Annotated in this window: 42 protein-coding genes, 2 tRNA genes and 1 pseudogene (1 of these 45 only partly in view); 17 read left to right on the top strand and 28 right to left on the bottom strand. The window is 39.9% G+C overall.

Annotated elements, in window-relative coordinates:
- Window positions 1-63: 63 nt before the first annotated feature.
- A complete protein-coding gene (gene rplL, locus ACNEUN_RS00460; protein ID WP_427875955.1) occupies window positions 64-444 on the top strand; it encodes a 50S ribosomal protein L7/L12 in 381 nt (126 codons plus the stop codon).
- 127 nt (window positions 445-571) lie between these two features.
- On the opposite strand, the gene trxB is transcribed toward rplL, so the two are convergent.
- The 5 genes from trxB to ACNEUN_RS00435 all read right to left on the bottom strand — a co-directional run bounded on the left by trxB (window position 572) and on the right by ACNEUN_RS00435 (window position 8,894).
- Window positions 572-1,513: a thioredoxin-disulfide reductase gene (gene trxB / locus ACNEUN_RS00455; protein ID WP_463630112.1), complete on the bottom strand. Its 942-nt coding sequence runs from the start codon at window positions 1,511-1,513 to the stop codon at window positions 572-574.
- A gap of 33 nt (window positions 1,514-1,546) precedes the next feature.
- The gene (locus tag ACNEUN_RS00450) at window positions 1,547-3,817 is read right to left on the bottom strand and encodes a protein kinase family protein (protein WP_463630110.1); all 2,271 of its coding nucleotides are present in this window, start codon (window positions 3,815-3,817) and stop codon (window positions 1,547-1,549) included.
- 114 nt (window positions 3,818-3,931) lie between these two features.
- Window positions 3,932-5,704, bottom strand: coding sequence for a murein biosynthesis integral membrane protein MurJ (gene murJ, locus ACNEUN_RS00445; RefSeq protein ID WP_463630109.1), 1,773 nt, complete (start codon window positions 5,702-5,704; stop codon window positions 3,932-3,934).
- Window positions 5,701-8,073, bottom strand: coding sequence for a DUF6049 family protein (locus ACNEUN_RS00440; protein WP_463630107.1), 2,373 nt, complete (start codon window positions 8,071-8,073; stop codon window positions 5,701-5,703). The genes murJ and ACNEUN_RS00440 overlap by 4 nt, the downstream gene beginning before the upstream one ends.
- Window positions 8,074-8,132: 59 nt before the next feature.
- On the bottom strand, window positions 8,133-8,894 hold the full coding sequence (locus ACNEUN_RS00435) for an NUDIX hydrolase (protein ID WP_463630106.1): 762 nt from the start codon (window positions 8,892-8,894) through the stop codon (window positions 8,133-8,135).
- Window positions 8,895-8,976: 82 nt separating this feature from the next.
- Here ACNEUN_RS00435 and ACNEUN_RS00430 point away from each other — a divergent pair, with 82 nt between their 5' ends.
- Window positions 8,977-10,395 carry a CCA tRNA nucleotidyltransferase gene (locus ACNEUN_RS00430; protein WP_463630104.1) on the top strand — a complete coding sequence of 473 codons (1,419 nt, stop codon included), beginning with the start codon at window positions 8,977-8,979 and terminating at the stop codon, window positions 10,393-10,395.
- A gap of 81 nt (window positions 10,396-10,476) precedes the next feature.
- On the opposite strand, the gene ACNEUN_RS00425 is transcribed toward ACNEUN_RS00430, so the two are convergent.
- From ACNEUN_RS00425 to ACNEUN_RS00400, 6 genes are all read right to left on the bottom strand, one after another.
- Window positions 10,477-11,100, bottom strand: coding sequence for a LytR C-terminal domain-containing protein (locus ACNEUN_RS00425; RefSeq protein ID WP_427875964.1), 624 nt, complete (start codon window positions 11,098-11,100; stop codon window positions 10,477-10,479).
- 98 nt (window positions 11,101-11,198) lie between these two features.
- Window positions 11,199-12,116 carry a 16S rRNA (adenine(1518)-N(6)/adenine(1519)-N(6))-dimethyltransferase RsmA gene (gene rsmA, locus ACNEUN_RS00420; protein ID WP_427875966.1) on the bottom strand — a complete coding sequence of 306 codons (918 nt, stop codon included), beginning with the start codon at window positions 12,114-12,116 and terminating at the stop codon, window positions 11,199-11,201.
- A 105-nt stretch (window positions 12,117-12,221) separates the two neighbouring features.
- On the bottom strand, window positions 12,222-13,814 hold the full coding sequence (locus ACNEUN_RS00415) for an aggregation-promoting factor C-terminal-like domain-containing protein (RefSeq protein ID WP_463630101.1): 1,593 nt from the start codon (window positions 13,812-13,814) through the stop codon (window positions 12,222-12,224).
- A gap of 364 nt (window positions 13,815-14,178) precedes the next feature.
- Window positions 14,179-14,252 (bottom strand) — tRNA-Thr (locus tag ACNEUN_RS00410).
- A 218-nt stretch (window positions 14,253-14,470) separates the two neighbouring features.
- Window positions 14,471-15,397: a DsbA family protein gene (locus tag ACNEUN_RS00405; protein WP_463630099.1), complete on the bottom strand. Its 927-nt coding sequence runs from the start codon at window positions 15,395-15,397 to the stop codon at window positions 14,471-14,473.
- Between the two features lie 146 nt (window positions 15,398-15,543).
- Window positions 15,544-17,457, bottom strand: coding sequence for a serine/threonine-protein kinase (locus ACNEUN_RS00400; protein ID WP_463630098.1), 1,914 nt, complete (start codon window positions 17,455-17,457; stop codon window positions 15,544-15,546).
- A gap of 361 nt (window positions 17,458-17,818) precedes the next feature.
- On the opposite strand from ACNEUN_RS00400, the gene ACNEUN_RS00395 reads away from it, so the two are divergent.
- From ACNEUN_RS00395 to ACNEUN_RS00385, 3 genes are all read left to right on the top strand, one after another.
- Window positions 17,819-18,946: an ABC transporter ATP-binding protein gene (locus ACNEUN_RS00395; RefSeq protein ID WP_463630096.1), complete on the top strand. Its 1,128-nt coding sequence runs from the start codon at window positions 17,819-17,821 to the stop codon at window positions 18,944-18,946.
- 270 nt (window positions 18,947-19,216) lie between these two features.
- Window positions 19,217-20,626 carry a DUF4032 domain-containing protein gene (locus tag ACNEUN_RS00390; protein WP_463630094.1) on the top strand — a complete coding sequence of 470 codons (1,410 nt, stop codon included), beginning with the start codon at window positions 19,217-19,219 and terminating at the stop codon, window positions 20,624-20,626.
- 64 nt (window positions 20,627-20,690) lie between these two features.
- Window positions 20,691-21,986, top strand: coding sequence for an extracellular solute-binding protein (locus ACNEUN_RS00385; RefSeq protein ID WP_463630092.1), 1,296 nt, complete (start codon window positions 20,691-20,693; stop codon window positions 21,984-21,986).
- Between the two features lie 120 nt (window positions 21,987-22,106).
- Here the strand turns inward: ACNEUN_RS00385 and ACNEUN_RS00380 are convergent.
- Together ACNEUN_RS00380 and ACNEUN_RS00375 are read right to left on the bottom strand one after the other, a co-directional pair.
- Window positions 22,107-22,179 (bottom strand) — tRNA-Lys (locus ACNEUN_RS00380).
- Window positions 22,180-22,248: 69 nt separating this feature from the next.
- Entirely contained in the window at window positions 22,249-22,527 is a 279-nt protein-coding gene (locus tag ACNEUN_RS00375; protein ID WP_427875979.1) for a mycoredoxin, read from the bottom strand.
- A gap of 226 nt (window positions 22,528-22,753) precedes the next feature.
- On the opposite strand from ACNEUN_RS00375, the gene ftsY reads away from it, so the two are divergent.
- From ftsY to ACNEUN_RS00350, 5 genes are all read left to right on the top strand, one after another.
- On the top strand, window positions 22,754-23,941 hold the full coding sequence (gene ftsY, locus ACNEUN_RS00370) for a signal recognition particle-docking protein FtsY (RefSeq protein WP_463630090.1): 1,188 nt from the start codon (window positions 22,754-22,756) through the stop codon (window positions 23,939-23,941).
- A gap of 167 nt (window positions 23,942-24,108) precedes the next feature.
- Entirely contained in the window at window positions 24,109-26,094 is a 1,986-nt protein-coding gene (locus ACNEUN_RS00365; RefSeq protein WP_463630088.1) for an ammonium transporter, read from the top strand.
- A 552-nt stretch (window positions 26,095-26,646) separates the two neighbouring features.
- On the top strand, window positions 26,647-28,017 hold the full coding sequence (dnaB, locus tag ACNEUN_RS00360; protein WP_427877642.1) for a replicative DNA helicase: 1,371 nt from the start codon (window positions 26,647-26,649) through the stop codon (window positions 28,015-28,017).
- Window positions 28,018-28,150: 133 nt separating this feature from the next.
- Entirely contained in the window at window positions 28,151-29,479 is a 1,329-nt protein-coding gene (locus ACNEUN_RS00355; protein ID WP_463630392.1) for a MurT ligase domain-containing protein, read from the top strand.
- A gap of 27 nt (window positions 29,480-29,506) precedes the next feature.
- The gene (locus ACNEUN_RS00350; RefSeq protein WP_463630086.1) at window positions 29,507-30,286 is read left to right on the top strand and encodes a type 1 glutamine amidotransferase; all 780 of its coding nucleotides are present in this window, start codon (window positions 29,507-29,509) and stop codon (window positions 30,284-30,286) included.
- A gap of 104 nt (window positions 30,287-30,390) precedes the next feature.
- Here ACNEUN_RS00350 and upp read toward each other — a convergent pair whose 3' ends face one another.
- From upp to rpmH, 15 genes and pseudogenes are all read right to left on the bottom strand, one after another.
- Window positions 30,391-31,029 carry a uracil phosphoribosyltransferase gene (upp, locus tag ACNEUN_RS00345; RefSeq protein ID WP_427875983.1) on the bottom strand — a complete coding sequence of 213 codons (639 nt, stop codon included), beginning with the start codon at window positions 31,027-31,029 and terminating at the stop codon, window positions 30,391-30,393.
- Between the two features lie 301 nt (window positions 31,030-31,330).
- Complete coding sequence (locus ACNEUN_RS00340) at window positions 31,331-31,987, bottom strand: thymidine phosphorylase (protein ID WP_427877646.1); 657 nt, start codon at window positions 31,985-31,987, stop codon at window positions 31,331-31,333.
- 46 nt (window positions 31,988-32,033) lie between these two features.
- Window positions 32,034-33,191 (bottom strand): NUDIX hydrolase, encoded by a 1,158-nt coding sequence (locus tag ACNEUN_RS00335; protein ID WP_427875985.1) that lies wholly within the window; start codon window positions 33,189-33,191, stop codon window positions 32,034-32,036.
- A 365-nt stretch (window positions 33,192-33,556) separates the two neighbouring features.
- Entirely contained in the window at window positions 33,557-34,918 is a 1,362-nt protein-coding gene (locus tag ACNEUN_RS00330) for a hypothetical protein (RefSeq protein WP_463630085.1), read from the bottom strand.
- A gap of 1,129 nt (window positions 34,919-36,047) precedes the next feature.
- Window positions 36,048-38,000, bottom strand: coding sequence for an SIR2 family protein (locus ACNEUN_RS00325; RefSeq protein WP_463630083.1), 1,953 nt, complete (start codon window positions 37,998-38,000; stop codon window positions 36,048-36,050).
- 532 nt (window positions 38,001-38,532) lie between these two features.
- The gene (locus ACNEUN_RS00320; protein WP_463630081.1) at window positions 38,533-39,369 is read right to left on the bottom strand and encodes a zeta toxin family protein; all 837 of its coding nucleotides are present in this window, start codon (window positions 39,367-39,369) and stop codon (window positions 38,533-38,535) included.
- A 13-nt stretch (window positions 39,370-39,382) separates the two neighbouring features.
- On the bottom strand, window positions 39,383-39,697 hold the full coding sequence (locus ACNEUN_RS00315; protein WP_463630079.1) for a transcriptional regulator: 315 nt from the start codon (window positions 39,695-39,697) through the stop codon (window positions 39,383-39,385).
- 160 nt (window positions 39,698-39,857) lie between these two features.
- The gene (locus tag ACNEUN_RS00310) at window positions 39,858-41,336 is read right to left on the bottom strand and encodes a ParB/RepB/Spo0J family partition protein (protein ID WP_463630078.1); all 1,479 of its coding nucleotides are present in this window, start codon (window positions 41,334-41,336) and stop codon (window positions 39,858-39,860) included.
- Window positions 41,333-42,286 (bottom strand): ParA family protein, encoded by a 954-nt coding sequence (locus tag ACNEUN_RS00305; protein WP_463630076.1) that lies wholly within the window; start codon window positions 42,284-42,286, stop codon window positions 41,333-41,335. The genes ACNEUN_RS00310 and ACNEUN_RS00305 overlap by 4 nt, the downstream gene beginning before the upstream one ends.
- A gap of 333 nt (window positions 42,287-42,619) precedes the next feature.
- Entirely contained in the window at window positions 42,620-43,321 is a 702-nt protein-coding gene (gene rsmG / locus ACNEUN_RS00300) for a 16S rRNA (guanine(527)-N(7))-methyltransferase RsmG (RefSeq protein WP_463630074.1), read from the bottom strand.
- A gap of 367 nt (window positions 43,322-43,688) precedes the next feature.
- Window positions 43,689-44,252: pseudogene (locus ACNEUN_RS00295) on the bottom strand (Jag family protein); the annotation flags it as partial.
- A 148-nt stretch (window positions 44,253-44,400) separates the two neighbouring features.
- Window positions 44,401-45,414 (bottom strand): membrane protein insertase YidC, encoded by a 1,014-nt coding sequence (gene yidC, locus ACNEUN_RS00290; RefSeq protein ID WP_463630072.1) that lies wholly within the window; start codon window positions 45,412-45,414, stop codon window positions 44,401-44,403.
- The gene (gene yidD, locus ACNEUN_RS00285) at window positions 45,414-45,716 is read right to left on the bottom strand and encodes a membrane protein insertion efficiency factor YidD (RefSeq protein WP_427877647.1); all 303 of its coding nucleotides are present in this window, start codon (window positions 45,714-45,716) and stop codon (window positions 45,414-45,416) included. The genes yidC and yidD overlap by 1 nt, the downstream gene beginning before the upstream one ends.
- A 7-nt stretch (window positions 45,717-45,723) precedes the next feature.
- Window positions 45,724-46,209, bottom strand: a complete 486-nt coding sequence (gene rnpA / locus ACNEUN_RS00280; RefSeq protein ID WP_427876003.1) for a ribonuclease P protein component — start codon at window positions 46,207-46,209, stop codon at window positions 45,724-45,726.
- A 21-nt stretch (window positions 46,210-46,230) separates the two neighbouring features.
- The gene (gene rpmH / locus ACNEUN_RS00275) at window positions 46,231-46,365 is read right to left on the bottom strand and encodes a 50S ribosomal protein L34 (protein ID WP_004106067.1); all 135 of its coding nucleotides are present in this window, start codon (window positions 46,363-46,365) and stop codon (window positions 46,231-46,233) included.
- Window positions 46,366-46,805: 440 nt separating this feature from the next.
- On the opposite strand from rpmH, the gene dnaA reads away from it, so the two are divergent.
- The 7 genes from dnaA to ACNEUN_RS00240 form a co-directional block, all read left to right on the top strand.
- Window positions 46,806-48,527, top strand: coding sequence for a chromosomal replication initiator protein DnaA (gene dnaA, locus ACNEUN_RS00270; RefSeq protein WP_463630068.1), 1,722 nt, complete (start codon window positions 46,806-46,808; stop codon window positions 48,525-48,527).
- A gap of 506 nt (window positions 48,528-49,033) precedes the next feature.
- Window positions 49,034-50,158 carry a DNA polymerase III subunit beta gene (gene dnaN / locus ACNEUN_RS00265; RefSeq protein WP_463630066.1) on the top strand — a complete coding sequence of 375 codons (1,125 nt, stop codon included), beginning with the start codon at window positions 49,034-49,036 and terminating at the stop codon, window positions 50,156-50,158.
- Between the two features lie 108 nt (window positions 50,159-50,266).
- A complete protein-coding gene (gene recF, locus ACNEUN_RS00260) occupies window positions 50,267-51,544 on the top strand; it encodes a DNA replication/repair protein RecF (RefSeq protein WP_427876009.1) in 1,278 nt (425 codons plus the stop codon).
- Complete coding sequence (locus ACNEUN_RS00255) at window positions 51,541-52,005, top strand: DciA family protein (RefSeq protein ID WP_463630063.1); 465 nt, start codon at window positions 51,541-51,543, stop codon at window positions 52,003-52,005. The genes recF and ACNEUN_RS00255 overlap by 4 nt, the downstream gene beginning before the upstream one ends.
- 207 nt (window positions 52,006-52,212) lie before the next feature.
- On the top strand, window positions 52,213-54,288 hold the full coding sequence (gene gyrB / locus ACNEUN_RS00250; RefSeq protein WP_463630061.1) for a DNA topoisomerase (ATP-hydrolyzing) subunit B: 2,076 nt from the start codon (window positions 52,213-52,215) through the stop codon (window positions 54,286-54,288).
- Window positions 54,289-54,355: 67 nt separating this feature from the next.
- Window positions 54,356-57,010, top strand: a complete 2,655-nt coding sequence (gene gyrA, locus ACNEUN_RS00245; RefSeq protein ID WP_463630059.1) for a DNA gyrase subunit A — start codon at window positions 54,356-54,358, stop codon at window positions 57,008-57,010.
- Window positions 57,011-57,340: 330 nt separating this feature from the next.
- Window positions 57,341-57,671: the 5' portion of a DUF3566 domain-containing protein gene (locus tag ACNEUN_RS00240; RefSeq protein ID WP_427877648.1), read on the top strand. It continues 155 nt past the right edge of the window; only the first 331 of its 486 coding nucleotides appear in the window; the start codon lies at window positions 57,341-57,343; its stop codon lies off the right edge, out of view.

The raw sequence follows: 57,671 nt of genomic DNA, 5'->3' as shown, positions 1-57,671 counted from the left end.
AATAAAAATTTTATGGTCGTAAGGCACAAGGTGTGCCTGGCCAAGTAAGAAAGGAAGCCAATTATGGCTAAGCTCACTAGTGAAGAGCTTCTCGAAGCTTTTGGTGAAATGACCCTCGTTGAGCTCTCTGAGTTCGTCAAGGCCTTCGAAGAGAAGTTTGACGTTGAAGCTGCTGCTCCTGTTGCTGCTGTTGCTGCTGCTCCAGCTGCTGCCGGTGCTGCTGAGGAAGAGAAGGACGAGTTCGATGTCGTCCTCGCTTCCGTTGGCGATAAGAAGATTGCAGTCATCAAGGCTGTCCGCGCTTTGACCAACCTCGGTTTGGCTGAAGCTAAGGCTCTCGTTGACGGCGCTCCAAAGGCCGTTCTTGAGAAGGCTAAGAAGGAAGATGCCGACAAGGCTAAGGCTGCCCTCGAAGAGGCTGGCGCAACTGTTGAACTCAAGTAGTTTTTGCTTGAAACAGTTCTTTATGCTCTGTATGTAATTTAGTGTTACAAGAGCAAAGGCGGTAGAATTTTCTACCGCCTTTTTTGTAAATTAACTCAACTAAACTCTTTTACTACAGTTTTATTTATCACTGTTCCAAAAGATCGTTTAAATAAGCTTGCGCGTCTAAAGCAGCACGGCAACCCATTCCAGCTGCAGAAATAGCCTGCCTGTATACACTATCAACAACGTCTCCTGCGGCAAAAACGCCTTTAACAGAAGTTAATGTAGAAGATCCATCTACTGCTATTGTTCCATCTTGATTAAGTTTTAAAGCGCCATTTAAGAAACCAGTAGCAGGAGTGTGTCCAATAGCTACGAACAATCCTTTAGATTCAATTTCTTTAGTTTCTCCAGTAATCACATTTTTTACAGTAAGAGAAGTAGCTTCTTGTTCATTTCCGTTAACTGACTCTACAACGCTATTTAGTAAGAAATCGAGTTTTTTATTTTCGCGCGCTCTATCAACCATAATTTTAGAAGCGCGGAAAGAATCTCTTCTGTGTATAAGTGTCACTGAAGAACCAAAACGAGTAAGGAACAAAGCTTCTTCGAAAGCAGAATCTCCTCCACCAACTACGGTAATAGGTTGATCTTTAAAGAAGAAACCATCGCAAGTAGCACAGTAAGATACTCCACGCCCAGAATACTCCTGTTCTCCAGGCACGCCCAATTTACGTACTAGCGAGCCCGTAGAGACAATAACAGCGTAAGAGCTATAAGTTACACCTTCCGATACTGTTACTCGCTTTAAATCGTTATTAAAATCCACTGAAGTTACATCATCGTACACGATTTGTGCACCAAATTTTTCAGCTTGCTTCTGCATAGAATCCATTAAGTCTGGACCTAATACACCATCTGGAAACCCAGGATAATTCTCCACTTCTGTAGTGTTAACAAGCTGCCCTCCAGGAGTTAAAGCTCCTGCAATAACAAGCGGATTGTATCCTGCACGACCAAGATAAATTGCGGCCGTATATCCAGCAGGTCCGGAACCAATAATAATTACGTTATGCTGATTTTCCATACAATTCTCCTGCAATATTTTGTACACACCAAACTAGTACATTTTCACAGAATTAATGTAAAAACTGTGATTTGGCATACTGCCCTTAGGAATCCAAAGCATGAAGTCTTGAGACTTAACAATCTTACTAAGCTTAACGTCTGTAGTTCCACTTTCATCAAAAGTAAACTCTGCAACCTGCTCACCTTGCGTAGGATCATTTTTAGTATTCGCAAGCAAATAAGCATGTCCTCCAGAAGAGCGTATAGAAATAACAAAACGGTAAACTTCCTGCGGCTCAGTCAAATGCATGTAGTATCCATAGCCCGGCTGCTTAGCAGGATATGTAAGGAACTGCCTACGATCAATCGTGTATGGAGTATTATTTTCAGGCATTTTTGGCTCAGGCATAGGCTTAACTTGCTTAGAATTCTTATTATGCGAGCCAGGCTTATTAACAGTCTTTTCTTTAGGAAGCACACCACGACTACCAAACGGAACACTTTGAATATCGGTGTTCCAAGGACTATTTACTCCTAAGCTAGAAGGATTTTCATGAATAAATAGGCTGTTAATTGCAAGCAGTAAGCATGCTATAAGAAGCAAAACTACAACTCCAATAGCAATAACTTTTGTAGAAAAACAGCCAAAAATCTTAGCATCTGCAATATCGTCAGGATTATTCGAGTTATTTTTATTAGGTCGAGTCGTATCCTTGCGTTTTTGCGGTCGGAAGCTTGGCGGAAGTGAAGCTGCATCCGAAGAAGCACCATCTTGACTTTCTTCTTCCAACTGTTCTTCACGAAGCGCTCTAGCAGATTCCTCCCCAGGAGCAACAAATCTACCATTAGCATCTACTACAGGAACTCGTCCTGTAGATTCAGCTTCAAAAGTAAGGTTTTGTGGACGAGACATAAGCTCAGTGTGCTTAGTATTCTCTTTCAACAAATGTTGGAAGTCGAAACTTTGAACGTCAATATCCACATCATTATTGGATTGAGAATTAGTTTGCGCATCTACAGAAATCTGCTGACTGCGATTATCAGCGTTGCGAGACGTAGCTGGGAAACGAGTATAAGTTGAAGGAAGAGTAGGGAAAATCGAATCGTCCGCATCAAGCTCAGTCGGAGCAAGAATATTAGCCATCTCCGCTGCAGCAATATCGTGGAAATCAAAATCTGTAGTAGTTCCAGTTTCGCTATCTGCATTAGAATTATTTTTTTGATCCGCGCCCGCGTTGCGCTTAAGCAGAGATCCGATAGTTCTTCCGGCATTTTTAATACCAGCTCCAGCAGCTGCGAACCCGGTACCGATTTTACCTGCACCTGCGCCACGCACACTAGCATCAGAAAGAGACGCAAGAGAAGACATATTCTTCAATCTGTCGTTAGCTTTTTCATTCTCCTGTTGCGTAAATTTTGCCTCAAGCTTTTCTTCGTCTTGCGCCAAATCATCAGGGAAAGGAAGCAAAACGTCATCTTCTGCATTATGCAACTTAACTAAACTAACAGAAGGTTCAGCAGCATCACGCGCAATAAGAATATCTTGATCTGTAAGTTTTTTAAGAGGAGTGCATGTTCCAAGCAAAGCAGAAAGCTCAGCTATAGAAGCCATAGGAATCACATTATTGGATTTATTACTTCCAGCAACAGCAAGCCCTCTTTTACAAATCATCCTAAACTCTGAAGGTGCAGAATGTGGAATAAGAGAAAGATCATAAGAAGTGCATTTTCTAGAAGGCGTCCTAGTGAGCAGAGAGTATAAAAGTGCAGAAAGCTGACGAGTAGCAATATTCTCAATACTTTGAGCAGGAATCTTATCTTCGCTGTTAGAAATATTAGTGACATCCTCAAGCATAGGACTAATAGAAGTATCCGCAATTTCTACACCATTACTGGTTAAACGAACAACATCAGTAGAAATCGCGTGATGAGTCATACCATTAAGAAGTAGTTTGCTAAGAGCGCTTGCAGTTTCGCCAACAATAGTTCGAATAGCCTCATAGCTCAATGGAGTTGGTTTACCTGCTCTAGAAATATACTCTGTAAGACTCATGCCGTCATCTAATGCTGTAAGAAGAATAGCAACATTATCTTGATGATGAAGCTGCAAAACTTGCGTAAATCTGCGGTTTCTAGAAAGAGCCAGCATGGACGACAAAGAGTTTATTTCAGGCAAGAAACGCGTGTCTCGTATAATAAACAGCTGGCAATCGTGAGTTAGTACGCGATCGCTTGCTTTCCACACTTGCAGTCCCGCTTCGCTGCGTATTTGCGATACTAAAGCGTACCTGTTAAGTACGATGTCACCCAACCGCGGTTCCATGTGTTCCTCATCTTCCTGAGTGCATTGCGATGCGCAAACGCGCACATTAAAACACTTCTATTCTACCGTTTACACTTCGCAATAGCGTAAACCTTATAGTATTTTAATTTATATTCAGTCAACCTTGTGAGAGCGAACCGTTCGAGGCTTGCGCTCAACTTTCTCTTCTTGCGATTCTTCTCGTTCAGTATCATAACGGTTAATAAAACGTGCCATAGGCATTAATACCGGGAATCTTTTAGCGAGTTTTCGCAATACTGGAGCTTGCATAGAAATAACTTCTTGCGTACGCAACAGTAACATAACACTTATATACACTACTGCGATAATTACTGTCATTATTGCGCACAATCCTAAAGCTCTAAACCAACGAACCATACCGTGAAGTTTTGGAGATGACAAATCAATCCACGAGGTAATAGGATTTTGCACAATCATGCATATGACAATAGTTACTACCGAAGCAATAGCGATCTTTATATGAGTTAATATCATGCACTTATCGTCAAGATCCTGGCGGAATCGTCTACGCAACATCAACACAAGTGACGGGAATGTAAGAATATAACTTACTGAAACTGTAGCTCCTAGAGCAGTGACCCAGTATATTGGAGGCAAGAAATTAACGCAAGACAGTAACGATACAAGCTGAACAGCTAACTGAACAGAAGTAAAAATAAACGGATGTTTTCCATCTTCAAACGCGTAGAAAGTACGCTGGATAATCAAGTATGCGCTAATAAGCGGAAGTCCCAAAGCAAGCGTCATAAGCGGATTTGACATAAGCAGGGCTTCTTTAAAACTAATCGACGGCAGCAACGCTAAAGAAATCGGCGTAGGAATTATTATGAATGTGATCATAAAGAAGCACATGATAACGCTTACGTTTCGTAAAGATCTACTTAAATCTATACGTGCTGTACGAATATCATGGTCTGCAATTGCGCGCGAAATTTTCGGGAAAATAGCGGTAGCCACAGAAACAGCAACAAGCGAATATGGAAGAATGAATATGGTATAAGCATTCTGGTAGGTTGCGTTACCTGCTACATCAAACTGATCCAAATGCATAGTTTTTTCTGCAATAAATGGCACGCTAGTAGTTATGTGAGTAGTAATCATTGTTGCTATTTGAGATATAACAACAATGCCCATGCTCCATGCTGCAACAGGACCCATGGAACGCAAACCAATTCCATGAATACCAAAACTTGGGCGGTAACGTAGACCAATCTTCATAAGCGGCCAGAATAGAACTACGGCTTGTGCAGCAACACCTAAAGTCCAGAAGCCAGCAGTAAACATCATTGTTTTTGTGTTCCAAAAACTCATAGGCTGATGCGATATTCTGCCGAAAAGCATAATAAAAATGCCAAAACCAATACAGCTGATAATATTTGCCGCTACAGAACTCCACGCGTACATGGCAAAACGACCTTTAGCGGCCAAAATTTGACCAAGCACTGTGTATAAGCCGTAGAAGAATATTTGAGGCATGCACCACAATGTAAACGAGTTCGTAAGGGCAATCATTTCAGGACTGCCGCCCGCATAAAGAAGAGTTAGAATCGGCGTTGCTGCAGCCATTAGTACAGTTACTGCTAGAAGCAGAATAATAGCAAAAGTAATAAGCTTATTTAATCGATCTTTAGCATCTTCTTTTTTAAGCGTACGAACAATCTGCGGCACAAGAACGGCGTTAAAAATTCCACCGGAAACAAGCGTATAAATAAGCTGCGGAATCATAGATCCCGCTTGGTATGCGTTTGCAGCAAGACCAGTAGTTCCAAGTGCTGCTGCCAGAAGAATAGTACGTATCTGGCCTGTTACTCTAGAGGCTGCCGTGCCACTGGCCATAATTACCGAATTTCGACCGACTGAACTCATTCGTCCGGATCCTTTACGCGATGGAATTGTCGCCAGAGTCCCAGTGCTCCGAGAACAAAGGCGAATACTATAATAATCGTACCGCTTTTATCACTAATTTGCAGCGTACTTGAGATAGTAGTTGATTGAGTATCACTAAAAGCGTGATGTTGCATATCTTCCAAAACAAAAGTAGCCTGCGCGCGGCTAGAAGTAGTAATTCTAAGCGGAAGTGTAACTTGCGTTTCACTATTTGCAGCAACTGTTATTAACGTTTTTCTCGTCGTCACGATTTCCATAGAGTGCGTATCTGCAGAAAGATACACTTTTATCGGATAAGGGTAATTGTTGCTAATCGTAACTGGCATACTAGCTGTTTCGCTTACTGCAGTAAGTTCTTTGGGTGGAATTATTCGTACCGCAGAAAACAGTTCGTGAGAAAGATTACTTAGGTTCTGCGTGATATTTGCACCGTCGTATCCGGAAGTTTCTAGCGAAGAAAGATAGTCATGTAATTGAATTATCTCATTCCCCCAAGTTTTGCTGCTTTTCTTCACTTTTTGTTTCGCATTTTGTTTAGCTAAAGATTGAACGTCACCTTCGTCACTATTTTGCTGATTTCGATTATTGTCAATAATGTTTTTGGTGAAACGTGTGAGCTGATTTCGTGTTTGACTAAGAGAGTTTAAAAGTTGACTTCTTGCTGCAGCGTCTTTGCTGCTTATATCACTTGACTGAGGAATTTCAGGCAGACTGTTGTGCAGGAAATCTGGTTTTTTGCCATACTGGTATGCGCTGGATTGCGAAAGAGAATTAATGTCGCTGAAATCAAGCCAAGAAGCCTGTTCCAGCGCGCTCATAACATTATCAACATTATCTTTACTAGAAGTATCTGCAAAAGAAATAAGCATGTTTCTAGAAACGCCTGGTTGTTGCATTTTGTAGAAAGCACTTTGTGCAATAAGACGATTAATTCTTCCGGATTGAGTTTCTTCCGCAGCAGCTTCTTGAGATGTTGGATTATCGTTGGCGAGTGTACTCAAAATATTTTGCGATATAAGCACTCGAGCATATCCGTTTGTTGTTTGAGCATCATATACGCTTTTATTAACTTCAGTATGAGAAGCTGTAGTATCGAAACCGCTCGTTGCAATAACGGCATCATATCCGTTATTTTTTGCCGATTCTAGCGCGTTATGCGTCCATTTTCCATGAGTTTGCCAAGCGTATGTTGGAATTTTAGAGTTATTTTGCTCATTTTGTTGAGTATTTTGTTGATTTATATTTGCACAATACAATCCGTAAGGATTGCTTTCTGACGCAAGTTTTGCAGACCAAGCGTTTTTATTAATTCCTGCAGATTCGTAAAGTTTCTCATTGTTATCGTCAGCGTAAGCACTTATATCAAAACCTGCCGGCTGCATAAAAGCAGATGGCGTAATCGTAAGATGAGCTGCGCTAAGAGTATTTTTCTCTGCAATTGTTTGCAATTGAGCATGTTTTTTAACTACTTCTTCTAAATTGTGTAGTCGTTTTATTGCGTTTTTATTGAGGGAAATAATCGATTTATTGTTCTCGAAAGTTTTTTCAGTTCCCTTAGCGTCAGTATTATTACCTTCAGCTTCATTACTTTCAGCATTAGGATTATTTTTATCTACAGAACTATCTGTTTTGTTGTCTTCCGCTGCAGTGTTTTCTTTTCGCATGTTTGCAGAATCATTTATACGATTTTCGCATAAAATATTAGGTTTTATAGCGGAATAGTTTAAATTAGCTTGCCATTCGCTTGATTGCGCAAGTAGCGGAATTATTGGCGTTATGTGAAGCTTATTGGAATCTGCTGTATATAAACCATCCTGACTACGAGTCATAAAAGTGTGCAGTATTTCTATTTTTTTGTAATTTTTAGAATGGTAAATTAACGAAACCGGCTTCGGTCCCCAACGTTTAATACTACTTAATATTGCATTATCTGCTGGAATATCGATAGTAAAAGTTTCGCTTTTACCTTCCGCTAATTCTGAAACGTCTGTAAATCCAAGATATTGTGGTGTTTGAATTCTAGATTTTCCTTGTGCCCAATTCTGTAGATCTGTACTCGATACAAACTTGTACGTTGTGTTGGTTGATAAAGTAATTCTTCCTGCAGGCAGCTTGCCAGACTGCGATTCTATTGAAAAAGTAATATGATATCCACTTGTTCCGGTTACTACAGGAGTTGCGTTTTTTACTCGTATTATGATTTTTCCGCTATTAGAATTTTTATTATTTGCAGATTTTTCATAAGCGTTAGCAACTTGCGCAAAAGATGTTAGATTTGCTACGCAAACACCAATAGTTATGGCAAAAATCGTAATAATGTAAGTAAAAACTGTTAAAACTGATTTCACCGCATTACTACTTGCTTTTAAAAAGTGGAGCCAAACTCGTTCGTTCCGTGCAAGATTAATCACTGTTGAGACCGCCTATTTGCTTTCCTAGCATACAGCCACGCTATTTTGCGTTCATTTGGATAGCTTAACACATCGTTAAGCTCTGTAAAATTAACCCACATAGCGTCTTCGGCTTCATGATCTGGATCTCCAAGAACAGTAAGCTCTCCACTTACGTAACGCAACGCAAAATGATGTACTAATTTGTGTACGCGTTGGCTTGTGCCAGTAAACCAATAGTCAATTGTGGCAATTGAATCAACAATTTCACCAAAAATTCCAGTTTCTTCTTGAATTTCTCGAACTGCAGTTTGTTGCGGAGTTTCGCCTTTTTCTATATGCCCTTTTGGAAGACACCATTCCATGTGCCCACTTCTGGAGTGTCGAGCAATAATTGCGACACGCCCGAGTGAGTCAAAAACAAGCCCACCGGCAGAATATTCACGCACAATCGGAAGATCTTGAGCGTCTAATGAAGCGAATGTTTTTGGCAAATCAGCAAGCCGTTTTTGCGGCATAATCGCAGGAGAAGGACTTACGAAAGTCTGCGCTGTAACTACTGATTCTACTATTTTTGCGCTTTTTAAAGTAGCTTCATAATCGTTAGAAAAGGTTGAAATATCAGCGAAATCTTGCTCTTCTCTAGCGTCTTCGCGAGGCCTTATCATTCGCTGCATTCGAGCTATATCTAAAGGAGTTACTTTAAGCTTAGGCTGGTTTTGGGTATGCTCTCCCGAAGCATTGGCGATCATGCGTCGTACATCTTTGGGAGTAACCATACTCTCAACCATACTCAATCCGCTGTGCATTGGGGTAACGCTATGCTGTAAAGCAGATTGTTTTTCAGCTGAAAGGGTATTTGTGGACTTTGAAGTTTGGCCTGAGGCTATGGAGTTAGGGCGACTTTTTGCTCAAGAAAACTATGAGCTTGCTTTGGTTGGCGGTCCTGTGCGAGACATGCTGCTTCATAGAACTTCTCATGATCTTGATTGCTGCACATCTGCGCATCCTGAAGATTTTGAACCTATTTTGCGACGTTGGGGTCGTGACGGTTTTTGGGATATGGGACGTAAATTTGGTACTTTAGGTGCCATGCGACGCCGTCCGGATGGCACGGAAGTAAAAGTTGAAGTAACAACTTATCGTTCTGACGCTTACGATGAAGATTCTCGTAAACCGCTTGTGAAATATGGTGACACTCTTGAGGGCGATCTATCTAGACGAGATTTCACTATTAACGCTATGGCATTACGTGTGCCAGATTTAGTATTTGTTGATCCTTTCGGCGGTGCTAATGATTTAGCGAAGGGAATATTGCGCACTCCTGTAAATCCTCGTCAATCTTTCGATGACGATCCGTTGCGTATGATGCGTGCTGTGCGTTTTGTAGCTCAGCTTGGTTTTTCTATTGAGGCTGATACTGCTGAAGCTATTTTGGCTATGTCGGATCGCTTGTCTATCGTATCCGCAGAGCGTATTCGTGATGAAATTATAAAACTGTTACTTTCTGACCGTCCTAGAAAAGGCATTGAAGCTCTTGTTGATTCTGGTTTAGCTGAGCGAGTTTTACCAGAAATACCTGCTTTGAAACTAGAAATTGATGAACATCACAGGCATAAGGATGTTTTTGAGCATACGATGATGGTTTTAGAGCGTGCAATTGCTCTTGAAACTAGCGAAGATGGTCCTGTTCCTTCTCCTGATTTAACTTTAAGATTGGCTGCTTTACTGCACGATATTGGTAAGCCTCGTACTCGTAAATTTGAAGATGGCGGTAAAGTAAGTTTCCATCATCATGATGTCGTTGGCGCGAAGATGACCCGTAAGCGTTTGAAATCTTTACATTTTGATCATCACATGATTGAAGATGTTAGTGAGCTTGTTAATCTTCACTTGCGATTCCACGGATACGTTGATGAGCCTTGGACAGATTCTGCTGTTCGTCGTTATGTTAAAGATTCCGGTCATTTGTATGAACGTCTGAATCGCCTTACTCGCGCGGATGCTACTACACAAAATAAGCGCAAATCTCTTATGTTTGAACACGCAATGGACGAGATGGAAGAGCGTGTAAAAGTTCTTAAAGAGAAAGAAAATTTTGACGCTATTCGTCCAGATTTAGATGGAAATGAGATTATGCAACTGCTGAGTTTACAGCCAGGACCAGCTGTTGGCGCAGCTTATAAGCACATGCTTGACTACAGATTAGATAATGGCCCTGTTAAGCATGATGTTGCCGTTGCGGAATTGCTTAGCTGGTACGAACAGTTCACTAAGTAGTAAGTAAGCAATAAGTAAGTAGTAGGTAGGTAAGGTAAAAGTTACTGTTTACTTTTATCTTACCTACTATATGTTTTCTTACTATATGTTTTTGTGAGGGAAAGCTTTAGGCAGTGATTTGAACGAATTAACGTCAATGCAGCCCTTAATCTCATTGATTGCTGCACCTGCTGCAGGAACGTCTGTTTTTGGTCTCAAATTAGTGAATGTTGATCCTAAAACAACGTCTACAAGTCTGTCTTGACGATCGTCCATCCGAAGTATTGCATCCGTGAAATTAGCGCTTACAGTGTACGCTTCATTAACCGAATTTTTACCAAAATAAATAACAGTTTGCTTCATTTTATTAGTTTTGCTGTTATTTACCTCTATCAAGTTAAATCCGCGGTTTCGTAACGCTTCTCCTACTGCTCTCGCAAAACCATGGAATTTTGTGCCGTTGAGTACTCGAATAGCTACTGATCGGCTATCAACATAAGGCACTTTGTCTCCTTCTTTGCCTTTTATTGGGCAAGGAGCGATTATGCCATAATTAGGGTTAGCTCCGGGAGCTTGCGGTTTGTTAATTCCAAAAGCGTGGAAAAACACAAGTAAAGCGAGTATAAAAGCAACAACTAAGCCTGCTGATGTGACAGATAATACAAACCGTTTTCTTTCATACATGAACTCTTTACGCGCCAGTCGCTCGTCGTGCATTTGCGTCATGCTAACTTCCGATCTGTAGATTAATAAAATATGCCACTATTACATGGCATTTTACTGACCATGCATGACTGCAGTAGGCCGATACAAATGTGAAAATTTTATTGTCTAACAGCGCGCGCTAATTTTACGAATTCATCGCAAGTTAAAGTTTCGCCTCTGCGAGTAGGGTCTATTCCAGCAGCATCGTAAGCTTCATCTGGAACTATATTTTTTAATGCAGAGTGTAGCGTTTTTCTTCTCTGTTTAAAAGCCGCATCGACTAGTTCGAAAACTTCTTTTCTTTCTTCAACATTTCTTTCTTCAACATTGTCTTTGGCATATTGCCCTCTTGTAAAAGAAACTAGCGCAGAATCAACATTTGGTGCAGGCCAAAATACATTACGACCTATAAGACCTGCGCGCTGCGCACGGCCGTACCATGCTAGCTTTACGCTTGGTGTTCCGTAAACTTTGCTTCCTGGCTCAGCACAAAGTCTATCTGCAACTTCTTTTTGCACCATAACAAGGAAATTAGTAAGATTATCGAATTTCTCTAGTAACGTAAGCACAATCGGAGTCGCAACATTGTAAGGAAGATTCGCTACTAGAGTAAAACTTTCTGCGTTTTTAAGCTTTGGTACGTCTTCGGGTTGCACTGTTAACGCGTCGTGCAATACTACGTTAAATCTACTTGCAGCTTTTGGCATGAACTCTTCAACCGTGCGAGGTATTCGTTTTGCGAGCATTGGGTCAATTTCAACTGCAGTAAGATTTGCTCCAGTCTGCAAAATAGCGAGAGTAAGAGATCCCAAACCGGGTCCTACTTCCATTACCGTATTCTCTGCGTTTATGTTTGCAACATTAACGATTTTTCGTACAGTACCAGGATCAATTACAAAATTTTGACCAAATTTTTTTGTTGGAGTGATGCCTTCTTCTGCTGCAATACGGCGAATATCCGCAGCTCCAAGAAGTTGACCTTCTGCTACTAAATTGTCTTGCGATAATTCCGTATTGTTTTCGTTAATTATGCTCATAATTTATTATTTTCGCCCGAGTTGTTTTGTATTTGTGTATGTTTTCGCATTTTATAAGAATCTCACTATGGACTATATCAAATAAGCATTCTACTCGCTTTTTGTTTAGTACCAACCTATCTTATGCCATGCGTTTACTGCGCCTGTAGGATCTCCATAACGGTTTTTAATATAATTCAATCCCCAAGCAATCTGCACACTTGCGTCGTCATGCCAGTTTGCTCCAGCAGAAGCCATCTTCTTGCCCGGCAGAGCTTGTGGAATTCCATAAGCGTCAGAATTTGGGTTTGCTGCGTTCCAGCGCCAGCCTGATTCTCTATTCCATAGCCACAAAAGGTCTTCCCAGTTTTTTCCAGTCCATCCCATTTGTGCTGCTGCAGCCTGAGCGTAAATTCTTGCTTGCTCTGGGGTTGCATGAACCATTCCATTTGGATTATCCGCAGACGCATCCGGAGCAGGTGCAGGAGGCTGTGTTACAGGCTGTGCCGCTGGTATTTTTGCAGCTTTCTGCTGTGAATCTTGTTGTTTAGAAGATTGATCTGCACTTTGCTGTGTTATTTGATTTTTAGATCCAGAAGCTGATTTAGAATCTTGTGCTTTTGATTGTGCATTTTGTTGCGAAGTCTGCGACTGCTGTTGATTCTGCTGTTGCGCTTGTGATTGCTGGTTAGACTGTTGCGTCTGAGCCTGCTGCGCTTGCTGTTGCGCTTGTTGCTTAGGCTGATTCTTCTGCTGTGCGTTTTCTGACTGAACTTTAGGTTGCGGTTTTTGTTGCTGCTTTTCCTGCGGCTTTTCTTGAGACTTAGGTTGCGACTTAGGTTGAACCTTAGGCTGCGGAGGCTGTACTGTTTTCGTACTAACTGCAACTACTTGATTTACAACAGGTTTTATCATGTTTTGCGATGCTAAAACAGCACTTTCTGGCTTACCATCCGCATAAGTTACGTTATAAACATCCTCACGCTCTCCATTTTCGCCACGAGTACGAACTACTCGAGTTCCAGCTGGAAGAGACGAATCATTAACAGTTTGAATAGCAAAAGGAACTGATACAGTTCGCGTTTCTTTTCCGTGAGTTATTCTAATTATTCGCAAAACAGTTACGTTATCTTCTTCCTCAACTGTTACACGATCATTCTTACCGAGCACAATACCGAATGAATCAAGTATGGAACTAGCTGGAAGAGTACCGTCTGGAGCAACTTGTTTTTTCCCGTCTGCAATAACAGTTACAGGGCCATTTTTGTTAATAGATAATCCACCAGTAAGCTTATCGTAAATATTTTGCAGATTTACTGTGATTTTTACAGCATTACGCTCATTTGCTCGGAAGAATCCAATAAGCTGATCAACGCTAGTTGCGACAGTCCAGAAAGGTATGGTAATTCCGTTTACGGTTACGAAAGTTTGGTACGCGCTACGAACTGTAACTGTAGTGTGGTTACTAATAATATTTCCAGAAGATGAAATAACTTGATCGTGAGTTTTAAGAGGCACATGTTGCTCTTCTAACAATCTACTTATTGTACTTGAATAAGTTTCTACAACTCGCGACTTTCCATTTACTACTAACGCAACCGATTTCTTGGCAGTAAGGATAAAAATTCCAGTTCCAGAAAGAACTAAAGATATAACGCATATAAGAATGCGCAATCGACGCATTACTACAAAGCGTCGAGGAGTCCATCGACGTGACATATATGCTCACTCCCTTACCAAGCTTGAAACTTATTATAACCGACGTTTTGCACTACGCTAAAATTTGCTAACTCAGTTGTTAAAAAATCAGTGTAGTGAAAAGTCTTAATAAGTTAAAAGGGGGCGGGAGAGAAGGGGATATTCCCGCCCCCGTGGAGTGGAACTGGTTGGGGGACGTTCCACCCCAGTCTCGGAAACCCTGAGTTGGGGGAAGGCTCCCGAGAATCTTACTCGCAGAAAGTATGTAAGCATTTAACTGCTTTTCTGTATATAATACGCTATATTATATGATCTTATTAAAAATTTTTTATTTTATTTTTTAAAAATAGATTTTTACTTACTTCCCAGCCATAAGATTACACGGAGCCTCCTGCCGGGATCGAACCGGCGACCTGCCGCTTACAAGGCGGCCGCTCTGGCCATCTGAGCTAAGGAGGCACAATTCTCAAGCGCTACTAGCGCGCTTTTAAGAACGTTATTCAGTGTATCAGCACCCTATGCCAGACAACATTACAGCGTGTGGTTTTTAAAATTTATACAGAATATTTTGTAAATTTTGTATTTTTCTTTTGCTCTTTAATTAAAATTAAACCCTACTAAAGGTTCAATATCAACCATTTAGTAGGGCTTAATTATTTGCGTTTTATTCTTAAGGATTACAAGCCGCGAGGTTCTTCGTTAGCTTTTACTTTCGGCATTTTCCCTTCAACACCAATTTCATCCTTGCTTAAATCAATAGATTTCAAAATGGCATCCAAAGAATCCATGTTCTTTTCAGAAGCAGTATATAAATCAACAATCTTGTTATTGACAGTGACTGTTGGCGTTGTCATGCCGCCCTTATTTGGTCCGGAAACATTCCAAAGATTCTTGTAATCAGGAACTGCTGTATTAACTCTATTTTGCCATTCAACATATTTGCGAGTGAACGCTTCATCAGCAATTTCTCGTAACACTCCGGACTTTACAGCAAGATCAGCTATCTTTTGGTCACTAACAGGCTTATACCCACTACCTTCCTCAGGCTGGAAATCTTCTGCAAACATGTTATTCATAAACTCTAACATGTGGATCGGGTCAGGATCATTTACTGCAATATAAGCAAGACCGCCAGAAACGCGGGAAGAATAGTGATCACTAGAAGCAGCATCCAAGAACGACATAGGATGGATCTCCAAATTAATCTGACCAGCTTTAGTCATGTTAATGAGATACTTGTCGACACTACGGCTAAATTGGCCACAACCTGGGCAAAGTGGATCAAAATACAAAGCCACGGTAGGAGCGCCATCAACAGGCTTATTGTAACCAAGCTTGCTTGTAAGAATTCCACCTGTTTTGTTGAAATTAGCTGGAGAATCCTTTCCCCTTAAATCATTGATAACTACTTTGTAATTTTCTTTTTTAGCAACATTAGAATTATTGCTATTACGCGACGAGTTAAAAGCTGCTATGCAAATAGCTGCAATCATGCTAACAACTATTAGCGTTATGATAATTCCAACAACAGTTTTATGTATATTTTCGTTTGTTGTTGGCGCATAACCATTACCATTCACATTGTTATTTAAGTTTTGAGGCATTATGACCCTTTCAGTGCCGCCCAAAAATAAGACGCAATATGCTTTTATCATAAAGCATTGCAACTTCAACATAGTTTAATGTAGGGCATCAACGATATCAATGAAGTTTTAATTATATAAAGATGGGGATGGTATCGATTATTTGTTTATACTTTTCCAGCTCCACACAAAGCACCTAAACCTAATCGGAAAATTTTCGTATTTCCAGATATGGATGTAATTAACCATCCTATTAGTATGCCTATTGCATATCCGGCTGACGTAGGAGAAAAAACGTCAGGAGAATATGCTGGAAGTTGCACACTAAAATTCCACAAAGGAATCGTTAACAGTTGCGGAGAAGTACCTGTAATAAATGGATAAGCTGCTGCGCAAATCATTCCGCATAAAATTATTCCTAATAATCTAGGAAGCGTATAAATAATGGCTTTTATAAAATGCCACGGCAAACTTCCTATTCTAATAAGTAAATTTCGAGAAAAAATTCCATCATTACTTTGTATACGGTGAAGTTGTGCAGATGTATTAAATCCTGCTGTAGCTGTAATCAGCATAAATATTATGTTTGCTGAATATGAATCTATTACCGATAATTCAGCAATAGATGAAATAACAAAAATGCAAGGTATTGCAACCCATGTTCCGCGTCTTGTATAAATATGTGGATCTGCAGAATGGTTTTGTTCCTCTTGTGCATTTTCGTTGCTTTCGTTACTTTCGTTACTTTCGCCACTTTCTCTGCTTTCTTTATTTTCAATATTTCTATGATTTTCAAAAGAAGGTGGTATTACATTCTGGTTTTGTTCTATTGAAGATTCTGCCGCGATTGGCGTATTTGATTCTTGCCTATTTGCTGTTGATGTATCGTATTTTGGCATTGTTTCTTTAAGTAGAGTGGTGCTATTTTCTTCCGACGGGATTGTTTCAAAGGTTGCGCTGGCTGGTAATAATTTTGTACCAGTTGGCGCATTATTGGACGTAGTATAGTTTGATATTTTATGGTTTAGTTTTATAGTTTCGTCATTTTTTTGAGATTCTGGCCATAATTTACGTGGATTATTAGGAATTTTTTGTGCAGGCTCTTTTTTTTGAGACCTAATTTCCAAATTCTCTAGCAGTGTTTCACGTTTTGTTTCACACACAGTACGTGCCGTTTCACGTGCTGTTTCACGCACAAAAGGGTGGTTCGCCTCTGGCCAAGATTCCGGATTAAGCGCGTCCTCGCTAATAGCTTTTTCTAGCTCTTCAGGGGTACATCGTTTTGATCTATCTGGATTCAATGCAGATCTAAAAGCTTCCATAGTTCGCGGCGGAAGTCCTCGCAAATCAGCATTTCCTGAAGCAGCACGCTCAAGAACTGCCATCATAGGTTTCGTACCAAATACAGGCTTGCCGGTTGCAGCAAACGCAAGAACTGCAGCAACAGACCACCAGTCGGTAACGTCGTCAGAATCTCCACCTTCAATAATTTCTGGCGCTATAAATCCTGGAGTTCCCATAACTAAACCAGTTCTAGTAACGTGACTCTCCCCTTCTCCCATAGCAATACCAAAATCAACTAGAACTGGTCCAGTCATAGAAATCATCACATTAGTTGGCTTAATATCCCTATGTATAATTCCAGCCTTATGTACTGCTCGCACTGCATCAATGAGTTTATGTGCTAATCGTTCAAGATCGTCTGCTATATAAGGGCCATTTTCCTCCACATCTTCACGAAGGTCATGTCCATAAATAAGTTCAGTAACTATAAAAGCAATTGAAGCGTCAAGCTCCATGTCTACTATGCCGCAAACACCAGGATTATGTATTTTTTGCAGAGATAAAGCTTCTCTGCGTAACCTTATCCTTGCTTTATTCTGCTCATCGTCTTCACTGCTCGAAGAGCCGTTCGTATTCCTTTGCATGCTTGCACGCAAAATTTTCATTGCATAGAGTTGACCGCCATCGTCTTGCACTTTCCACACTGAGCCCATTGCCCCGCCGCCAAGACGATCAAGAAGCGTATATCCCCCAACATTTTCGCCGGGTTGCAAATCAAACATGCTAAGGTCTTCCATACTGCATTATGGTAATGCGAACCATAGCAAAATTAAATTTTAATATTAAGTAATATTTATATAATTAAACTTTTATTAGAAGATTCTTAAAAATTAAAAATTTTTACGTATCTAGAATGTGTGTTTTTATTTGACATTATTATATTTTCGACACGCCGAGTTTAGGCAAAATACTGATTTTTTGCTGTTTTTATAAGAAAAACATGATATATTAAGGCATGGCTCAACGAAGAGAACCTTCAATGGACCAGGTAAGTAAACTGTGGACGATTGATACCCGCCGACGTAGGATTTGGGGTCATGAGTGCACACCCTTCACTACGGATCGTTCGGCACGTACCTGCCGATGAAAGGACGTATCATGGCAGAAGTTGTATTTGATCATGTCACTCGTATATACCCTGGCAACGATAAGCCATCGGTTGATGATTTGTGCATGACTATTAAAGATGGCGAGTTTCTCGTACTTGTTGGTCCATCTGGTTGCGGTAAATCGACTACATTGCGTATGTTGGCAGGCCTTGAAGAGGTTAACAAAGGACGTATCCTCATTGGTGGCCAGGATGTTACTACAATGCAGCCAAAGGATCGCGATATTGCTATGGTGTTCCAGAACTACGCGTTGTATCCTCATATGACCGTTGCAGACAACATGGGCTTTGCTTTGAAGATTGCAGGAGTTCCTAAGGAAGAGATTCGTGTTCGTGTTGAAAAAGCTGCTGAAGTTTTGGATTTGACTGAATATTTGGATCGTAAACCAAAGGCTCTGTCTGGCGGTCAGCGTCAGCGTGTTGCTATGGGTCGCGCAATCGTGCGTGAGCCAAAAGTCTTCCTTATGGATGAGCCTCTTTCCAACCTTGACGCTAAGCTCCGCGTGCAGACTCGTACGCAGATTGCAGCATTGCAGCGTCAGCTCGGCGTTACTACTTTGTACGTGACCCACGATCAGACCGAAGCTTTGACCATGGGTGACCGCATTGCAGTTATTAAGCTTGGCATTTTGCAGCAGGTTGGTGCTCCAACTGAGCTTTACGATCACCCAGCAAATGTATTCGTTGCAGGCTTCATCGGCTCCCCATCCATGAACCTCAACCAGCATCCAGTTGTTGATGGTCGTGCTCAGATTGGTGAGGATTCTATCGTTCTCCCAGCTGAAGCTGTAGATAAGCTTACCGCTGAAGATAATAATCAGATTATCGTCGGCTTCCGTCCAGAAGATGCTTGCTTAGCAACTTCTGACGATGCTAACGCCTTCTCCTTGAAGGTTGTGAACGTTGAGGATCTTGGTTCCGATGGTTACATCTATGGCAACATCATTACAGACGGCTCCCCTGAAGAAGCATCAACTATGATGTCTGATCAGAACAAGCTTACGACAATTCGCGTGAACCCACGTGCTTTGCCAAAGGTTGGCGACACTGTAAAGATTAAGATTGACCCATCCAAGATGCATTTGTTCGCACCTTCTACTGAGTTGCGTTTGAACTAATAGCATAAGTTTGTGCACTTTTAGAATTGATTTTTAAGAGTGTTCTTTCGATAAGGGTTACGGGGCTTGCATCGCAGGCCCCGTTTTCGCCATTTGATATAAGTGCTTAGTATGCATGTCATGCTGTGCAAGATTAATTACAACTAAAATAAACTTTTGTATTAATAATGCAAATTTATTAATCATTTGTTTATACTGTAATTGGCTATATAACTGAGATTTCAGCAATTACGCCATTTACGTCCGAGCTTGACAGGTAGATTAGAACATATGGAATGGAACGAAGCTCCTCAATTGGATCCGCGCGCTGTACAGGCAACATCAGTGTCTGCGCAGGATGAAAGCGAATCGTCACAGGAACCACCAGCGTTAAAAATCACCGCTGCTAGTTCAGATCCTAAAATGTTTACTCTCCCATGGGAGCTACCGCTTGCTCAATGGCCTGCTGACTTGTTCGTAAACTTACCTCGTGGTATTTCTAGACACGTTGTGAGATTCGTCCACGTTGGCGAAGAAGTTTACGCTATGAAGGAAATCACTCGCCAGATTGCAGAACGCGAGTATGAACTTCTTAGGCGTTTGCGCAAATTAGAGCTACCAACAGTAACACCTATTGCAGTTGTTGCAGGTAGACGCGACGCTAACGGCGAAAAGCTCGAGGCAATGCTTGTTACTAAGCATTTAAAGTTCTCACTTCCATACCGCGCACTTTTTGCTCGCACACTTCGACCAGATACTGCAGAGCGTCTTATAGATGCTTTAGCTGTGCTAATGGTACGTTTACATCTTTCAGGCTTCTACTGGGGTGACGTATCGCTTTCTAACGTTCTATTCTTACGAGACGCAGACGCGTTCTCAGCGTTCCTAGTAGACGCAGAAACCGGTGATCTTCATGGAAGTCTTACTCAAGGTCAGCGCGAATACGATATAGATTTAGCACGAACCAATATTATTGGCGAGCTTATGGATTTGAGTTCAGGCCAACTTCTTCCTAGCGAAGTAGACGAAATTAGTATAGGAAATCGACTCGTAGAAAGATATCATTCTCTTTGGAGCACTCTTACCGATGTTGATAAGTTTAGCCCAGATGAGATGTGGCGTATTGAGCGCAGAGTAAATCGACTTAATGAGCTTGGCTTCGACGTAGATGAGTTGGAAATGAAAACTTCAGAAGACGGCCGTAGAGTTTTGGTTCGTCCTCGAGTTGTTGATGCAGGTTATGCGTCGCGTAAATTGTTAAGACTAACCGGTTTGGACGTGCAGGAAAATCAGGCACGCAGATTACTTAACGATTTGGACGCTTACCGTACTGCTACCTGGCGTCAAGGTGAAGACTTAGAAATCGTCGCAACCGACTGGATGCGTGAAATTTTTGAACCTACTGTTCGTATGATTCCGCCTGAATTCCGTTCACAAATTGAACCAGCTCAGTTCTTCCACGAAGTACTTGATCATAGATGGTTTATGGCAGAAAAAGTTGGTCACGACGTTGCTATGCAAGATGCTGTAGAAAGTTACATTAAAAACGTGCTACCACAATACAAAATGGATAAACGTGTACTTGCTGCAATCAACGCAGACGCTGACTCTGGTGTAATTGATGATGAATATACGTATTCGAAATCACTAGAAAATAATGGTGACGAAAACAATCAAGACGATAGCGTGTGGGCGAGCTGATTTTTTTAATATTCTTGTTTGTGTTAGGTTAATTATATCTAGAGAGATAATTTAGAGGGATGAAATGAGTAAACTTAAGAAACTATTTTGTAGCGTTTTTGCAGTAGTAATGCTCGTAAGCTTTTCTTCGTGCGGTAACGACGGTACTAACCAGTCTTACAGTGACAAAATACTTTTTAGCGATAATAAGAAAATAGTAAAACACAAGAAGAAGAAACATATTAAACCTACGAAAATTACAGACGTTAATTTAACCGTATGGTCAGCTCGCGACGACAATAGTTGGGTTATGAAAATGGAAGAAAAATTCCAGAAAATCCATCCAGAATACAAAATAACTTTTAAAAATAGCACGGTTGAGCCTATCGACACTGTAAAAGAAATGAATGAAAATAGCGAAAGTCCTGATGTTTTCTGTTACTACAATGATCTGATTGAAGAGTTATTAAAACTTGGCAAATTGGGCGAACTTCCACCATACGCTGTTAAACAAGTAAAAAAGCAGAACGATGATGTAATTGTTCGTAGTGTTACTTACACGGATGGAAAGCTATACGGCGTTCCGTATACAACCAACTCATGGATAATGTATTACAATAAATCAAAATTCACACCTGCCGATGTTAAATCTTTAGATAAGATGATTGCAAAAGGCAAAGTAGCTTTTGATATTAGTAATGAGTGGTATCTTACTGGATTCTATTCTGATGGAGCTGTATCATTCTTTGGCAAAAATGGGAATGATGCTAGTAAAGGTATAAAATTCAATAAGAAAGCCGTTGCTATAACCCAATATGTTATTGATCTAACAAAAAATAGTAATTTTGTTTTAGGTGGCAATGGAGCGGAGCTTCAATGCCTTAGAGATGGTTCTGCGGACGCAATTTTTTCTGGAACCTGGGATGCAAGTGAAGTGAAAAGAATTCTTGGATCTAACTATGCTGCAACTAGCCTTCCAAAGTTTAAAACTAAAATTGGCGAATTCCAGATGAAGGCTTTTTCTGGATCGCGTGATTTTGGTTTCAATCCTAACTCTGCTTATAAAGAAGTTGCCGCTAAATTTGCAGCATTTCTTGGGTCAAAAAACTCTCAAAAAGTATCTTTTGAACAAACAGGTACAGTACCATCAGATAAAAGACTTAGTAAATTTGTGAGTAAAGCTGACGCTGCAGCCGAAGCAGAAATGCAAGTTATAGCACACACTTCTATTCTTCAGCCAACAATAACTGAAATGTGGAGATTCTGGTATCCTATGAAAAATTTCGGAAGAACAATAGCACAAGGTGAAGCAAGCTACGATGATGCTGACAAACTTATAGATGATTTAAATGAATCAATCCATCAATCTATCATCGACTGATAATTGAATCAACTAAGATATCTGGTTTAACTGATTATTTGAATTAATTAAGCCACAAGCCATGAGCGTATAATAAACAGACTTATACGCTCTTGGCTACGCGATTAAGATACAAAAAAGTGCCCCCTGTGGGACTCGAACCCACAACCCAAGACTTAAAAGGACTCTGCTCTGCCAATTGAGCTAAAGGGGCAACAGTGAATAAGTGTACTACATTTAAGAGACGAAATAAATTATTTACAATATTGGCGTGTTATACACATTATTTAAGCTCACCTAATGACTGAAGCTTAACTTTAATTTGTACAGCTGAAGGCTCAACCATAAACGAGTTATCGCTGAAAGTCACCACAGGAATATGCTTTTGCCCACTAATTTCGATCGCTTTTTCCTTAGCATCCTCTTCAGATTCTATGTCGTGCCATACGAATGGTACACCGTACTGATTTAACGCAGCTTTAGCTCGCCTGCAATCTCCACACCAGTCGGCTCCATATACGTGAATATTTGCACTTTTTTCTAGCTCAGTATCAGAATTCATAATTCCCCTTTATTTTTATGCACTAAGTAATGTGCTAATAAATTTTCTACTATGACGATATCAATAAAATAGTTATCTAATCAAGAAAGTTACGTACGAAAAAGCAGCAATAACCCGATTTTTTATATAGTAATCAAATTGATAATCTGCAAGCAAAATTATAAAAAACTAATAAAAACAGCTTAATTATATTGTCTCTGTACTTTGAGTCTCATATGCTTAATATATGTTTGATATGTTTAGTTTAGCTGGACTTTTTAGTGCAGAAAATTATTCCGCATGGCTGTGCGCGGCTGTAATTGTTGTAGCAGTTTGCTTTATATGCGTTGCTTATTTTAAATTCTTTTCCAAACGCAATAAAAAGAATAAAGAAAACAAAGTAAGCAAAAAAGTAGAAGATAGCGAAGAAGTAGTATCTTCTGAAGCTGAACCTAAGTTAGAGCAAAAGCCTAAGATTAAGTCAAATAATTCTACTGTAAAAATTCCAGAAAGTGCCACGTCTCGTATAAAACGTCTACGAGAACGCCTATCTAATAGCGCAAATCCTTTTGGTCGCGCACTATTCAAAATCTTAAGTAAAGATAATCTTTCAGAATCAGACTGGGAAGATGTAGAAGATACTTTACTAATGGCTGATGTTGGCACAAAAGCAAGTGAAGAACTCGTACAATCCTTGCAAAAAGATGCAAGAATTGCAGGCACTTCACAAATTGAGGATATTCACGAAGCTTTACGCACAAAGCTTTTGGATCTGGTAGGCAAAAACACTGATCGACGCTTGAACGCAGATAAGCCGGAAGCCCATCATCCAGGAGTTGTAATGATGGTCGGAGTAAACGGTACTGGCAAAACTACCACCGCTGGTAAGCTAGCACGTCTTTTTGTTGCGCAAAATCGTTCTGTAATGTTCGCTGCAGCAGATACTTTCCGCGCTGCTGCTGCAGATCAGCTTGAAACGTGGGCTGGAGAAGTTAATGTACCAGTTATTCGCGCTGAAAAAGATGGTGCAGATCCCGCTTCTGTAGCGTTTATTGCAGCCGATAAAGCAAAAGAATCCAACACAGACATACTTATTGTAGATACTGCTGGAAGATTGCAAAATAAGGCTAATCTTATGGACGAGCTTGGTAAAATTCGCAGAGTCGTAGAAAAAACTATGCCAGTTGATGAAGTTCTTCTAGTGTTAGACGCTACTACCGGACAAAATGGTATGACTCAGGCAAAAGTATTCGCAGAAGCAATCGGAATCACCGGAGTTGTACTTACTAAACTTGATGGCTCAGCAAGAGGCGGTATTGTAATAGCCGTTCAGCGCGAACTCGGAGTGCCTGTAAAATTGGTGGGTCTTGGAGAAGGACCAGATGATCTTGCTCCATTTGATCCTGAAAGTTTTGTTGATGGCATAATAGATTGATTTATTAAAAGCGAGCGCTAGTTTCGTTAGACTCTTTACTGCTTTAGATTGCAATTATGCTTATGAGCTGTAAGTATTCTAAAATCTAACGGTAGGGTTTGTAGTTACAATACATATTGTGAACGCAACGAATGCGTTTGCTACTAGTGAAAATGTTGAGGTGATATATGACTGCGATGGATCCGCAATGGGCATTATTGTTTGCCAGCGCATTGGTGTTTATTATTACGCCTGGTATTGCACTGTTTTACGGTGGACGCGAGCGCGCTACTTCTATGGTAAACATGATGATGCTTTCTGCAGGCGCTATTGCTGTAACAACATTGGTGTGGACTATGTGGGGATGGTCTCTTGCTTTTGCTGGTAAGGATAGTCTTGGCGGAGTCGTCGGCGACCCTATGAAAGGTCTACTATTTAAAGACTCTATGGTTTCTGATAATGGAGTGTTTACGTCAGTAAATGGCAATTTAGGTTTAACTGGCGGTATTCAAGCAGTATTCCACCTTGCATGTGCTGTTGTAGCCGTGTCTCTTATTACAGGAGCTTTAGCAGGACGTGTACGATACGCTATTTGGCTTATTTTCGTAGCGTTGTGGGTTACTTTTGTTTTTGCTCCTTTAGCTCACATGGTGTTTGGTGGAGGACTTCTTTCTCCAAATGGCGCAATTTCTCAAGCATTTGGTATGCAAGTTCATGATTTTGCGGGAGCTTCAGTTCTACAAATTTCTTCAGCAGTGTCTGCTTTAGCAATTGTTATGATTATTGGCGGCCACGCTCACTTCCCACTTAAACGTTTTGTTTTGCGCACTAAAACTGCAGTTTTGCAGTCTTCTGTATCTTTTGCACATGTGACTAATGTTGCAAAGCTTACTAAAGCTAGCAAAAATGGAAAATCTAATAATCAAAATCGCGCAAATGGTTCAAAGGGACGTTTATCTAAAGCATTATGGTCTGATGTAGCTAGATTGCAATCTGTTAATGCTGGCGAACAAGATGTTACTTATCCTGAAACTAAAGTTTCTAAAGCTTCTGTTATTGAGACTTCTGTAAGGCAGCCTCATAATGTTCCTTTTGTTATGTTTGGTATTTTCCTTATTTGGTTTGGCTGGATTGGACTTATTATTGGTTCTTCTTCCGGAATTTCCGGAGTAGCAGGTTACGCTTGGGTGAGTTCTACAATTACTGCTTCTGCTTCTATGCTCACGTGGGGCGTGACTGAGAGGCTGCGTTCAGGCTGCTTTAGTGCTTTAGGTGCTGCATCTGGAGTTATGGCTGGTTTGGCAGCTAGCTCTGCTACTGCTGACGTTATAGCGCCAATTTGGTCAATAATGCTTGGTGTGATCGTTGGCATTGTCACTTCGCTGATTTCGAAATCTCGCACTTTTACTCGATACGATGATACTTTGCACATTGTGAGTGTTAATGGTGTTGCAGCATTTATTGGTCTTATTGCTGTCGGCTTGTTTGGCGCTCGTAATGGCGTTTTATCTACAGGAGATTGGCATCAACTTCTTGCACAGCTTTGTCTAGTAGCTATTAGCGTGCTTTATGCTGGCGTTCTTACTTCTGTGATTGCGTTTGCGTTAGAAAAGCTTTTTGGTTGGCGTATTTCTGAGGCTAAAGAGCGTAAGGGCGTTGACTTGGTAGATCAGGGTGAGCGCGCTTATGATTTCTCAAGTATTGCTCAGTCTCGCTCTGGAGGCGTTACCGGCGCTGTGGTTGAAGTTGCTGATACTGAGGCTGGTTCTACGCAAATGGCTGTGTTAACTCCTGTTACTGTTTCTGTAGCAGATACTGCTTCTGATGCAAAAGAATCCACTATTCAGACTTCTGAAGAGCCTGATGCAACATTGGAACGTTCCGAAATGTATGAGGAGCAGCCTGAAGCCCAAGTTGAGGATAGCGAAGAAGTAGAGCATAGCGAGCCTGAAGTAAAGACTGAGACAGAAGCTGATCCTGAAACAGAATCTGAGCCTGAAACAGAAGCTGAAACTGAAGTCAAGACTGAAGCTGAACCCGACACGGATACAGAAACAGATTCAGATGCTGACCGCCAGACAGAGCCTGAATCTAATAAAAAAGCAAAAACTGATGAAAAGGCATCAAAAACGTATAAGAAGAAACCTACTAAGCCTCAAAATAATAGAAAATAGCAATAAAAAATAATAGCCGTGCGCCTTATAAAGCGTACGGCTTTTTTGTACCAAATTTCATATTTTGGCAATAATTTTACTAAATTACGCAAAAGTGACACGCACGAAGTTTACGATGTGGATAAAAAGCTGAGTTATCCACATTTTAGGCGTGTCTTTGTGTATATCCCATGAAATTATCCACATATTGGGGATAATACTGTGGATATCCTGCGGATAACTTTTCCAAATTAAATACGCAGTTTGCATTTATTAAGAATATGTGTTAGAGCAAATTAATTTTTGCGCAAATAATATTAGGAAAATTATAATGTTGCGGATCATTTTAAACATTGTATAAATTTGCTAGTAAACCATTGAAAATAGTATTCAGCAAAGTAACAAGTAAAAGATGCTGCTTCGAACATATAATTCACTCAAACGTTTATACTCGTTTTTATGACAGATAATGATATGTGGCAGTCGTCGCCCAGGAACGCAAGACTCAATGGTGCAGCAAGTAGCAACACTACTTACAGTTCAAAGACAGCGTACGGCACAAATACGCCTAACATGAATAGTTCTGAAGGTGGCGTAGGAACAACATTATTTGATCGCATACCTCCGCACGATGCTGATGCAGAAATGGCGGTTTTGGGCGGAATGCTTATGAGCAAAGATGCTATAGGCGAAGTCTCACAAGTGCTTGAAACTGCTGATTTCTATCAACCGCAGAATCAAACTATTTATGACGCAATTCTTACATTGTTTTCCGGCTCACAGCCTGTTGACGTTGTACTCGTAGCTAACGAACTAATGAAAGCCGGCAATTTAGATAAAGTCGGTGGAGCCGATTACTTACACAGTCTTGTAGCGTCTGTACCGACTGCAGCAAACGCAATGTACTACGCAGATATTGTTCATCAAAATGCTATTCTTCGTAACGTTATTGCAGCAGGAACGAAGATTGCGCAAATGGGCTATTCTGCTACAGGCGCTCAAGCTGAAGATATTGTCAATCTTGCGCAATCTGAAGTATATGAGATGAGTGCTGGTAAAGTACGTCAAGATTACGTAGCTATAGGTCCCGTTTTGCAAAATGCTTTAGATCAATTAGATAAACTGCAAAACCATGAGCTAGAGCAAGGCGTTCCAACTGGTTTCAGGGATATAGACGACGTTACACAAGGCTTACAGCCAGGACAGATGATAGTTGTTGCAGGACGTCCTGCAATGGGTAAATCAACGTTGGGTATTGATTTCGCAAGATCCGCAGCCTTGCATCATCAAATGACAGCAATAGTTTTTTCTCTAGAAATGAGCAAAGTTGAGCTAGCGCAAAGAATTATTTCTGCAGAAACTAATATTCCACTTGCTGCAATGCGAAGAGCAGAAGATATTACTCCGGATCGTTGGAATACACTTAATAATTTCTGGACTAAAATGCAAAACGCTCCGCTTTTTATAGACGACAGTCCAAATATGAGTTTGATGGAAATTCGCGCAAAATGTCGCCGTTTAAAGCAAACTAACGATTTGAAACTTGTTGTTATAGACTACTTGCAGCTTATGAGCTCCGGAAAACGCGTTGAAAGCCGTCAGCAAGAGGTTTCAGAATTTTCGCGAGCACTAAAACTTCTTGCTAAAGAACTTGAAGTGCCGGTAGTAGCTTTAAGCCAGCTTAATCGTGGTCCTGAAATGCGCAATGATAAGAAGCCGCAGCTTTCAGATTTGCGCGAATCTGGATCTATCGAACAGGATGCTGACGTTGTGTTTCTTGTGCATCGTCCTGATTTTTATAATAAAGAAGACAGGCCAGGCGAAGCCGATATTATTATGGCAAAACATCGCAACGGCCCTACAGACACGTTTAAACTAGCGTTCCTGGGTGCTACATCTAAATTTAAAGATATGCCTCAAGAGATGCAGCAACAAGGAGTGTGATGTGGGCGTGAAAAATAATTTTAAGAAATCGCGCTCAATGACTGCGCTCGCTGAAGGTACAGATGATTCAGAAAACGTATTGAATCATAGTGACGCGCGAGAAAAAATCAGGAAACGTTGGTTTAGCTGCTTTATGCCGGGAGTAGGAAAACTTGTACGCGCAGTGTCAAGAGCATTGAAACACGGCGGAAGCGCGCTCCCAGGAAAAGTAGTAGAAAAACTAGACCCAGGTTTTTTGGCAAGAACTTTAGGAAAACTACCATACGGCGTTGTGCTTGTTTCCGGAACGAACGGTAAAACAACCACTACGCGCATGATAACAACTATGCTTAGAGACGCAGGCTTGCGAGTGTTCACAAACCCTACTGGATCGAACTTTACTCGTGGCGTAGTTGCGTCACTTGTACAAGAGATGAGCGCAGTAAGCACAAAACTAAATGCGGATATTGCAGTCCTAGAGCTTGATGAAGCCTACGCAGTACATTTTGTGCGACAAATTAAACCTAAATATGCGGTTTTGTTAAATGTTATGAGAGATCAACTAGACCGTTTTGGAGAAATAGATACTACTGCAAAATTGTTAAGTAACGTTTCTAGAGAAACCGAGAAAGTGCTGGTACTAAATCGTGAAGATCCGCGAATTTCTGCACTTTCTGAAGATATTTTGCCGTCCTGTAAAGTAAAATATTTCGGCTTAGGTGACGACGTTAGAAGTATGTTCCCAACGGACGATGATTTGCACAGTAATTCTAATAAGATCGAAAATAAAAATACTTCATTCTCACGCAATCTTCCTGAAGCAGATGTGGTTTTGGCGAAAATAGAAAATCATAAAGCTGATTTCATACTTTCAGGCAAAAGAAAAACTGCCGTTATGAAACTTGACGGAGCTTACAATATTTTCAACGCGGCCGCAGCCGCAACTGTAGTTCGCGCAATTTTGGCTGAAGTTACAGGTAAAGCAGAAACTTTCAACGATGACAATATTGTTGAAGCACTAGAAAAAGTAACGCCTGCTTTTGGCAGAGGCGAAATAATTGAAGTTTCAGGTTCTCCAGTTGAATTGGTTTTAGTTAAAAATCCTATTGGCTTTAGACTTGCACTCGCTTCAGACCAGCCTGAAAATCATGACACAATGATTGCGATCTGTGACGAATACGCAGACGGAAGAGACATGAGCTGGCTGTGGGACGTTGATTTTACTTGCTTAAGTAAAACTGGAGTAGATTGTGTTTCTGGCACTCGCGCATGGGATATGGCGTTAAGATTGGAATACGATAAGGTTTCAGCAAAGAATGTTGGGACTGATTTAGAAGAAGATGTTCGTTTATTCGTTGAAGGCGATTTTTCAGGTGGAGCTAAACGCGCTAAACGAATATACTGCACGTATACTGCTATGCTTCGTGTGCGAGCTAAGTTAGCACAGCTTGCAAAAGTCAAAGACGTTGGAGTTGGAAAGTAGTCGGAAAGTAATTGGAAAGTAGTTGCTATGAGTGCTATTAGCGATAAGAACGAAACTAAAAATCGAGTTTTGAATATAGTTTCGCTGTACCCGAAAGACATGAATATTTACGGCGACTATGGCAATGTGCTTACTGTTATGCGTCGAGCGGAATTATACGGTTACAAGCCCGTGCTCCACGAGTACAACGTTGGTGATGCTTGGCCCAAGCGCGTGGATATGATTCTTGGCGGCGGCGGTCAAGATCATGGTCAAAGTAGAGTTACTGAAGATTTATTTGCGCGCGCGGATGCTATTCGTGAGCTTGCAAAAGATGGCGTTCCAATGCTTATGATTTGCGGTCTTTACCAACTTTTTGGAGAGTATTTCGAAACCATTGAGGGTCAAAAACTTAAAGGTATTGGCATACTTGGCGAGCATACTGTTGGTCAAGACGTACGCATGATTGGAAATCTTGTGGAGCATAGCGACGATTTTGGCGATATTGTGGGCTACGAGAACCATTCTGGGCGCACAAGCTTGGAGGGTGATACTCAGCCACTCGGCTCTGTTGACAGCGAAAATTGCGGAAATAATGGCGAAGATCACACGGAAGGCGCTCGCAAATACAACGTTATCGGCACTTATATGCACGGATCAGTTTTGCCGAAAAATCCGCGTTTGGCTGACTTTTTAATTCGTACTGCTGCGCAAAATCGTTACGGCGAATTTGCACCAAAGCAAACTAACTCTCAGCGTGCAGAGCTTGCGAAACTAAACGAATTAGCAGATCGCGCTCGCGAAGTCGCCATAAGTCGTCCTCGCTAAAATTTGTCCATGTTAAATACAAAATAACCTGCTGAAATCGCAAAGTGTTGCAAATCAGCAGGCTATTTTTTAGTTTCTAGTTTTCGCTTGATTTGGTGAGTATATTAGTCGATCAAACCATACAAACGATCGCCGGCATCGCCAAGACCTGGAACGATATAAGCTTTGTCGTTCAAATGCTCATCAACAGCGCAAACAACAACCTTAAAATCAATAGAAGGATCAATCTCCTTCTCCAAACGCTTCAAGCCTTCTGGAGCTGCCAAAATATTAATAGCGGTAACATCTTTAGCTCCACGCTCAGCCAAATAATGTGTAGCAGCAACTAAAGTGCCGCCGGTGGCAAGCATTGGGTCAAGAAGGAAGCACTGACGACCAGTCAAATCTTCTGGCAAACGGTTGGCATAAGTAACAATGTCGAGCGTCTGCTCGTCGCGCTTCATACCAAGGAATCCAACCTCAGCGGTTGGAAGAAGACGAGTCATGCCGTCAAGCATACCGAGGCCAGCGCGCAAAACCGGCACAACCATTGGGCGTGGTCGGTTCAAATGCTTGCCAATCATCTTGCAAATAGGAGTTTCAATCTCGCGATCGCTAACTTCCAAATTGCGAGTTGCTTCGTACGCTTCAAGGGTTACCAATTCGGAAACCAACTCGCGGAAAATGTTAGAAGGTGTATTCTTATCACGCAAAACGGTGAGCTTATGGTCCACCAGCGGATGATGTAAAACATGAAGATCCATACCTTCTAGGTTAATGCAAGCATGGCATGTAAAGCTATCGGCGTGCCGTGAGATTTATAACAAAATATAAACAAAATAACAGTTAACAAACAGTAGTTAGCTTCTAATCTCAAATATAAAACGCTGACTTGCGAAAGCGCCTGTCGGCGCAAACGCCGCTCGCAGCGGCAAAAAATGGAGCCCGGGGCTTAAGCACAAGCCAGCGTCAAACTCGAGTATACATGTTTTTAATTTTCAGCGCGCCGCATAATTCGAATCCAACTTGAATCCAAATCAAATCACAAATTTAATCACAAATAATTTACTCAAGTTTCCCTAATCGCCATAATCCTGCGCAAGTACGGAAAGTGCATGAAAGTGAATTAAGATTTGCGGAAGTGTGCAAAATATGTGCAATTTTTTCTGTATTAATCGAATTAGAATTTTGCTCATCCAACTTTTTCGCGTAAACATGCATTCCGTGCGAAATAATAGAAGTAAAAGCTGAAGCACGATAAAGCGCTACAGCAAAATCGCCGGTAAAAGCGCCGGAAAGAATAGAATCTGCAAGTCGCGCAATATCATCTCCTGTAGGAGCTTCATCAATTCCTGTAATAGCTGATGCGCTTGTGGCTTCAGGTTCGCCAAGACGCCAATATTCAGCGTAAGCCTCACGATTCTTACGCAAAGAAATACGCAATAAATAAAGTCTCCAAAGTATTCCAGGAAGGGATTCCGCTTCTGCATGATTCCACAGATCTGCAATAACTTCAATACCCTCATTTTCAACCAAATTCAGCACGCGCTCAACGATTTCTGGCGACTGCGTTTTATGCACACGGTTAAGCAGAACAGCAGCGGATGTGTGGCTAATCTCATTGACAACCTGCGGATCTGTACCGCCCTCTATTTGTGCGAGCATAGCTGGATCCATTTGCGCAGGTCTGCTTGGACGATTTGAACCGTTTGGGCTTGGCATAAAAGCAGATCTGCTTGAATGAATAGAACTTGATTGCGAATTTAAACTAGTAGACACTTGGAAGAACCTTTTCAATATCGATAATGCGAGCGCCTTTAGGAGTATTAATTATATGCAAAACTATTGCGCTTCCTGTAGGCATATATGGAGATTTTTGGCTGAGTATGCGCTTGTGTGCTCTAGGTTTTGTTATTCCTCGCAAATAATCGAAGAAAGTGCCGATAACCGGGCGGTGCAGGCATATGACAGTTGAGTTTGCATTGTTTGTAACGCTTGCATTTTGTGCATTACGCTCAAGATTTTGTATTTCGTTCACAAGAACAGACAATGTAGATTTTGGTTTTTTCTCGTGATGATCTTCGGTAAGTTCCGCAGCCTGTTCTATAGAAAGCGAAGAATCGTGCGCAAAAGCGTCGAGAGTTTCTAAACAACGCTTCCAAGGTGACGATATGATTTTATTCGGCGCATAGCAGGCAAGCTCGCGGCCTAGAGCGTATGAAGCAGCAGCACCTAGAGGTGTGATTGGTCGAGTCGCTTCGCTTCCTTGCCAAGTTTTTCGAGACTCAGCTTTTCCGTGACGCACTAAAAGCAACGTACTATATTCGACTTGCCCTTCGTGTAGCTTATCTAAGAAAGCGTCTAGCACTTCGCAGTCACTATCGTGCGTAAGCTTTTTTCGTGCTTGAGAAGGAGTAAGCCACAGTACATTGCCGATTTCAGTGGGTTTAGCAGGCTTAATTGGTCCGAAAGCAGGAAGACGCTTTGCTGCGGACGGCTTGTCAATTAAACGCATCATCCAGTAGTGGATTCGCTTTATTACTTCCGGTTGACTATTGCGGTTCTGACTGCTATCTGACGCGTTGTTTTTGGAGGATTTTTTGCCTTCGTGATCAAGCAGATATTCTATTTTAGCGATATGCGGGCCAAGCGTGACTGAATATCCTGTTTCTTCTCCAACCTCGCGAACTGCAGTGTGACGATGCGATTCGTTTTGCTCATTCTTTCCTTTTGGCCAGCTCCAATCGTCATATTTAGGACGGTAAACAAGGCAAAGCTCAAAGTCGTCATCACTAGGCTTTATTGGCTTGCTTACATTGCTACCTGTTTTTGCGTCTTCACCTGCGTTTGAGCTGTTTGTAATATTGCGCTTGCGATAAATAATTCCACCAGCTGCTTCAACGTATTGCGTCGTTACTGCACTCATATTCACTATTTTAGCGGTTTTCTTTCGCAACTTTTAGTTGTGCTTGGTTATTTATTACAATTCGCTTATTAGATATCGCAGGAGCCGGCGCCAAAATACTTGGGTTATAGATAAAAAGTAGGGCCACCATAATGGTGACCCTACAAAAGTATCTAGCAATCGGTGCAATCCCTAGTAGCACTGAATACTAGACTAAGCATTCCTACACTTAAATTCATACATCTGGCAAGTGCGCTAGCAAGAAAAGGAAATGCTCTAGCAACTAGCGTTACAAACCGGATATCGAATTGAAGTTGTGGCATAAAACTTACAGAACAACTTTGGGCTTTATGCTACGCGTTGGAATACTCACATTTAACTATTGCTTAGTGGCGGACCTTACGGACAGCAGCACCCATACCAGCAAGAACAGAAGCAGCCAAAGCAGTCAAAGCAATAGCAGCACCGGTCTTAGGAAGGTTCTTACCAGCCTTATCCTTACCCTTCTCAACAGTAATCTTACCCTGCTTATCAGCCTTCTTATCAGCAGCAGCAGCGGCAGGAGCCTTAGCAGCCTCAGCCTTCTGAACAGCCTTCTGAGCAGCAGCACCGAACTTACCAGCCAAAGCATCAGCATAAATCTTCTGAGCCTGAGCAAGCTGTGGGAAAGCAGGAGACAATGGGTCAACAGCAGTCACAGAAGGAAGCAAAGCAGGATTCACACCCAGCTTGATTGCAGCATTGTAAGCCTCATCATAAGCATCCTTAGCAGCATTGTAAGCAGCCTGAGCAGCCAAATCAGCAGTCTTAGCATCATTGAAATCAGCTAAAGCCTTGTTGAAAGCAGCAGTAGTACGAACTACATGAGCATCAGCACGATCAACAGCCTCTTTCAAGCTCTTCAACTTAGCAGAATCATTCACGCCAGAAGCCTCAAAATCAGACAAATTCTGAGCAGCAACAGCAGCAGCCTTATTAGCAGCATCAAGCTCAGCCTTAGCAGCAGTCAAAGCAGCAGCAGCCTTAGTATAAGCTTCCTTCTTCTCAGCAAAGTTGTGCGAAGCAGCATCAACATCTACCTTCTTAGAAAGAACATTCTTAATAGCCGCTTCCTTAGAACCTGGCTGAGCTGGGGTAACAGGTGGATTCTGTGGATCCTGTGGCTTGGAATCCTTGCACTGAGCCTTATCAAGATCAGCCTTAGCAGAAGTTAACTCAGCCTTCTTCTCAGCAAGTGTATCATTAGCAGCCTCAAGCTCATTAGAAGCAGTATTACGTGCAGCCTGAACATCAGCTACAGTATCATACTTAGCCTGATCAGTAGCATCCTTACCTTCGATTGCCTTGTAAGCATCCTTCAAGCCCTTCTTAAGAGCATCTGCAGCATCATCCTTAGCCTTCTTAAATGCGTCTTTTTGCTCCTGAGAATACTTATTAGCATCAGTAGTAGTAGCAAGAGTGTACTTTGCAGAAGCCTCTTCACTATCCTTGTTAAGCTTCTTCACAGCAGTATACTGAGCAGCAGCAGCATTAACCTTAGCCTGTGCTTTTCTAGCAGCAGCAGCAGCAGTATGCTCAGCAGTAACAGCAGCATCATAAGCAGCCTGTGCAGCATCAACCTTAGCCTGGTCAACAGTGCAGGTTTCCTGCTTTGGAGCAGTCTCAGCGAAAGCTGGAGCGGCGAATGCCATACCGGAGAGGAGGGTGGCGCCAGCAGCGAATGCGGCGATAGCCTTCTTATTCAACATAATAATTTCCTTTCTTCTTCTCCTTCGTGCTAGGAACACGAAGAAAATTTGCAACACGAATTACCATTTCTGGCCTCATCCATCTATGTAGGATTCGGATTCGTGTTTAGCATCAGCCAAACTAGGACTCTGGTTGATACCTGCAATTAAGATACCCCCCCCCCGTTTGAAAAAGTCAAGAGGCAACCTAAGCATCACTACAGTAAAATATACGAAAATCTGCTAAAGAAAATACGATAATCTAACCATATGCTGTAAAAAGTATTGTTATAAGTAGTTTTTTACTATAAAAAATACGTTTTTAAGAAATTTTAAGATTTTTCCCAGGAAACTCTCAGGAAACTCGCGCATACCCTACCCGAGCTTCCATAAAACGTTGCAAAACCGCCACTTTCGCGCGACACACCGATACCCCCTCCAAACACGATACTCACCTCTCGCAAATGGAGCGACATACGATGATAAACCCTCCATTCACGAGAACCATCTCTCGCAAATGGAGCAAAACACAGACGACAACCCCTCCAAATGCGAGACAGTTCTCTCACGATTGGAGCAAAAAGTAATGTATACAGCTCCAATTACGAGAACTATCTCTCACAAATGGAGCGGTAGACAATGATAAACCCTCCAAACACGAGACAGTGCTCTCACGATTGGAGCAAAACACAGACGACAACCCCTCCAAACGTGTTCTAACGCTCGCGCTATAAGCGCTCGCTACGAAACTCGCTTAGGTTGGAAGTCCACTGGACTTCCAACCTAAGCGAGTTTCCGCTCCGAGTTGCTTTCGCGCGCTAAATCGCAGCGCTCAAGCAGGTCGTCGCGCCCGCAAATGGAGCAGAATGCAGGCCGACACCCTCCAAATGCGAGACAGTTCTCTCACGATTGGAGCAATAAACCTAAGCTAAACCTCCAAACGCGAGACGAGGCTCTCGCATTTGGAGAACTGCGCAACAACAAAACCTCCAAACGCGGGCGCGACGACATGCTTGAGCGCGCATTAATAATTTTGGCAGTCAATAGAAAATGTCGATAACATCGGACGATTATATGTTTTCGACAAATCTACCCCACATTCTGTCGATTTATCTTCTTCTGCAATCGATTTAAATTTTATATATGACTTTTATTTGCTATTTTTCAAAAATAAACCCTCTCGTTTTCCTATGCGCAAAAGCGTTTTCTTCAAACTTTCTGGAGTAATATTTTCGATGGATTCAGATAGCAATTCTTTTTCTTCATCACTAATTGTCAAATCCGCACAATCATTTATAAGAGACTTCTTTTTAAAAATATCTTTCACAATGTTCAAAGTATTATCATTTTCCTTAGCTTCTTCTAAAGATTTATTGACATCTTCATCCCTATGAATAATAGACAATGCGCTCAAATTACTGCCTATAGTTCCAACGATTTTAACCATATGCTCATACTCATCTTTATTGTATGGATATAATCTGCAGAGATACTTACAAGTTCCACTCATTGTTTCGTGATTACCTATAGCCTTAGCTCTTGCCAATAAACTTCTAAGTTTTCTTTTTGTACGTTCCTTTAAAAATGGAATTTTACAGTCTATTGCCAAAGACCTAAGTTCACATTCTTGTGCAACGACTTCGTTATTCTTATACAATTCTTTATCACGAATAAACATGCTATTCAAAAGTGCAAAACGGAACCTAACAAAAAGCCATAAACCGTATTTTCTTCTTAATAACGGCACTTTTAAAAAAAGGCTCGATGGAACACGCATTTGCAACGAAGACACATATTCGATTTTTGACTCTGCTAAATATTCACGTCTGTCTCTAGATGACAATCTGTATTTCTTTGCTGCTTTCTTTAGTTCTTTCGCAAATTGACGATAGTCATTAAAATTCGCACTTTCTCTTGCAAAGGAAATCTTCGCTTTTAGCAATATAATTTTTTCTTTGCTAGTTAATTCTTCGCATTCCTTAATCAATTTTTTGATCATATATCCTAAATCTTTATTTTGCCCAGTTCTTTGCAAAAGCAACATCCAGAATATTTCTTCATTAAAAGATATATTTTCCGCATAAATTTTTGACTCAATTTCTTTTAAAAATTTTTCTTTTTTCTCCGGAGAAACTGATTCGTGCTCATCGCGTCGTTCATTAATATGCATAATACGATTAATACGATTAACAATCTTACTGCCGCCATCAAAAGTTGATAACACACCCATCAACTCATCTTTCATATCGGATGGATATCCTGTTATCGTGACTACATTATGCAATGATGAAGCATTGTCTTCTGTTTGCTTATCAATTCCACCTTTTTTAGGATTTCCAACCGTCCAGAAAAATTTTCTGTCCTCATAATGACTATTTCGCAAAATAGGAAAATAATCCGCGTCTCTTCCGCTATATCCCCAAATACACACGTCATGCGTCTTAATATTTCTTTCTACATAATCTGCAAAATCGCTTTTTTTGGAAATATCTGACATTGTTGTTGCAATATCATCTCTTGTTACTGCATTCCCTGAATTTTCTCTTAAATTTCCATGCAATTTACAGATTACTACTTGTGATTCAACTGATTTATCAGTTGGACGATTAACATAAACATGATAGGGCAACCTAAGTTTTTCGCAAGCTGACTCGAACATTTTATCATAATTCATGGTAAAAATTGGAACCTTTGCAAAATATGAATAAGCTACTATAAAATAATGTATTATATTGGGTTGCGGTGTATAGTCCTCCGTGAAATGGTCTCTTTTAAGACAATTCCACATCTCTAAAACGCGGTCATCCCCTGTACATTCCAGTAATACCGAATAAAATAATTCTGGTTGAACTACTTCACAAATATAATCTTTACGAGACATTTCTCTTTTTGGAACACATTGGGGAACAAACGTATAACATTTATCAAATCCCACCAAGAATTTATTACAAGTATGTTGTAAGACATCATAAACTTTTGCAACCCCAGATTCAATGCTGATCCCTGATCCAGTAAAAAATAAACCTCTTTTTCCAATCAAACAATCAAGCAATTCATTTTTATTGTTTTCATTACTATCTTCAGATGCATTCTCATTCACCATCACAATCTCCTTTGATAAAATTTTGATAATAATTTAAATCTTTTAACTTTTATGAAAAATACAAAATTTATAAAAGAAAAACTTCACTGTTAACTTTCTTCTATATAAGTTATACTCATTATTTTACTTTTCGCAAGAGTCTTTATGTATTGAATCGGCATCATTCTTAATTCGATTTTTAATTTATTTAGATTTGAAACAATACCGTTTGTGATACTAACTCACGATGCTTTCCATAAATAAGCATTCCCTACAAACCAAGAACCATACCAGACGAAACACCGACACCCCCTCCAAACACGAGACAATCCTCCCACGTTTGGAGCAAAAAGTAAGGTAGACAGCTCCAATTACGAGAACACTCTCTCTCGCGATTGGAGCTGAAAACGACGATAAACCCTCCAAACACGAGACAGTGCTCTCACGTTTGGAGCAAAATTAATCGCAAATTCAATCAAGGCTATAAAACTAGCACAAAAGTAAAAGTAAAATCGCCTCATCTAATATAATCTAATGTACTGCGATGCAAAATTTATAAATAACCTTGAATAAAATGCGAATACAAAGGACACATCAGCGAACCCATTTTGGATTTTATAGTATTCTTTTTACGTAATTTTCTTAAATAGTTAATAGAACTTATTAGCATAAAATATTCAGATAATCTCCACTTGCCAAAAAGTATTTTATTTAACACATCCGCAGCAGACTTGCTGCTATTATCTAACTCAGAATAAATACATTTTTCATCACGTGTATAAATTTCAATATTTTCAAAATAATTATCAGATTCTAGTACACGCAAATTTTTAACTATACTTTTTACAATCCCATCATGATGTGAACGAGGAGTAAATCGTGCAGTTGTTGAATCATTGTAATATTGCTCTTCGTAACGCACTAATGTGCTAATAAACGACAGCTCTGGCTTAACTGCAAGAACAGCAAGACTTAAACCATAGCCTTTAGAATACAACATTTTTGCAGTATTTTTAGGCGCTTCTACTGTACGTAAAGTACCTTCCACAAGAAGGTTATAATGTCTTTTGCTTAATTCTTCTACAACAGCCTCAACCATCCTACCAGCAAACGCCTGCGTATATTCTACACTATTCTTTCCATAGCGTTTTATTAATTCATGATAATGAGGATGCAAAGTACGATAACTATCACCGTCAATTATAATGATGTTCCCATCAAACTTCTTTTGCATAATCCTATGAATTGTTGTTTTACCAGCACCACTTTGTCCACCAAGTAATACAGCCTTAGGATTTTCAGATGTACCTTTATTAATAGTTAAATCATGAATATTATCTTGCAGAATATTATTAAAATCATCATCGTCAAGAGTTGATAAATCTAACATATCAATATCCTAACTAGCTATTCAAAAAAGTTTTCTCAACGTCGTCAAGCTGTTTATTGCACTTTTTAAGATCATCAAATGATGAAATAAGATAAACCTTAGTATTAACTAAATCAGAAAGCTTATTACTTGCCTGGATTGAGGCATTAGAAGCATCATTAATCGAAATACCATTCTTCTTTTGATAACGATGTAGCTCGCCAAGAACAGCCGCTCCTCGTTCTTTAAATAACTCAATACCTAAAGTAAGCTTATAATTCTCAAGTGGAGATAAACGCTTGTTCTTAGCCATATTCTTTGATAAACCTAACAAATTTTTACCATTCATTTTTAACCTTCCTTAATACAATTAAGAGAATTGTACCACTTATTGAAGTAAGAATTTATGAGAGTGATAACAATGCTGCAGTACTGTCATCTACTGCAGAAGCACTGTCACGCTACTGCAACACCACGCTACCGCACTACCGCACTACCGCACTACCGCACTACTGTCCAATAAGAATGTCGACAATTCGATTCATATCTTCAGGAGACGAGAACACTATTTCTATGCGACCGTGATTCTCACTACCTTTGATAGACACTTTCGTCTCGAATTTTGTTTCAAGTTTCTTGCGTATAGGTGATGCAGCCCAGCGGTCGTTTCTTTGTCTGCGCGAACGCACCTGATTGCCACTCGCCTCATTATTTTTCATCGATACGATTTCTTCAGTGCTTCTTACAGATAATCCTTCAGTAATAATGCGCTGGGCAAGAGATTCCATTTCTTCTGGATTATCTAATCCGAGAAGTGCACGAGCGTGACCAGAAGATAATACTCCTGCAGAAACATGCTTTTGCACTGAAGCTGGAAGATTTAGTAATCGCAACATGTTGGCAATTTGTGGACGCGACTTCGAAACAGACTTTGACAACTGCGCTTGAGTTAAACCGAAATCGTCAATCATTTGCGCGTACGCTGCAGCCTCTTCCAATGGATTTAACGCCACGCGATGCAAGTTTTCCAAAAGTGCATCACGGAGCATATCCTCGTCGGCTGTGGTTTTCACTATTGCAGGAACCACTTCTAATCCAGCTAGCTGCGATGCTCTCCAACGGCGTTCACCCATAATCAGCTCGTAATGTGCCGTTTCTTGTTCGTCGTTGATTTTTCTCACGACTATTGGCTGCAGAACACCCACCTCTTTTATAGATGCAGCAAGTTCACGCAACTCTTCTTCATCAAAAACAGTACGTGGCTGCTTTGAATTTGGCACTATATCTAACGGCTTTATGTATTCTAAATAACCACCTTTAATTGGTTTTAAACCTTGATCTTCCGCAGTTGTATCAGCATTTTCAGCAGATGCTTCAGAATTTGTCGTGTTATTTAGTGAATTTCTGTTGCTATTATCTTCAGCTTCGTTTTCTTCTTTTCGTTGATTTTTTGATACATTATCACCGAAGAAAAGATCCATTGGACGCACTACATCATTGAAAGATGGTACAGTTGCTCGTTTAATTGATCGAGTGTGTTTTGTACTTAAATAATCACCCGTTTCACGTGAAACATGCGAATATTGCTCTTCATTTGTACCATTGTTACCATTTGCGTCATTTTTATCTTTATGCGGAGCAATTGCTTGTTTTATGCTTGGCATAATAGTTTCACGTGAAACATGTTGCGCTTTTTGAGAAATTTTTTCTGAATTTTTTGCAGATACACTATTAGAATCTGTATCATAATTATCTACAGTTTCACGTGAAACATAAGCTTCATTTTTACGTGACTCATTCTTATACGACTCATCTTTATGTAAATCATCGTCACGAGACTCAGTTTCAGCACTATTGACGTTTTCCTGCAATGTCGACTTGGTTTCAACGTCAGCTTGAGGAGCAACAGCAGCTAAATCGTCTTCTCCTGGCAGCGTTGGGAACAGAGCACCCAAACCTTTACCTAAACGAGATTTGGTTGAACTCATTTTTCATTCCCTTTCTGTCTTACAGCAATATTTGCTAACACTGTTTCTGATCTTTGAGCAATTTCTAAAGCGGCTTCCCTATAAGATACAGCACCTGTTCCATGTGAATCATAACTTATTACAGTTTTCGCAAAGCTTGGCGCTTCTGAAATTTTTACTGTTCGCGGAATTGTAGTTTCAAGCACAATATGCGGATAATGTTGCTTAACTTCTTGGAAAACTTCGCGACTCAAAAGCGTTCGCCTATCAAACATAGTAACTAACATTGTAGAAACTACTAGCGAAGGATTGTAATGCTTTTGCACAAGACCAATCGTATTAATAAGCTGACCTAATCCTTCAAGGGCATAATATTCAGCTTGAATTGGTATTAGCATTTCCTTCGCCGCACACATGGAATTAATAACAAGCAATCCTAATGACGGAGCACAATCAATAAAAACGTAATCATAGTGTTCATCACTATTATTTAAAAACTCAAGTAGTGCATTCTTCAGAAGATTGTTGCGATCCTGCATTTCCGCAACTTCCAGCTCAGCTCCACTTAAGTCAATAGATGCTGGAACTACATCAATACCATCAACATCCGGACATGGTTGTTTTACTTCCGAAACTGTTTTACGACCCTCAAGAACGTCATAAACTGAGAGATTTCCGGAAGCATGCGGCACGTTAAGAGCTGTAGACGCGTTGCCTTGCGGATCCATATCAATTACGAGAACTTTGCAACCACCAACTGCCATAGCTGCAGCTAGATTCACGGTAGAACTTGTTTTACCAACTCCACCTTTCTGATTTGCAACAGCAATTATTCTCGTATCAGAAGGTTTTGGATAAACTACGCCCTCTAGAGCGTGATATCTTGTAGTGACATCCGCTAATTCGTTACCTAACGAAGATGGTGAATCTCCAAAAATACGTTTAATGGTTTCCGCAGCTGATTCCACCATTTTGTATCACCCCCGCCCTCTTTTTTACAACCATGTAGTGTCAAGTTTCTATTCTTCTATGGACATAAAACACGTAAAAATAGCATGCTGTTTCACGTGAAACAGAATAAATTTAAATAAAAATAACAGCTTTTAAATCGAAAAGAATCATATAATAAATTCTCAAAATTTACGAAAAAGTTCATAATAAAAAATAATAAAATAATAAAAAGCAAAACCACATTAAAACTGATGAATATTCAGATGCATAAAATGGATATGTTTCACATGAAACAATACTCAAAACGTAAATATAAAATTACGAATCTTGTACATTAAAAATGTTTTAGCAAATTACGCTTTGTCGACTATCACAACTGACGTTGATTGCAAACCAGGTCCAACAGGAGCTTCAACTACACGAGGATTTAATCCACCAGCTTTGCGAATCATTTTCGCCGCCTTTTCGATCTCTGCTGCTGCAGATTTACCTTTTAATGCTACTAACTGACCATGCGTTTTTAAAAGTGGGATCGTCCACGCAGCTAATTTTGTCATTGGAGCTACAGCGCGGCATGTTACAGCATCAAAAGCAGGTATTTCGTGAGATTTTACTTTTTCTATTACTTCGTCAGATCTTCCGTGGAAAATAGTTACGTTATTTAATTCCATAAGTTTTACGCACTCATCTAACCACGCAACTCGTCTTTCCATCGGCTCAATCAAAGTTACTTGTACTTCAGGTAAGCAAGCAGCTAATACAATTCCAGGGAAACCTCCACCGCTGCCGACGTCTGCCACACGTTTTTTATTACTTTTCTTCGTAATTTCATCAATAAAAGGTACAACTGCTGCAGAATTTAATATGTGTCTTTCCCACAAAATACCCATATCTCTAGGCCCCACTAGACCTCTAATTAATCCTTCTTTCTGAAGTTTCACGTGGAACATTGTGCATTTCGGAAGCGCATCTCCTAAGATTTCTTGCAATATTGGGGAAGATTCTAGCTCATCAGCTACATTTTCTATAGGTTCAGCAGATTCACTAACTTCCATTTGATGCACTCCTTAACAAAAACACAAAAACAAAAAGTAACATAATAAAACATTTTTGTTCTATCGTGTTACTTTCTGTTTAAATTTATAAATATCATCCGTGAAGTAAGCAAAATTAACAAAGCAAATAAAACAACTCAGCAAAAGTAGCGAGTACTATTTATTTTTACTTTCCGTTTTCTGTTTCGCTTATTGCCTACTATCGCTCATCATCAATGGAATCTGCATCTGCATCATAGTCAGCATCTTCCAAATCTGAATCATCCGAATCATCTTCATCATCTGCATAATCGTCATCCACGTCGTCAACATCATCATCGTCAACGTCGCGCTCATCATACAAATCATCAACATTCATATCAGCGTCATCAACAACGTCAATGTCATCCACATCCACGTCGTCAACATCATCAACATCGTCATCTAAATTATCAACGGCATTTGCAGACATATAAACAGTTACATAACGATGCGGCTCTTCACCATGAGACCTAGAGCGCAAACCTTCCTCACGCACAGTATCGTGAATAATCTTACGCTCAAACGAGTTCATCGGCTTCAAATTCACAGCTTCACCGGTTTCTCGAACGTCATCCACAGCATCCAGCGCAATATCGCGAAGCCTTTGGCGCTTACGCTTCAAGAAGCCATCCACATCAACAATTAAATGAGACCTATCACCAGTCTTTTGTTGCACAGCGAGACGACTAAGCTGCTGAAGCGCGTCTACAACTTCCCCGTTTCTACCAATCAAATGACGAATATCTTCATCATCATCCGCAACAATCTGAATCATAGGGCGATTATTGCGAATACCCATCTCAATATCACCATCATAATCGGCAATATCAAGCAAACCCTCTAAGTAGTCCGCAGCGATATCAGCTTCTTCGTTGAGCTGATTTATGCTTTTCTGCTCTTCTTGTGCCATCGCTTACTCCTTACGTTTCTACACTTACTCTTAACGTGATATTCACGCATTCTCACTGCACATACTGAACTACAGTGTAGCTGACAATACAGTCAAACAAACACTGTAGTCAGTATTTACAAGCAATTATTAAAAGCAATTATTAAAACTACTTTTTAGTACCCTTACGCTTACGCTGTGGTTGCTTACGCTGGAATCCTTCCACTTCCCTGCGTTCTGCTTCCTCACGCGCTTTCTGAAGCTTTTCTTCCTCAAGAGAAGGCAAACCTTCACGCTTTCTACGTGCATTTTCTTTCACATAATCTCGTTGCTCTTTCTCAATAGCAGCTGGAGATCCAGGCGTTGGGAATGTATAAACCTGCCAGATAGAGCGAAGCATATTAACAATATTGTTTGCTAACCAGTAAACAAGCATTGCGAATGGAAGCGCAAAAGCAGAGAACACATAAATCAGTGGGAAGCCCCACATCATAAGTTTTTGAACCTTATACTGGCTACCTTGCATAGATTCAGGCGGTAAATTCTTGCGAATATTATTAAACTGCATATACCACATTGCAGCACACATAAGCACCACAAACGTGACTATAACAGCCTTTCCGCCGCCATCTACTGTCATAAACGTATCCGAGACTCCTACGCCAAACAAATGCGTTTTAACAAACTGTTTTGCAGTAGAAATATCAAACGCACCGAATGCAGCGTGCTTTCCTCTAGCAATAAATGGTATTAAAGAAAGCGTGTACCAAATACTCATGAATGCTGGGCCTTGGATCATCATAGGAAGGCATGATCCTGCAGGATTAGCATTGCTATCCTGGTAAAGCTTCATCATTTCCCTGCGCATAGCTTCTTTGCTTGCAGGGTCGTTTTTACCTTTGTATTTTTGCTGGATTTTCTTTACTTTTGGAGCGATTGCTTGCATTTGTCGCATTCCCTTAATGCTTTTAATAAAAGCTGGGAAAATGCATGCGTGAACTACTAGCACCAAAAATACTATCGACAAAATCCAAGCGGCACCAACTTCGTTCATGCCAAGAAGAGTTAAGAATTTATGGAATAAAACCATAATTTGAGTCATCAACCACTCAATTGGCGTCAAAATCTTGTAGAACCAGCCTATAAAGCCGTTGTCAAGCATAAAATGATCTTGATTAAACATCAGTTTTCCTTGTCCTCACCAGCCAAGGGAGTTAGCCGTGGCTCTTCATGCGCCTTTGACCAAGCGCAACGGTAAAAAATTGAATATTTTTGTGGTACGTCGTCAATACTACAACTTGTCCAAGGTCTGCAGCGCAAAAGTCTTAGCACTGCAAGTAAACCGCCTCTGCAAATACCAAAACGCGAAACAGCTTCAATCGCATATTGTGAGCACGTTGGATAGTAACGGCAGCAAGCTGGCCTATTCGCAGAAATTTTGCGTTGATACCATCTAATAGCTCTTATAGCAGCTTTTGCTGCCATACTGCGATTATGACGCGTCTTCTTTGTGATTATGCTCATCTGTACCTGCCGCAACGCTACTTATCTTCTTGAAAAGCTTCTCGATTTGTAAACGTAACGAATCAAACGAAACTTCCGCTGCAGTTGGCTTTGCGCGTAAAATAACGTCACAGTTTTGCGGCAAAAGTAATTCGAATTCTTTAGCAATCACTCGCAGGCGTCGCTTCACTTTGTTGCGAACTACAGCCTTACCTACTGATTTAGATACAGCAAGACCTAGCCTTCGCGCCAAACTTTTTTGCTGTTCCTGCGTTAGGGTATCAGAAAAAGCCGCGGGATTACTACTTACTAAACCCGTGGCAGATTCTAATTTTACGCTTCTATCCTCGTTAAGTGCGTTACTTACGGCTATATCGCCACGCATTACATAATGCGCGACGATATCCCGCGAACTCACTTTGCGTCGTTTTTTAAGTACCGCGACGAAATCGCGATGGCTTTTCAGCCTTTCCATGCTTTACGACGCTACCCTAACTCAGGCAGACAGCGACTTACGGCCCTTGGCGCGACGACGATTAATCACTGCGCGGCCAGCACGCGTACGCATACGAACGCGGAAGCCGTGCTTCATGTGACGACGACGGTTATTTGGCTGGAATGTCCTCTTCATAACTAATGCTCCTGTATTCAGCCACGCAAAAGCATGGCCCCGTATGAGTCAAGCTCTACTAAAATACTCTTACCCCTCACCAAGAGTCAAATTATTATCAGTTGTACACAATTGAGTTAGAAGTTAAATATTAAAAATATTTTTCTATTTCACATTTTCTTCACAAAAATAAGTGTTACTTAATCCTTGAAAAATAGCGGTATTCCTCAAATATATTTATCCACAAATTACACACATGTTATTCACATTTGAGTATTTTCAACACGCTAGGCTGTGGATAACTTCTTAGGGTTGGAGTAAACATATTCTACTGGTTACTTTTATGCACTAGGATTGTGAAGGAAAAATTTTTCCGCACTAAATGTGCGAAATTTTTTCTTCGAAACCAAAACATAAAAATATCATCTAAATGCGTGATATTTATAATCTTGGGGGGTGAAATGGCTGAAACATTAGGCGACCCAGCGGCACAAGCTGCCATAATCTGGTCGAGTACTCTTACTGTGTTGCAGCATAATGCCCTCTTGACTGCTAGAGATAAGGGCTGGTTTGAAGGTGTACAGCCTGAAGCGGTTTTTGGTACAACAATAGTTTTATGTGTTTCTAATGCGGAAGCTCAGCAAGCTTTACAAAATGAGCTTAATGCGCCGCTACTTACTGCTCTAAAAATTTGCACTGGAAAAGATATGTTTCCTGCTTTTAAAATCGTTCCTCAACATGAGCAGCGACAGGAACCTACATATGTTCAGTCTGCTATAAGTGATGCTAACTACGTTTCTTCTAATAATCACGCGGCAAAAACTTTTGTTCAAGAAAATAGCAATATAAATAATTCATATGCAAACAGCAATTCTGATAATAATGTTCAGAATTTTGCGGAAAATGATAAAAATTACGCTAATAAAAGTGATTTAAATAATTCTGATTATTCATCTTCTTCCGATAAAGTAAGTTTAGAGGAAAATAATTCTTCTAAAATAAACGATTTACCTGCACAACCTGATTTTGATCACGCTACCGGTTTATCTGATTTGCAGAAAACTACTATGCTTTCTTCTATCCCTAATCAAACCGGTAAAATGTCAATTTCTGTTAAGAGAGATCCTGTAACGCATCTTAATACTTGCGCTACTTTCGATACTTTTGTTCCGGGTGATTCCAACCGTTTTGCTCGTACAGTAGCTTTGGCTGTTGCTGAAGGTTCAGGTCGTGATTTTAACCCGTTATGTATTTATGGCGGATCAGGCCTTGGTAAAACTCACTTGCTAAATGCTATTGGAAACTATGCTTTAGTAAAAGATTCTTCACTTAAAGTGCGTTATGTTACGAGTGAGGAATTTACTAACGAATTTATTGAGGCTCTTCAAAATCCGAATCAGAGTCAAGGACAGATTGCTGATTTTAACAAACGTTATCGCGAAGTAGATGTTCTTCTTATCGACGATATTCAGTTTTTGGGTGGTAAAGAAGCTACTTTAGAGCAATTCTTCCATACTTTTAATGCTTTATATCAGGCTAGTAAGCGCATTGTTATTGCTTCTGATGTGGCTCCTAAAAATTTGAAGGGCTTTGAATCTCGTTTAATTTCTCGATTTGAGTCTGGTTTAACTGTTGATATTAAGCCACCTGATTTGGAAACTCGTATAGCTATTTTGAGAATGATGGCTATGATGAGCAACACTACTATACCTAGTGACGTTTTTGATCTTATTGCTGAACGTTTTACTGAGAATATACGCGAGCTTGAGGGTGCTTTAACTCGCGTTACTGCAGTTGCATCTCTTAGCAATCAGCCTGTTAGTAAAGCGCTTGCTGAGCAGGCTTTGCAAGATTTCTTTGCTATAGATATTGAGGTTCGTCCTACGGATATTATTGGTCAGGTTGCTCAATATTTCCATCTCACTTTTGATGAGTTAGTAGGTAGACAGCGCACTAAAAACGTTGCTCTTGCTAGACAAATTGCCATGTATCTTGCTAGAGAGATGACAAGCATGAGCCTAGTTGATATTGGTGAAGTTTTTGGTGGAAGAGATCATACTACTGTTATGCACGCTTATACTCGAGTAAGCGGGGAAATGCAGGAAAAGCAGGAAATTTATAACTATGTTATGGAATTAACTGTTCGCTTAAAGCAAAATCCTGTTAAGAAGAATAATGCTTAATATTATTTTCTTCTAATTTTTTGTTTTCTTAATTTAATTTAATTTAGTAATTTTTTTATTTTTAGATTTTTATTATTTACTGTTTTCCACAGTTTTGTTCTTACTTTGTTAATTAAGAAAATAAAAGTTATCCACATAGTTAATAACAAATGTGGGTAAAATCCGTGTATAAGTCGTGGAAAACGCCGTATAAAAAAGTTAATAAGTAGTTGATAAATAAAGATTTTTTGTTAATAAAAATTTGAATAGCTAAGTATGTGGATAACTCGGCTACTTATGCACATTACTTTGAAGATTTTATTAACAAGTATGAGGTGTGTATAACGTTGTTATTAAAAGCTTTTTTCGAGTTATCCACATACTCACAGTGCTTATTACTACTATTATTTTTATTTTTTAAATAATAATGCTCATAAAAATAAGTTACGAAAATCTGAAAAAGAAAGAAGCATTTAAAGTAGCCCTTACGCTAAGATAAATTCAGAAATATTACGAAACGAGGAAGCATGAAAGTAGAAGTTAACTCTGCATCACTTGCTGATGCAGTAGCTTGGACTACAAGAGTTATTGATAATCGTCCTGCAAATCCGATTCTTGCAGGTCTTAAAATTGAAGCAAAAGATGGTTCACTTCAACTTTCTGCTTTTAACTACCAAATTTCTAGTCGTCACCATATTGAAGCTGGCGTAGAAGAAGCAGGTAGTGTACTCGTTTTAGGTAGATTAATGGCAGATATTACTAAATCTTTACCTAACGAAAAAACTTGCTTAACTAGCAACGAAACTACTCTTACTATTACTTCAGGAAAATCAACTTTTACACTGCAATTAATGCCACAAGGGGAGTACCCAGATTTGCCTGAAATTCCTGAAACATTAGGAAAAGTTGATGCTCCAACATTTATTCAGGCTGTAAATCAGGCATCTGTTTCTATTTCTCATGAAGAAAATCGTCCTGTATTAACAGGAATTCGTATGCAATTTGAAGATGACACGGTTATTATGACATCAACTGATCGCTTCAGATTATCTCGATCAACTTTCACTTGGAGTCCTGAACAAAATAATATTCAGTCAACAACTCTTGTTAAAGGTACTTTACTTCGTGATATTGCCCGTTCTTTTGATGAACATCAAAACGTTACTCTTCACTTAAACAGTGAAAATCCTTCATTACTAGGTTGTGAAAATGCTGGAAGAACAAGTACTTCACAACTTATTGATGGAGAATTTCCTACTGTTGATCGTCTTTTTATTGATGATTATCCAATACATGCTGTTATTAATAGATCTACACTTATTAATGCTATTAAACGTGTTTCTTTAGTTGCAGAGAAGAGTGCTCCAATTCGCATGACTTTTTCTGGAAATGAATTAGCACTTAGTGCTGGTAATGTAGACGAATCTCAAGCGCATGAAATTCTCGATATTGATATGGATGGAGAAGATATTACTGTTGCATTCAATCCTACATATCTTATTGAAGGTTTAAGTGCAATTAGTGAGCCTTACGTTCATATGAAAATGGTTACTGCTGTAAAGCCTGTAGAATTTAATGGTCAACAGGAAAGTGATGGCGATGAATCAATGAATTATCGTTATCTTTTAGTTCCTATGCGCTTAAACAGTTGATTTTTATAAAAATTACTATATTTTTCTTGGTTTTACTTAAATTTTAGGTACAACCAAGAAAATTGGTAGACTTTTTATTTAATTTTATATTTTCAAAGAAAGTAAACAATGTATATTTCGCGACTTGCTTTAGATCATTTTCGCTCGTGGAATAATTGTTTACTTCACTGCGAAAATGGAATTAATATTTTATATGGAAAAAATGGTTTTGGAAAAACCAATATTGTAGAAGCTATTGAAGTACTTTCTACGGGAACTAGTCACAGAGTATCTTCAGTTTTGCCTCTTATTGAAAGAGAAAAAACTTCTGCAACTATTCGATGCAATCTTTATAAAGATAGTAATAGCAGTGAAAATACAACTTTAGAAGTTACTTTATTTGCAAGAGGAGCTAACAGAGCAAGAATTAATGAAGGAAAATCCTGCTATATGCGAGATATTCTTGGAAAGCTACTATCTGTTTCTTTTACTCCGCAAGATCAATCAATTATTATGGGAGATCCTTCTTCAAGACGTAACTTTATTAATCAAGCAGGAATATTATTAATACCTAATTATGCTAAATATTTGCAAGAATACGTTCATACAGCACAACAGCGTGCAGCTTGCTTAAAAAATATTAAAGAAAATAATATTCAAGAAAAGCAGTTATATCTTTCTACTCTTGAAATTTGGACAGGAAAACTTATAGAAACTGGAATAGTTTTAACTAGACTTCGCAACAAAACTATTAATCTACTTAAACCTTATTTTTCTGAAATAGTTCACAATCTTTCTGAAGGACAGAATTCTGATATTTCTTATAAACCTTCATTTGAAGAATTAGATTTAAATAGTAATTCTGAAAACATGCTAGCAAATACTCTTATTAGCGAGCATTTTCAGCGCTTGTATTTAGGTGAAGTTGCAAGAGGATACAATCTTATAGGCCCTCATCGTGATGATTTTATTATTACTTTAGATAATCTTCCTGCTAAAGAATTTGCTTCAAACGGTGAATCTTGGACACTTGCTCTTGCTTTAAAAATGGCTTTACTTAAAGCTTTAGAAGATTCTTATAATAATAAGCCAATAATTATTTTAGATGATGTTTTTGCTCAGCTTGATGAAAGCAGAAGAGAACAAATTCTTGATTTTGCTACTAAACAAGGTCAAGTTTTTATTACTACAACTTCTTTACGAGATATTCCAGAAAGTAGAATATTAGATAAAGCTAATTTAGTTGATATTTCTTCTCTTAAAAAAGAAAATAATTTTGATGATGATGAAAATATTAAAATAGCTAAAAATATTGCTCAGTTGCGTAATAATATTAACTACAGTTTGGATGATGAAAATCTTGAACAAGAACAAGATAGTAGTAGTTGTGAAAGTAGTGTGTTATGAACATTCCTGCGTATAAATTATTACATCTTGATACTAGAAAATTACCTGCAATTGTTTTTGAACCAATTTTTGCAAAATCTACTAGAGATATTAATAGGGAAAATATTGCTGAAGAAGCTTTTGAAAACTTTGGAAAGCCTGGAAGAGATCCGAATAATTTTATTAGTATTCTTCAAATTTTTGCAAAAAATAACAAGTGGAATCAGCAGTTAGATATAGCAAAACTAAGATCATCTTGGAATAGTGTAGTGGGGGATGGGATTGCTAATCATTGCGAAATTGCGCAAATAAGAGATGGAATACTTTATATTAGAACGCAGTCTGCAGTTTGGTCTACTCAACTTTCCTACTTACTTCCTTCTTTAAAAGAAAAAATATCTAAAGAATTACCGAATATCTTTATTAGTGAAATTAGAGTTATTGGTCCGACGACTACAAAACTAGGCTCTTGGAAACGATAATTTTACGAAAAATCAAGTAATTTTACGCAAAATTATTAAAAAATAATCGAAATTAAATAATGCCTCTTATTAAAGAGCGGTCATTATGTGTGTGTAGAATGTCATGTATTGTAGTTCAATCGCTATAAGAGCCTTTTTTGTGCTTTCTAGCGTGTATCAACCTCGTAAATGCCTCTTGGCATGAGGTAATACGGGAAGGGATCGAAAGTGTCAAACACTGAAGATGATTCGATGAAGAGTACTGTTGAAGAACATAAACTTGATGATGCTCAACTTGATGATTCATTAGCTCCTGAACATTATGATGCAAGTGATCTTCGAGTACTCGAAGGTTTAGAGGCAGTTCGTATTCGTCCAGGCATGTACATTGGTTCAACAGGCCCTAGAGGATTGCATCACTTAGTGTACGAAATTGTTGACAATTCCGTTGATGAAGCTTTAGCTGGATACGCTTCTCATATTGAAGTTACTATTCTTCCAGATAATGCTATTAAAGTTGTTGATGATGGACGTGGTATTCCAGTAGATGAAGTTCCAGGTGAAGGTGTTTCAGGTGTTGAAACAGTTATGACTAAGCTTCACGCTGGTGGTAAGTTTGGTGGCGGCGGTTACGCTGTTTCAGGTGGCTTGCATGGAGTTGGTATTTCCGTTGTTAATGCACTTTCTACAAGAGTAGAAATTGAAGTTCGTCGTCAAGGATTCCACTGGACTCAAACTTATGTAGATCAGCATCCTACAGCTCCTTTAGCAAAAGGTAAGCCAATGGAAGAAGGGGAATCTACTGGTACATCTGTAACATTCTGGCCGGATGGCGCAATTTTTGAAACAACTATTTATGATTTTGAAACCTTGCGTTCTCGTTTCCAACAGATGGCTTTCTTAAATAAAGGTTTGAAGATTTCTTTAACCGATTTACGTAAGCCAGATGAAGCTGGGGATGAGGTTGCTGGAGATTCTGAATCTTCTAGTGAAGAAAAACATAGAAGCGTGAGTTATCAGTATGAGCATGGTATTAAAGACTATGTTGATTACTTGGTTAAATCTCGTAAATCTGTTCCAGTAGAGCCAGATGTTATTGATTTTGAGGCTGAAGATCTTGAAATTGGTATTTCTGCGGAAATTGCTATGCAATGGACTGTTGCTTATTCGGAAGCAGTTCACACTTTTGCTAATACTATTTCAACTACTGAAGGTGGTACTCACGAAGAAGGTTTCCGTGCAGCACTTACCTCTTTAGTTAATCGTTACGCTCGCGAAAAGAATATCTTAAAAGAAAAAGATACTAATCTTTCTGGTGATGACGTTCGCGAAGGCTTAACAGCAGTTGTTTCAGTAAAGCTTACAACTCCACAGTTTGAAGGTCAGACTAAAACAAAACTTGGTAATTCTGAAGCTAAGACTTTTGTGCAGAGAGTTATGACTGAAAAACTTGGTGACTGGCTTGATGCTCATCCAAGTGAAGCAAAGAATATTATTCAAAAAGCTATGGAAGCTTCTCGTGCTCGACTTGCTGCTAAAAAAGCTCGAGAAAATACTCGTCGTAAGTCTATTTTTGAAACTGCTGGAATGCCAGATAAGCTTAAAGATTGCCAGTCAAGTAATCCTGAAGAATGCGAATTATTCATAGTCGAGGGTGATTCTGCAGGTGGCTCAGCAATTCAAGGTCGTGATCCTATTACGCAAGCTATTTTGCCTTTGCGCGGTAAGATTTTGAACACTGAGCGCGCTTCAATCGATAGAATGATGAAGTCTGAAACTATTGAATCTTTGATTACTGCTGTTGGTGGCGGTTATGGTGAAGACTTCGATTTAAGCAAGGTTCGATATCACAAAGTTATTATTATGGCTGATGCTGATGTTGATGGTGCTCATATTGCTACTTTGAATTTGACACTATTCTTCCGTTATATGCGTCCTATGATTACAGCCGGATACGTTTATGTTGCTATGCCTCCTCTTTACCGTTTGAAGTGGAGCAAGGGAGCACATGACTTTGTTTATACGGATGCTGAGCGAGACAGAGTTTTAGCAGAAGGTAAAGCTGCTGGTCGTCAACTTCCTAAAGGTGAAGGTATTCAGCGATATAAGGGCTTGGGTGAGATGAGCTATCAGGAACTGTGGGAAACAACTATGGATCCTGAACATCGTATTTTAAAGCAAATTCATATTGAAGATGCTGCTCGTGCTGATGAAACATTCTCCATGCTTATGGGCGATGAAGTAGAGCCTCGTAGACTCTTCATTCAAAGAAATGCTCATGATGCAAGGTTTATTGATGCCTAAAACTTAACAATATTAATAATTGTTAGTTGCTAAAAATACTTAAATATAGTAAGAAAAAGGAATTACATTGGTAGATGAAATTAATTCCGTCAATAATGATGGTGAAGAGCAGCTGCCGGACGGATCAATGGAGCCTCAAAGCCCGCAGGAAGCAGATAATACTGATTATGGCTTAATGAAGGGTGCTCGTGTAAAGCATATGGATTTGCAGCAGGAAATGCGCGAATCATATCTTGCTTATGCACTTTCCGTTATTGTTGAGCGTGCTTTGCCAGATGTTCGAGATGGTTTAAAGCCTGTTCACCGCCGCGTTATTTACGCTATGTATGATGGTGGTTATAGGCCTGATCGCGGATATAACAAGTGCTCTCGCGTTGTTGGCGATGTTATGGGTAAGTATCACCCTCATGGTGATTATGCTATCTATGACACTTTGGTGCGTATGGCTCAGTCTTGGTCAATGCGCTATATGCTTGTTGATGGTCAAGGAAACTTTGGTTCCCCAGGAGACGATCCTGCAGCAGCAATGCGTTATACGGAATGCCGTATGGCACCTTTGGCTATGGAAATGGTACGAGATATTGATAAAGATACCGTTGATTTCCTGCCAAATTATGATGGTAAAACTCAAGAGCCTACTGTTTTGCCAGCTCGTTTCCCAAATCTTTTAGTTAATGGTTCTGCTGGTATTGCTGTTGGTATGGCAACCAATATTCCACCTCATAATATGCGTGAAGTGGCTGATGGTGTGCACTGGGCTTTGGATCATCCTGATGCAAGCAAAGAAGAACTTCTTGAAGCTTTAATTCAGAGAATTAAAGGACCTGATTTTCCTACTGGAGCAACCATTTTAGGTCACAAAGGAATTGAGCAAGCGTACCGTACAGGTCGCGGCTTAATTACAATGCGAGCAGTAGTTAATACTGAGGAAATTAAGGGACGTATGTGCTTGGTTGTTACCGAGCTTCCATACCAAGTTAATCCTGATCGTTTAGCTGCTTCTATTAGGGAAGCTGTACGAGATGGAAAGATTCAAGGCATTGCAGATATGCGCGATGAAACGTCTGGTCGTACTGGTCAGCGTTTGGTTCTTGTTCTTAAAAGAGATGCTGTTCCAAAAGTTGTTTTAAATAACTTGTATAAGCATTCGCAATTGCAGCAAACTTTCGGCGCAAATATGCTTGCTTTGGTTGATGGCGTTCCTAGAACTTTGAGCTTGGATGCGTTTATTCGTCATTGGGTAACTCATCAGCTTGAAGTAATTGATCGTCGTACTCGTTATTTAAAGCGTGAGGCTGAAGAGAGAGATCATATTTTGCAAGGCTATTTGAAAGCTTTGGATATGATCGATGAAGTTGTTGCTTTAATTCGTTCATCTAAAGATGTTGATACTGCTCGCACTGGTTTGATGAATTTGCTTGATGTTGATGATGTTCAAGCAGATGCTATTCTTGCAATGCAGCTTCGTAGACTTGCAGCTTTGGAACGTCAGAAGATTCTCGACGAGCATGAAGATTTGATGCGCAAGATTGCTGATTATAACGATATTTTGGCAAGCCCAGAACGTCAGCGCAAAATTGTTGGCGATGAGCTTGATGAAATTGTTGCAAAATATGGTGATGAGCGTAGAACTAAGATTCTTCCATTCTCTGGTGAAATGAATGTTGAAGATCTTATTGCTGAAGAAAACGTTGTTGTTACCGTAACTCGCGCAGGTTATATTAAGCGTACTAAGGCAGACGAGTATCGTGCTCAGCATCGCGGTGGTAAAGGAATTAAGGGAGCAAAGCTTCGTGAAGATGATGTAGTTGATCACTTCTTCTTAACTTCTACACACAATTGGTTGTTGTTCTTCACTAATCGTGGTCGAGTTTACCGTCTGAAAGCTTACGAACTTCCAGAAGGATCTCGCGATTCTAAAGGTCAGCATGTTGCTAATTTGCTTCAGTTTACTCCTGGAGAAACAATTCAAGCAGTGTTATCAATTCCAAATTATGATGTTGCTAAATATTTGGTTTTGGCAACTCGTTCTGGAAAAGTTAAGAAAACTGCTTTACAAGAATATGATTCTCCACGTCAAGGCGGTTTGATTGCAGTACGCTTGATGGCAAACGAAGAAACAGGTGAACCTGTTGATGAGCTTATTGGTGCAGCTTTATGCAATTCAGAAGATGACATTATTCTTGTTTCTAAGCTTGGAATGAGTTTGAAGTTTAGAGCAGATGATGAACAACTTCGACCAATGGGTCGTCAAACTGCAGGCGTACAAGGCATGCGGTTTAGAGATGGCGACGAATTACTTGATATGGATGTTGTTTCTGCTGAAACAAGCAAAGATCTTCTCGTTGTTACTAATGAAGGTTTTGCTAAGAGAACTGCCATTGAAGAGTATCGTTTGCAAGGAAGAAACGGATATGGTGTTAAAGCTGTTCAACTTGCAGAAGGTCGCGGCTCATTAGTTGGAGCTTTGATTGTTGAAGAAACAGATCAAGTAATGGCAATTATGAAGTCCGGTAAAGTAATTCGCTCTGACGTTAATGAAGTGAAGCGTACAGGTAGAACTACTCAAGGCGTGACTTTAGCTAAGCCAGATAAGGGTGATGAAATTATTTCTATCGCTCGTAACGAAGAAACAACTGATGATATTTCTGAATCTGAAAATAATGATTCTACAGAATCAGTTACGGAATCTGTAGAAGCTAGTAATAATTCAGTAGCTTAAATAAAATCAGTTTTAAATAAAATAATAAAAATTAAATAATTTATTGAGAGTATTAGTAAAAACAAGTGGTTTATAGTCCGTTTTTACTGATACTCTCATTGATATAAACAAACGTGGTATAACCTACAAAATAGAAGGAATATCGAGATGAGTGAGAATTTTGAGCCATTGAGTAACTCAACTAACGAGAGTAATTCTTCAGTGTTTCCTCATCGTGAAGAATCTGGTTCTTCCTCAGAATATAATTTTCCTTCTGCTAGAGTAGAAATGACAGAAGAAGAAGCAGATAGAGCGTCTGCAGCAGGGTTGAGAGTATCACCATTTAGTGATATAAGATCATCATCTTATTCATCTTCTGCTCGAGTAGCTAATAGTACTCCTAGAACAGTTGGAGGTATGGCTTCAACTACTTCTGGAATAGAAAATAATTCTCACCGTTCTAAGACTCATCCTCGTGCTAGAAGAATGAGTTTGTCACTTGTTAAAGTAGATGCCTGGTCTGTTGCAAAAGTAACTTTCCTTCTAAGTGTTGCAGGAGGAATTATTCAAGTTATAGCATCCGGATTAGTTTGGTTGTTCCTGAATATGGTTGGTGTTTTCGACCAAGTTACGCAAATTGTTTCTTCAACAGGCCTTGATAGTAATGGTCTTAATCTTGCGG

The organism is Gardnerella sp. C0684A1, assembly GCF_055326835.1.
The sequence above is the reverse complement of the archived record's forward strand: the minus strand, read 5'-3'. Positions and strand labels throughout refer to the sequence as shown.

Coding starts and splice junctions, on each gene's coding strand:
- dnaN (WP_463630066.1), top strand. CDS start 49,034: ATGAAAGTAGAAGTTAACTCTGCATCACTTGCTGATGCAGTAGCTTGG.
- rpmH (WP_004106067.1), bottom strand. CDS start 46,365: ATGAAGAGGACATTCCAGCCAAATAACCGTCGTCGTCACATGAAGCAC.
- ACNEUN_RS00415 (WP_463630101.1), bottom strand. CDS start 13,814: ATGTCACGTCGATGGACTCCTCGACGCTTTGTAGTAATGCGTCGATTG.
- recF (WP_427876009.1), top strand. CDS start 50,267: ATGTATATTTCGCGACTTGCTTTAGATCATTTTCGCTCGTGGAATAAT.
- ACNEUN_RS00320 (WP_463630081.1), bottom strand. CDS start 39,369: ATGTTAGATTTATCAACTCTTGACGATGATGATTTTAATAATATTCTG.
- dnaA (WP_463630068.1), top strand. CDS start 46,806: ATGGCTGAAACATTAGGCGACCCAGCGGCACAAGCTGCCATAATCTGG.
- rnpA (WP_427876003.1), bottom strand. CDS start 46,209: ATGGAAAGGCTGAAAAGCCATCGCGATTTCGTCGCGGTACTTAAAAAA.
- ACNEUN_RS00255 (WP_463630063.1), top strand. CDS start 51,541: ATGAACATTCCTGCGTATAAATTATTACATCTTGATACTAGAAAATTA.
- ACNEUN_RS00435 (WP_463630106.1), bottom strand. CDS start 8,894: ATGGTTACTCCCAAAGATGTACGACGCATGATCGCCAATGCTTCGGGA.
- ACNEUN_RS00385 (WP_463630092.1), top strand. CDS start 20,691: ATGAGTAAACTTAAGAAACTATTTTGTAGCGTTTTTGCAGTAGTAATG.
- ACNEUN_RS00340 (WP_427877646.1), bottom strand. CDS start 31,987: ATGCCAAGCCCAAACGGTTCAAATCGTCCAAGCAGACCTGCGCAAATG.
- ACNEUN_RS00390 (WP_463630094.1), top strand. CDS start 19,217: ATGGAATGGAACGAAGCTCCTCAATTGGATCCGCGCGCTGTACAGGCA.
- ACNEUN_RS00375 (WP_427875979.1), bottom strand. CDS start 22,527: ATGAATTCTGATACTGAGCTAGAAAAAAGTGCAAATATTCACGTATAT.
- ftsY (WP_463630090.1), top strand. CDS start 22,754: ATGTTTGATATGTTTAGTTTAGCTGGACTTTTTAGTGCAGAAAATTAT.
- ACNEUN_RS00400 (WP_463630098.1), bottom strand. CDS start 17,457: ATGGAAGACCTTAGCATGTTTGATTTGCAACCCGGCGAAAATGTTGGG.
- ACNEUN_RS00355 (WP_463630392.1), top strand. CDS start 28,151: ATGCCGGGAGTAGGAAAACTTGTACGCGCAGTGTCAAGAGCATTGAAA.
- yidC (WP_463630072.1), bottom strand. CDS start 45,414: ATGTTTAATCAAGATCATTTTATGCTTGACAACGGCTTTATAGGCTGG.
- dnaB (WP_427877642.1), top strand. CDS start 26,647: ATGAATAGTTCTGAAGGTGGCGTAGGAACAACATTATTTGATCGCATA.
- murJ (WP_463630109.1), bottom strand. CDS start 5,704: ATGAGTTCAGTCGGTCGAAATTCGGTAATTATGGCCAGTGGCACGGCA.
- rsmA (WP_427875966.1), bottom strand. CDS start 12,116: ATGAGCATAATTAACGAAAACAATACGGAATTATCGCAAGACAATTTA.
- ACNEUN_RS00395 (WP_463630096.1), top strand. CDS start 17,819: ATGGCAGAAGTTGTATTTGATCATGTCACTCGTATATACCCTGGCAAC.
- upp (WP_427875983.1), bottom strand. CDS start 31,029: ATGGATCTTCATGTTTTACATCATCCGCTGGTGGACCATAAGCTCACC.
- ACNEUN_RS00350 (WP_463630086.1), top strand. CDS start 29,507: ATGAGTGCTATTAGCGATAAGAACGAAACTAAAAATCGAGTTTTGAAT.
- rplL (WP_427875955.1), top strand. CDS start 64: ATGGCTAAGCTCACTAGTGAAGAGCTTCTCGAAGCTTTTGGTGAAATG.
- ACNEUN_RS00315 (WP_463630079.1), bottom strand. CDS start 39,697: ATGAATGGTAAAAATTTGTTAGGTTTATCAAAGAATATGGCTAAGAAC.
- ACNEUN_RS00450 (WP_463630110.1), bottom strand. CDS start 3,817: ATGGAACCGCGGTTGGGTGACATCGTACTTAACAGGTACGCTTTAGTA.
- ACNEUN_RS00325 (WP_463630083.1), bottom strand. CDS start 38,000: ATGGTGAATGAGAATGCATCTGAAGATAGTAATGAAAACAATAAAAAT.
- ACNEUN_RS00310 (WP_463630078.1), bottom strand. CDS start 41,336: ATGAGTTCAACCAAATCTCGTTTAGGTAAAGGTTTGGGTGCTCTGTTC.
- rsmG (WP_463630074.1), bottom strand. CDS start 43,321: ATGGAAGTTAGTGAATCTGCTGAACCTATAGAAAATGTAGCTGATGAG.
- ACNEUN_RS00405 (WP_463630099.1), bottom strand. CDS start 15,397: ATGCCTCAAAACTTAAATAACAATGTGAATGGTAATGGTTATGCGCCA.
- ACNEUN_RS00425 (WP_427875964.1), bottom strand. CDS start 11,100: ATGACGCAAATGCACGACGAGCGACTGGCGCGTAAAGAGTTCATGTAT.
- trxB (WP_463630112.1), bottom strand. CDS start 1,513: ATGGAAAATCAGCATAACGTAATTATTATTGGTTCCGGACCTGCTGGA.
- ACNEUN_RS00335 (WP_427875985.1), bottom strand. CDS start 33,191: ATGAGTGCAGTAACGACGCAATACGTTGAAGCAGCTGGTGGAATTATT.
- yidD (WP_427877647.1), bottom strand. CDS start 45,716: ATGGCAGCAAAAGCTGCTATAAGAGCTATTAGATGGTATCAACGCAAA.
- ACNEUN_RS00330 (WP_463630085.1), bottom strand. CDS start 34,918: ATGTTGAATAAGAAGGCTATCGCCGCATTCGCTGCTGGCGCCACCCTC.
- ACNEUN_RS00305 (WP_463630076.1), bottom strand. CDS start 42,286: ATGGTGGAATCAGCTGCGGAAACCATTAAACGTATTTTTGGAGATTCA.
- ACNEUN_RS00365 (WP_463630088.1), top strand. CDS start 24,109: ATGACTGCGATGGATCCGCAATGGGCATTATTGTTTGCCAGCGCATTG.